Below are 48,572 nucleotides of genomic sequence, written 5' to 3'. Positions count from 1 at the left end.
GTAAGATCCCTGAAAGATGATCAGGTTGATAGGTTCGAGGTGGAAGCATGGTGACATGTGGAGCTGACGAATACTAATAGATCGAGGACTTAACCATATAATATGTAGCAAATGTTATCTAGTTTTGAAGGAATATGCCTTCAATAGTTTGGTGATGATGGCAGAGAGGTCACACCCGTTCCCATACCGAACACGGAAGTTAAGCTCTCTAGCGCCGATGGTAGTCGGGACCTTGTCCCTGTGAGAGTAGGACGTCGCCAAGCAACTAAAAACACAAGTCATTTGACTTGTGTTTTTTTGTATTGTTAAAAAGAATAGGAAAGAAGTAAGGGTAATACAAACACGTTGCCCAAGAGTTAATCATATTATATAAAAGATGGGTGTATATTTTTCTGTAAATTGTTAAGGATTAGAAGTATAAAATAGGTTCACTTAAATAGGGAGGGAAGGTTATGAAATTACAAAGTGAAGTTTGTATTGTTTGTGAGACGAAAAGAAAAGAAGGTATATATGTTTATAATAATTTAATATGCTATGAATGTGAAAAGGATATGGTGAATACAGAGACAGATGATCCGAAATATATACATTATTTAAAGCAGCTTCGAAAACTAGAAGTATCATATTTTTAAATAGGCATATGCCTATTATTTTTTTTGTTCTGTATAATAGATAGAGAATGAATAATAAGGAAGAGATGTAGATGAATCAAAATCGTATGCCTTTATATGAGGCGTTAATAGAGTTTAAAGAAAGAGGGCCGTTATCCTTTCATGTTCCAGGTCATAAGAATGGTTTAAACTTCCCTCAGGAGGCAATAAGAGAGTTTAAAGATATTCTATCTATTGATGTAACTGAGTTAGCAGGACTAGATGATTTGCATAGTCCGTTTGAATGTATAGATGAGGCACAACAATTATTGGCTGAAGTTTATAATACAAAGAGGAGCTATTTTTTAATTAATGGTTCAACAGTCGGGAACTTAGCAATGATTTTGTCTTGTTGCGGGGAACATGATATTGTTCTTGTACAAAGAAATTGTCATAAATCAATTATTAATGCTTTAAAACTTGCGGGAGCAAATCCCATTTTTTTAGATCCATGGATTGACGAAGCTTATAATGTACCAGTGGGAGTTCGTAACGAAATTATTAAGAAAGCAATTGGAAAGTATCCAAATGCGAAAGCACTCATTTTAACGCATCCTAATTATTATGGTATGGGGATGGATCTAGAGGCAAGCATCGCTTTTGCACATGCACATAAAATACCTGTTTTGGTAGATGAGGCACATGGGGCACATCTGTGTTTGGGAGAACCATTCCCGAAGTCAGCATTAACATATGGTGCAGATATTGTAGTTCATTCTGCACATAAAACATTACCCGCAATGACAATGGGTTCCTATTTACATATAAATAGTCACTTAGTAGATGAAGAGAAGGTTACTACTTATTTAAGTATGCTACAATCTAGTAGTCCATCGTATCCAATTATGGCTTCCTTGGATATAGCACGCTTTACAATGGCACGTATAAAAGAAGAAGGTCACAGTGAAATTGTTGAGTTTTTACGAAGATTTAAGGAACAACTACGTTCTATTCCTCAAATCGCCATTTTAGAATATCCGTTGCAAGATGAGTTAAAGGTCACCGTACAAACTCGTTGTCAGTTATCAGGGTACGAATTACAGTCTGTATTTGAAAAGGTCGGTATATATACAGAGATGGCTGATCCGTACAATGTCCTATTTATTTTACCACTACAAGCAAATGAGGGGTATATGAAGGTTATAGAGATGATCCGAGTAGCATTGCAACATTATGAGGTGAAAGACAAGAGAGAATCTATTCGTTATACTTATAAAGGTGAGTTCTCTCTTTTACCGTATACGTATAAACAACTAGAAGGATATAAAACAAAGATAGTATCTATAGAAGAGGCTGTTGGAATGATAGCGGCGGAAATGGTGATTCCGTATCCACCTGGAATTCCATTGATTATGTATGGAGAGAGAATTACTTCAGGGCATAAAGAGCAAATTATGTATTTAGAGAGAGCAGGAGCTCGTTTTCAAGGGAATACGAAATATATGAAAGTGTATGATATAGAAAGTAGGTTTTAGGATGAAGGGATTATTTGTAACAATTGAGGGCCCAGAAGGTTCAGGTAAAACAACGTTAATTAAAAGCTTATTGCCATATTTTGAAAAAAAAGCACAAAAGGTAATGGCGACAAGGGAACCAGGCGGTATTGCAATTTCTGAGGACATTAGGACGATTTTACATAAACAAGAATATACGATGATGGAAGCACGTACAGAAGCGCTTCTTTATGCTGCTGCGCGCAGACAACATTTAGTAGAAAAAGTTATGCCAGCACTTAATGAGAACTACCTCGTGTTATGTGATCGTTTTATAGATAGCTCTTTAGCATACCAAGGCTATGCAAGAGGATTGGGTATGGATAAGGTATTTGAAATAAATCGTTTCGCAACAGAGGACTGTATGCCTAGTTTAACAATTTATCTAGACATTGAGCCTGAGGTTGGTTTGGCTCGGATTGAAAAAGATGCAGGACGTGAAGTAAATCGACTAGATATGGAAGATATCTCTTTCCATAAACGTGTGCGCGAAGGGTATTTACAAGTTGTAGAACGTTTCTCGGATCGTATTGTATTGGTAAATGCTGATCAGCCGATGGAAAAACTTATAGAAGAAGTTGTTCAGATTATAGAAGATAAATTGTTATAATAGAAGGAAAGAATGAAATAAGTGAGGTATGCATTATGACGAAGACGTGGGAGCAGCTTTCTGCTATACAACCCATCGGTGTAAAAATGTTGATGAATAGCATTGCAAAAGAGCGTATATCCCACGCTTACTTGTTAGAGGGAGGGAAAGGGACAGGAAAGTTTGCGACATCAATTCAAATGGCAAAGAGTTTCCTCTGTTCTGAGCGGAATGGGGTAGAGCCCTGCCATGTATGTACAAACTGTAAGCGAATTGATTCAGGTAACCACCCTAACTTACATATTGTAAAACCAGACGGATTATCTATTAAAAAGCAGCAAATTCATGATTTACAAGAAGAGTTTTCAAAAACAGGATTAGAGGCAAATAAAAAATTATATATTATTGAGCACGCAGATCGTATGACAGCAAATGCGGCAAATACACTTTTGAAATTTTTAGAAGAACCAAGTAGTGATACAACTGCTATTTTACTTACTGAACAAAGTCATCAAATTTTAAATACGATTTTATCTCGTTGCCAAGTTGTTACGTTTAGACCGTTACCTACGGAATCTTTAATTAGAAGATTACAGGATGAAGGGATTACAGCATCTTTATCGACACTTGCTGCTCAACTTACAAATAGTTTTGATGAAGCTTTAGCTTTATGTAGTGATGAATGGTTTGCACAAGCACGAGCTTTAGTGATAAAATTATGTGAAGCGCTCGAAAAAGATAAAACCTCTATTTTTTTTGTACAAGAAAAATGGGGAAAACACTTTGGAGAGAAAGAACAATTACAGCAAGGTTTAGATATGTTACTCCTTATTTATAAGGATTTATTATATGTTCAACTTGGAGAAGAAGATCGTCTTGTTTTTCATGATCAGAAAGAGATGTTTGAATCGTTTTCCTATGCTCAGAAGCGCATTGTATCAGCTCTCTTTAATATATTAGAGGCAAAAAATAGAATCAACGCTAATGTAAATGCGCAGCTTGTGTTCGAACAGTTAGTGTTGCGGTTGCAGGAGGGATGACCGTTTTGTATGATGTAGTAGGTGTTCGCTTTAAGAAGGCCGGAAAGGTATATTACTTTGATCCAAATCAGTTCGATATCTCTGAAAATGAGTTTGTCATTGTAGAAACGGTAAGAGGTATTGAATACGGAAAAGTAGTTATTACCAAAAAACAAGTTGATGAAAACGACGTTGTATTACCGCTAAAAAAGGTTATTCGTATTGCAAATGAAAATGATCGTACCATTGTTGAAGAGAACAAACATGCTGCAAAAGAAGCATATCAAGTCTGTCAACAAAAGGTAGTAGAGCATAATCTTGATATGAAACTTGTAGATGTAGAGTATACATTCGATCGTAATAAGATTATTTTCTATTTTACTGCGGATGGTCGGATCGATTTCCGCGAACTAGTGAAGGACTTAGCCGCAATTTTTAGAACAAGAATTGAACTAAGACAAATTGGTGTTCGTGATGAAGCGAAGATGCTAGGTGGTATTGGTCCATGTGGTCGTATGCTTTGTTGTTCTACTTTTTTAGGGGATTTTGAACCTGTATCCATTAAAATGGCAAAGGATCAAAATTTATCATTAAATCCTGCAAAAATCTCTGGTTTATGTGGTCGCTTAATGTGTTGCTTAAAATATGAGAATGATGAATATGAGGCAGCAAAGGAACAACTTCCTGATTTAGATCAACGTATACAAACCCCGCATGGTACTGGCCGTGTTATCGGATTAAATATTTTAGAAAGATTAATTCAAGTGGAACTAGTAGACAAGGAACGGATAGTAGAATATACGTTAGATGAGTTAGTGAATAAAGGGGTCGTTTCGAGTCAAACCACAGATTAATGAGGTGGGTGCTTGTGGAGAAAAAAGATATTTTTGAATCGGTTTCTAGTATGGAAGAGCAAATTGGACATTTATATAAACAGTTGGGAGAGTTAAAACAGCATCTTGCAGAGTTGTTGGAAGAAAACCAGCATATAAAAATGGAAAATAACAATTTGCGACACCGTTTTGAAGAAGTGCAGAATAAAGAAAAACAAAAAACTCAAAAACGTAAAGAAGTGAAGCCGAAAACAGATATTGGTGAAGGCTATGACAATTTAGCGAGACTGTATCAAGAAGGTTTTCATATTTGCAATCTACATTATGGAAGTGTACGTAAAGAGGGAGATTGTTTGTTCTGTCTGTCATTCTTAAATAAAAAGTGAAATTACCTTTCCAATTATAATTGGAAAGGTAATTTTTTATACATGAAATAGGGTAGGTTAAGGGTAAGAAAAGGAGCAGTATATGAATTTATATGAAGATGAACGTTTAGATTACTTATTAGCACAAGACATGAAGATTATACAAAGCCCATCAGTATTTAATTTTTCTTTAGATGCCGTTTTACTTGCAGATTTTGTATGGGTACCAATTCAAAAGGGGAATTTACTTGATTTGTGTACAGGTAACGCGGTTGTTCCCCTTCTATTAAGTACAAGAACAAAAGGAAATATTACTGGTGTGGAAATTCAAGAACGCTTATATGATATGGGAGTAAGAAGTGTTCAATACAATGGGTTGGAAGAAAGAATTCACCTCATACATGGAGATTTGAAAGATATGCCAGAGAAACTTGGGCGTCATCAATATGATGTTGTTACATGTAATCCACCATATTTTCAAACACCTCAAACTTCAGAGAAAAATATGAATGAACATTTAGCGATAGCTCGTCATGAAATTATGTGTACATTAGAAGATGTTGTATCTGCAAGTAGTCAGTTAGTAAAACAAGGTGGGAAAGTAGCGTTTGTACATCGTCCAGGGCGATTACTAGACATTGTCACATTAATGCGTAAATATAAAATTGAACCAAAGCGTGTGCAATTTGTTTATCCTAAGGTTGGAAAAGAAGCAAATACATTGTTAATTGAAGGAATTAAGGATGGAAATGCAGATTTGAAAATCTTACCGCCTCTCGTTGTATATGAGAACAATAACGAATATACAAAGGAGCTACGTTCAATTTTATATGGAGAAGAATAAGCACTTTTTTTATGTGGTAGAGTGCTCTGATGGAAGTTATTATGCTGGATATACAAACCATATAGAAAAGAGAATTCAGACTCATAATAGCGGCAAAGGGGCTAAGTATACACGCGTCAGGCTTCCTGTCGTTTTAAAATATGTAGAGACCCATGATGATAAGCGTACAGCTATGCAAGCGGAGTATTACTTTAAGAAATTAACGAGAAAACAAAAAGAGGCATATATGCAAAAAGGAGAACGCTATGTGGCAACAAAAAAGCTTTCAACAAAATGAAAAGGGAGTTTTATATTTAGTACCAACTCCTATTGGAAATCTAGAAGATATGACATTTCGTGCAATCCGAATTTTAAAAGAAGTTGATTTAATTGCTGCTGAAGATACGAGACAAACGAAAAAACTTTGTAATTATTTTGAAATTGAAACACCTGTCACGAGTTATCATGAGCACAATAAAGAAGTAAGTGGGAAGAAACTATTAGAGAAATTAGAGGATGGAAAGAATGTAGCACTTGTTAGTGACGCTGGTATGCCATGTATTTCTGATCCAGGTTACGATATTGTCGTTGAGGCAGTAGCTGAGCAATATCATGTAATTCCGCTTCCTGGAGCAAATGCAGCCCTTACAGCATTAATTGCATCTGGTCTTGAAACAAAGCAGTTTTATTTCTATGGTTTCTTGCAGAGAAACAAAAAGGAACGGAAGATGGAGTTAGAAAAGCTTCGTTATGTACAAACTACAATGATGTTTTATGAAGCACCTCATCGTTTAGATGATACTTTAATTTCGATGCAGGAAGTGTTGGGAAATAGAGAGATTGTATTATGTCGAGAGTTAACGAAAAAATTTGAGGAATTTATTCGAGGAACAATCGAAGAAGCAATTGAGTGGACGAAGCAAAATGAAGTACGTGGTGAGTTTTGTATTTTAGTAGCTGGTTCAACAGAAGAACCTGCTCCAGAAGAACAATGGTGGGAATCTCTTTCGGTATATGATCATATTGAATATTATATAAATGAAAAAAGTATGAATTCAAAAGAAGCGATTAAAACAGTCGCTAAAGATCGAGATTTGTCGAAAAGAGATGTATATCAAATCTATCATGTCGATAAAAAATAAGCTTCTCATAATTGAGAAGCTTATTTTGCTGTTTCGATATAATCTTGAAGTTCGTTTAAGATTTGCTCAGCGCCTTCTTTGCTTAAGATGATTTTACCTTCAGCTAAAGAAAGGTTACCGTCAGATACTTCACCAGTTACTTGGCAAGTCATGTTTGGTTTATATTTCTTTAAGATGATTTTTTCGTCATCAACATAGATTTCAAGAGCGTCCTTTTCTGCAATACCTAAAGTACGGCGTAATTCGATTGGAATTACTACACGACCTAATTCATCAACTTTACGAACAATACCAGTAGATTTCATAATTTTTTTCCTCCTAAATAAATAGTTTATAAGTTTCGAGTCTATTTTTAGATTCGTCATTTTTCGACAAAATACCCTATGGACATATGATACCAATCATTTACATTTCCGTCAATTCTTAAATTCTATATTTTTTAAAAAGATTTATAGATTTCTTATTTCTTATATATAATAGATTGAGAGGAAATTCCACAATTATTTACATTATTTTCTGAAAAAAATAATAAATTTAAAGTAGATATTGTATATTTTTTTGAAATATGAGCAATAGATGATAAAGATATCGAGCATTAAGACCTAAATTTAAAATTAGGTTGGCGTAAAGAAGATAAGTTAGATTTGGGCTGCTCGTAAAAGCCCAATTAACGTGGGCTAATAATTAGTGGGGAGGAACAAAACCCTACTGATTAAAGTTTCACTTTATATATGAGTTTTTGATATACTGTTTATAAATACATATGAGGTTATTCGGGAGGTCCAAAACAATGACAGAGGAAAATAAGTCCTTTTATATTACTACCCCAATTTATTATCCAAGTGGAAAATTACACATTGGACATGCTTATACGACAGTAGCAGGAGATGCGATGGCACGATATAAGCGTATGCAAGGTTATAATGTGCATTATTTAACAGGAACTGATGAGCATGGACAGAAGATCCAAAAGAAAGCAGAAGAGTTAAATATTACGCCACAGGCATATGTTGATAACATTGTTGCAGGAATCAAAGAGCTTTGGGAGAAGATGGATATTTCTTATGATGATTTTATTCGTACAACTGAAGATCGTCATAAAGATGTTGTCGAAAAAATCTTTAAGCAATTAGTAGATCAAGGTGACATTTATCTTGATGAATATGAAGGTTGGTATTCTGTACAAGATGAGACGTTCTATACAGAGCATCAATTAGTAGATCCAATTATGGAAGGCGACAAAGTAGTTGGAGGAAAAAGCCCAGATAGTGGTCATGATGTAGAACTTGTTCGTGAAGAATCTTATTTCTTTAGAATGGGTAAATATGTCGACAGACTATTAAAGTTCTATGAAGATAATCCACATTTCATTCAGCCGGAGTCTCGTAAAAATGAAATGATTAATAATTTTATTAAACCAGGATTAGAAGATTTAGCGGTTTCTCGTACTTCATTTGACTGGGGAGTTCGTGTTCCTGGTAACCCAAAACACGTTATTTACGTATGGGTTGACGCATTATCTAACTATATTACGGCGTTAGGTTATGGAACAGCAAATGAAGAGAAATATAAAAAATTCTGGCCTGCAGATGTGCATTTAGTTGGGAAAGAAATTGTTCGTTTCCATACAATTTATTGGCCGATAATTTTAATGGCATTAGATTTACCTCTTCCGAAGAAAGTCTTTGCTCATGGCTGGATTTTAATGAAGGATGGAAAGATGAGTAAGTCAAAAGGAAACGTAGTAGATCCAGTTACATTAATCGATCGTTACGGATTAGATGCATTACGTTATTACCTACTTCGTGAAGTTCCATTTGGATCTGATGGCGTATTCACACCAGAAGGATTTGTGGAGCGTATTAATTTCGACTTAGCAAATGACTTAGGTAATTTATTAAATCGTACAGTAGCTATGATTGATAAGTATTTTAACGGAGAAATCCCTGCATTTAAAGAAAATGTGACGGAATTTGATGAAACGTTAGTAGCGTTTGCACAAGATACTTTGAAAAAAGTAGAAGAAGCAATGGAGAATATGGAGTTCTCTGTAGCGTTAGGATCTATTTGGCAACTAGTTAGTCGTACGAATAAATATATTGATGAAACACAACCATGGGTATTAGCAAAAGATGAGAATGATCGTGAAAAGTTAGCCTCTGTAATGGCTCATTTAGCAGAAGTACTTCGTCAAACAGGTATTATGCTTATGCCATTCTTAACAGTAGCACCAAGCAAGATGTTTGCTCAGCTTGGCCTTACTGATGAAGCTCATAAATCTTGGGAAAGTCTATCTACAATTGGCTGCATTCCAGCTGGAACAAAAGTAGAAAAAGGAAACCCAATTTTCCCTCGTTTAGAAATGGAAGTGGAAGTAGAGTACATTAAAGAACAAATGAAAAGCTCTGCTCCTAAAGTAGAAGAGAAAAAAGAAGAAGAACCGAAGGCAGAAGAAATTACAATTGATGATTTCTTTAAAGTAGAATTACGCGTAGCTGAAGTACTATCTGCTGAACCTGTGAAAAAAGCAGACAAGTTGTTAAAAATTCAACTAGACTTAGGCACAGAAAAGCGTCAAGTTGTTTCTGGAATTGCAAAATTCTATTCGCCGGAAGACTTAAAAGGTAAAAAGGTTATTTGTGTAACAAACTTAAAACCAGTAAAATTACGCGGTGAATTATCGCAAGGTATGATTTTAGCGGGCGAAGAGAATGGCGTATTGTCATTAGCATCAATCGACCAAAATCTACCAAATGGTACGAAAATCAAGTAATTAAGACAAGAAAAGAGATGTTTCACGTGTAACATGTGTGAAGCGTCTTTTTTCTTTTTACACTCTCTATTTTTGCATTAAGATTGTAGTATTGTTATCGTTAAGTTATTAAAGAACTTATTTTTGTAGAATAAACTTGATTTCAATATAAAAGGAGTTATGTATTATGTTGTTTGATACACATTCACATTTGAATGCAGAGCAATTCGAAGAAGATTTGCAAGAGGTTATTTCCCGAATGAAAGAAGCGGGAGTTACTTATACAGTTGTTGTTGGTTTTGATGAAGTAACGATAAAAAAGGCGATGGAATTAGCTGAAGCCTATGATTTTATTTACGCTGCGGTTGGCTGGCATCCAGTTGATGCAATCGACATGACAGAAGAACATTTAGCTTGGTTAGAAGAACTTGCTTCTCATCCTAAAGTCGTTGCACTTGGAGAAATGGGCTTAGATTATCACTGGGATAAGTCTCCAAAAGAAATACAGAAAGAAGTATTTCGTAAACAAATTGCATTAGCGAAAAAAGTGCAATTGCCGATTATTATACATAACCGCGATGCAACTCAAGATATTGTTGATATTCTAGAAGAAGAGAATGCAGCTGAAGTAGGGGGCATTATGCATTGCTTTAGCGGTAGCGTAGAAGTAGCAGAGCGATGTGTTGATATGAACTTTTTAATTTCGTTAGGTGGACCAGTTACATTTAAAAACGCTAAGAAACCGAAAGAAGTTGCTACGGAGATTCCATTAGAGAAATTGTTAATAGAGACGGATTGTCCCTATTTAACGCCGCATCCATTTCGCGGGAAACGAAATGAACCGAGTTATGTAAAACTCGTAGCAGAAGAAATTGCGAATTTAAAAGGAATTTCTTATGAGGAAGTAGCAGAAATGACAACTAAAAATGCAAAAGTTTTATTTGGTGTTGAATAAAAAGAACGGGGGAAACCTGTTCTTTTTTATTTTGAGAAAAACTAGTAGAAGTAATCAAGAAAATAAATGTGAATGATGAAGTGTTACAATAAGGACAGAGAACAAAGATTTTTCTATTCTATTTTTTAAAATATAAGAATGGGGAAAATAATAATGGAAAAGTCGTCATTTTTTTGTTTTACTAAGTAGAGACGAAATGAGTGTGGAGGCAAGCATGAAAATAAAAGAGATTATCGTTGTAGAAGGTAAAGATGATACAGTTGCGATTAAGCGTGCTGTTGATGCGGATACAATTGAAACGAACGGTTCAGCAATCGGTGATCATGTTATTGAGCAAGTTAAATTAGCGCAGCAAAAAAGGGGCGTTATTATTTTCACAGATCCGGATTATCCTGGAGAGCGTATTCGAAAAATTATTTCTGACAAGGTTCCTGGCTGTAAGCATGCTTTTTTACCGAAGGAAGAAGCGCTTGCTAAAAGGAAAAAGGGTGTTGGGATTGAACATGCTTCTAATGAGTCGATTCGCCGTGCTCTAGAGAATATACATGAAGAAATGGAAGCTTACACAAGTGAAATTAGTTGGAGTGATTTAGTCGATGCAGGCTTAGTGGGCGGAGAAATGGCAAAGAGCCGCAGAGAAAGAATGGGTAAGCTATTAAAGATTGGTTATACAAATGCAAAACAGTTACATAAACGATTACAGATGTTTCAAGTTTCAAAGGAATCATTTGCAGAAGCTTATAAGCAAGTAATACAGGAGGAAAAAAAATGAAGGATATCGCAACGCCAAATCGTACAAAAGACATTGTTGAAAAATATGGATTTTCATTCAAAAAAAGTTTAGGGCAAAACTTTTTAATTGATACAAATGTATTAAATCGTATTGTCGATCATGCAGAAATTGGTTCAGAAAGTGGTGCAATTGAAATTGGACCAGGTATTGGTGCATTAACAGAGCAATTAGCGAAGCGTGCTAAAAAAGTAGTGGCTTTTGAAATTGATCAAAGACTATTACCAATTTTAGATGAGACGTTAGCGCCATATGGTAATGTTACAGTTATTAATAAAGACGTACTAAAAGCAGATGTACATGAAGTATTTAATGAGCAATTTGAAGAAGGGCAAGATGTAATGGTAGTAGCTAACTTACCATACTATATTACAACGCCAATTTTATTTAAATTGCTTGAAGAAAAGTTACCAGTTCGTGGATTTGTTGTTATGATGCAAAAAGAAGTTGGAGATCGTTTAGCTGCTAAACCTGGAACGAAAGAGTATGGTTCTTTATCGATTGCCATTCAGTACTATACAGAGGTTGAAACAGTTATGACTGTACCGCGTACAGTGTTTGTACCACAGCCAAACGTTGATTCTGCAATTATCCGCCTTCTAAAGCGTCCTAAACCGGTTGTAGAGGTGACAGATGAAACGTTCTTCTTTGAAGTAGTACGAGCAAGTTTCGCACAGCGCCGTAAAACTTTAATGAATAATTTATCAAATAATTTAAATGGTTTCCCGAAAGATAAGGAGTTATTGGATCGAATTTTAACAGAAGTAGGAATTGATCCAAAGCGAAGAGGCGAAACGCTATCTATTGAAGAGTTTGCAACATTAAGTAATGCATTAGTTCTTCATAAATTATCATAAGAATATGAAAGGGACAGTTCAAGTTGAACTGTCCCTTTTGTCACCTTTCTCTCTCTAAATTCATACTTTAAAAACAGGTAAGATGGCCTAATGAGTTTGGAGGTAGGAGAATGGTTTTACATGTTGGAGAATTAGTGGAACGATATTCTCATAAGAGGGATATTCTTTTTCGTATTATAGAAATAAAAGGCGAGATAGCTATATTGTTTGGAGAGGAAATTAGACTGGTGGCGGATGCGCCACTGGAAGATTTAATTAGTATAGATCAAAGAGAACATAAAAAAAGGGTGAAGCGTGAGAAAGAAACAATGGAGCGCACGTATCGTTTGTTTCAACAAGATTATGTACTGATGAAACAAAGGCATGAACATACTTCAACTGGTGGATACACAAGTGAGGTAAATTATTTTCAAATGCCGGGACGTGTATTGCATATAGATGGAGACCCTTTATATTTGCGCAAGTGCTTAGATTTATATAATAAAATTGGCGTTCCTGTTCAAGGTATTCATTGTAAAGAAACGGAGATGCATGAAAAAGTAGTAGACTTAATAGATCACTTTCGCCCAGACATTCTCGTTATTACAGGGCATGATGCATATACAAAATCAAAAGGAGTGAAGGGAGATTTAGCGGCATATAGGCATTCAAGGCATTTTGTACAGGCTGTTCGTGAAGTGCGAAAAAAATATCCATCATTGGATCAACTTGTTATTTTTGCTGGGGCATGTCAATCACATTTTGAGGCACTAATTCGTGCAGGGGCCAATTTCGCTAGTTCACCATCTAGAATTAATATTCATGCACTAGATCCTGTATATGTAGTTGGTAAAATTAGTTTTACTTCATTTATGGAGAGAGTCAATGTATGGGATGTCGTACGTAATACAATTACTGGTGAAAAGGGACTAGGTGGAATTGAAACGAGAGGGATTTTACGAACGGGATTACCTTTTCAACATTACGAAGAGTAAGCAGGATACATATGTATCTTGCTTTTTTGTATGGAGGATTTAAATGAATTTGGATAAAAAGAGGTAAGAACGTAAAGACTACGTAATGATACTTTTACAATATAGTATTTCTTCTATCTATTCAAACGCAGGATGATATTAGCTGTGAATCGCGGTTAATAATTAGGATAGATATATCGTGCTTTAAGTGTTCAATCTAAATTACAGCGAGGTGTAGCGAAGTATATGTCAAAACGTTTAGATGAAATTAAAAGCGAATTAGATCACCATCTTGGACAGCGACTTATGTTAAAAGCAAATAGTGGAAGAAGAAAAACTGTGGAGCAATCAGGTGTACTAGCAGAAACATACCGCTCCGTTTTTGTTGTACAATTGGATCAACAAGAAGATGCGTTGCAACGTGTATCTTATAGTTATGCAGATGTTTTAACAGAGACAGTAGAGTTAACATTTTATGGAGACCCTCATAATGAGGTCATTTTATAATCTGTATATCATTACATATATTCCCATAAATGAAAAGCTATATTATTTTGCATACTAACTATACCGTAGCAAAATAAGGAGGGACTCTGCATTGAGTAGACGAAGAGGTGTCATGTCAAACCAATTTAAAGAAGAGCTAGCAAAAGAGCTTGGCTTTTATGATGTTGTTCAGAAAGAAGGATGGGGCGGAATTCGTGCGAAAGATGCTGGTAACATGGTGAAACGTGCTATAGAAATTGCAGAACAGCAATTAACGAAACGAAACCAGTAGTTGTAAGATACTTTCTATGCTACGGTAGCCGAGGAGACATTCCTCGGCTTTTTGTACTCTAAAAGGTGCCATCATTTTACATAAGTAGTTTCATTCTGAATGCTTTTCGTTATAATTAGGGAAGTGTCATCGTCTTACTATAAATTTATGGTAAAATAAACGATAAAAGATTGAGTACATAGAGTGGGTGAATAGATTGAAGCTACTAGTGAAAGCACCAGCAAAGATTAATCTGTCGTTAGATGTACTGGGGAAAAGACAAGACGGATATCATGAAGTGAAAATGATTATGACAACCATTGATTTAGCAGATCGTCTAGAACTAACGGAATTAGCAGAAGACCGTATTGAAATTTTATCCCATAATCGGTATGTCCCAGACGACCAACGAAATTTAGCTTATCAGGCAGCGAAATTATTAAAAGAGAAGTTTAATGTAAAAAAAGGTGTATCTATTACTATTGAAAAAACGATTCCAGTAGCAGCTGGATTAGCAGGTGGAAGTAGTGATGCAGCAGCGACATTACGTGGTCTTAATAAATTATGGAATTTAGGGCTTACAATTGATGAGTTAGCAGAGCTTGGCGCAGAAATTGGATCAGATGTATCGTTCTGTGTATACGGAGGCACAGCAATTGCCACTGGAAGAGGAGAGAAAATTGAGCATATAAAGACTCCGCCTTCTTGTTGGGTTATTTTAGCGAAACCACATATAGGTGTATCTACTGCTGATGTGTATGGAAATTTAAAGTTAAATCGAGTTACACATCCAAATGTAGATAAAATGGTTGATGTCATAAATTCTGGTGATTATAAAGGAATTTGTGATACTGTTGGTAACGTTTTAGAAGATGTAACATTTGGAATGCATCCTGAAGTTGCCCGTATTAAATCACAGATGAAGCGATTTGGAGCGGATGCTGTATTAATGAGTGGAAGTGGTCCAACTGTATTTGGACTTGTACACCATGATTCACGAATGCATCGCATTTATAACGGATTAAAAGGATTTTGTGAACAAGTCTATGCGGTACGTTTATTAGGAGAGCGAGAAACGCTTGAATAAAGACGTATAATACGTTATGATTTGTTTAGAATATTCGTGATTTGAGGTGAGAGTATGAAAATTAGAAGAAGTACAAGATTAGTCGATATGACTTATTACTTGCTACAAAACCCTCGTCAGCTAGTATCTCTCACTTTTTTTGCTGAAAGGTATCAATCGGCTAAGTCTTCCATTAGTGAAGATTTAGTTATTATTAAGCAAACGTTTGAACAACAAGGGGTCGGCACATTGCAAACGATACCAGGAGCAGCAGGAGGAGTGAAATATATACCGTATATAAGTGAAGAAGAGGCAGGTCTAATTATTGATGAGCTTTGTGGCTTATTTGAAAACCGAGATCGTATTTTGCCTGGCGGTTACTTATACATGACAGATTTATTGAGTAATCCTCGCCATATTAATGGCGCAGGTCGTTTGTTTGCTTCTGTTTTTGCTAGGCAACCAATTGATGCAGTTATGACGGTGGCAACGAAGGGGATTCCACTTGCTTATGCAGTGGCAAATTACTTAGATGTACCAGTTGTAATTGCAAGGAAAGATAATAAGGTAACAGAAGGTCCGACTGTTAGTATTAACTATGTGTCGGGTTCTTCTAAACGAATTCAAACAATGACGTTAGCGAAACGCAGTCTTCCAGAAGGGTCGAATGTTTTAATCATTGATGACTTCATGAAAGCTGGCGGAACAATTCAAGGTATGATGAGTATGTTAGAAGAGTTCAAGGCTAATGTTGTTGGTATTGGTGTATTAGTAGAATCCACAGATATTGAAGAACGACTAATTAATAATTTTGTATCATTAATTCGTCTATCGGAAGTTGATGTGAAAGAAAAAACGATTCAAGTGGAAAAAGGGAATTATTCTCTTGCGCCATTTGATGAAGGGCTTGTAGAGGCGGAATAAAAGATAGAGCAGATAGCTCTATCTTTTTTTATTTTATTTATAGATTATAAAATAGATGGACAAACTGCCTTTCGTACACTATTTTTAAAGAGTAAAATAAATAATAAAAGGGTGAAAAGTATGAAAGTTGTTCAAACAAGCAAGGCACCACAAGTAATTGGACCTTATTCACAGGGGATTATTGTAAATAACATGTTCTATAGCTCAGGACAAATTCCATTGATGGCAAATGGGGAGCTTGTAACAGGAGATGTAACAGTACAAACAGAACAAGTATTTCAAAATTTACAAGCGGTATTAGAGGAAGCAGGTGCTTCATTTGATACAGTCGTAAAAACAACAGTATTTTTAAAGGACATGGATGATTTTAATGCTGTGAATGAAGTGTATAGCTCTTATTTCACTACTCATAAACCAGCTCGATCTTGTGTGCAAGTAGCAAAATTACCGAAAGATGTTTCCGTTGAAATTGAAGTAATCGCCCTAGTTAAGTAACCTTTTGTAAGCGATAACCTCCACTAATCTCTATATTCAACTACTTTAAAAATTTTTATCTTAAAAATTTTTAAAAAATTAAAGGGAAAATAGAAAATTTGTGGAATTTATACAAATATATCGCTTATTTAGAAAAGGGTGGTGAACACAAGATGGAAGTGACTGACGTAAGATTACGCCGCGTAAACACAGAAGGCCGCATGAGAGCAATTGCCTCTATTACTCTAGACCATGAATTTGTTGTTCATGATATTCGTGTAATTGATGGTAATAATGGATTATTTGTAGCAATGCCAAGTAAACGTACTCCAGATGGAGAGTTCCGTGACATTGCACATCCAATTAATTCTGGTACACGCTCTAAAATTCAAGATGCGGTTTTAACAGAGTATCATCGTTTAGGCGAGTTAGAAGAGGTTGAGTTTGAAGAAGCAGGTGCTTCGTAAAATTCGAATGAAAAGGGCTTTTGACAAAAAGCCTTATAATTTTGTAGCAAACTCCTGTAAGCATTTACAGGGGTTTGTTTTTTTGCTTTATATTTGGAAACTTCATAATTTATTAACATAAAAAGAAGAAACTACTAATTTTTTCAAAATCATTTTAAATAGTATAGCTTATTTCTTAAAAAAGATACTAAAGAGTAAAACATCTTATAAGAATTATGGTAAAATTTAATAGTTAAAATGTGTTTCTTGAAATATATGATGATTTAGGATAATATCTTTAATGGATAAATAGGTTGCGATGGAGGGTCTATATGTCAAACAGATTTGCAGTGATTCTAGCTGCAGGTAAAGGCACACGTATGAAGTCAAAGCTATACAAAGTGCTGCATCCTGTATGTGGAAAACCTATGGTACAACACGTAGTCGATCAAGTATCTCAATTAGGATTGCAGAAACTTGTAACGGTTGTTGGACATGGTGCTGAAATGGTACAAGAACAGCTAGGGAACGTAAGTGAGTTTGCATTACAAGCAGAACAACTTGGTACAGCACATGCTGTAGATCAAGCTGCAAATGTACTTGCAAATGAAGAAGGAACAACTTTAGTTATTTGTGGTGATACGCCTCTAATAACTGCTGAAACAATGGAAGCATTACTTCAGCAACATAAAGAAGCAGGAGCAATGGCGACGGTGCTAACAGCATACATAGAAGAGCCTGCTGGATATGGCCGTATTGTTCGTAATGAGAATGGTCATGTTGAAAAGATTGTTGAGCATAAAGATGCAAATGAGAAAGAATTAGCTATTAAAGAAATCAATACAGGTACGTATTGTTTTGATAATAAGGCTTTATTTGCTTCACTTTCTAAAGTTTCAAATGATAACGTGCAAGGTGAATATTACCTTCCAGATGTTATTGAGATTTTAAAAAATGAAGGTCATATCGTATCAGCTTATCAAACAGAGCAGTTCGATGAAACGTTAGGTGTTAACGACAGAGTCGCTCTATCGCAAGCGGAAATTATTATGAAAAACCGTATCAATCGAAAGAACATGGTAAATGGTGTTACAATTATTGATCCAAGTAACACTTATATTTCTGCTGATGCAATTATCGGTAGCGATACAGTTCTTCATCCAGGAACAATTATTGAGGGGAACACTGTAATTGGTTCTGATTGTGAAATTGGACCGCATACAGTAATTCGCGATAGTGAAATTGGAGATCGTACGACAATTCGACAATCTACTGTACATGATAGTAAGCTTGGTACAGAAGTATCGGTTGGTCCATTTGCACATATTCGCCCAGATTCAGTTATTGGAGACGAAGTACGCGTTGGAAACTTCGTGGAAATCAAAAAAACTGTCTTTGGTAATAGAAGTAAAGCTTCACACTTGAGTTATATCGGGGATGCACAAGTTGGAGAAGACGTGAATCTTGGTTGTGGTTCAATTACGGTGAACTATGACGGTAAGAATAAATTCAAAACTGTGATTGGTAATGGGGTATTTATTGGATGTAATTCAAACCTTGTTGCTCCAGTAACAGTTGAAGATGGTGCTTATGTGGCGGCAGGCTCTACAATTACAGAGAATGTTCCATCAAAAGCATTATCGGTAGCACGTGCACGTCAAGTTAACAAAGAAGACTATGTTGATCAATTGCTGAATAAGAAAAAATCATAATAATGTGGAGGGTTAATCTAGATGTCGACTCAATATCTAAATTCTAATTTGAAAGTATTCTCTTTAAACTCTAATAAGGAACTTGCTGAGCAGATTGCAAAGCATATTGGAGTAGGACTAGGAAAATGTTCTGTTGATCGTTTTAGTGATGGAGAAGTTCAAATTAACATTGAAGAAAGTATCCGTGGTTGCGATGTATTCATTATTCAATCTACAAGCTTCCCAGTAAACGAACATATCATGGAATTACTTATTATGATCGATGCATTAAAACGTGCATCTGCGAAAACAATTAATATTGTTATTCCTTACTATGGTTATGCGCGTCAAGACCGTAAAGCGCGTTCTCGTGAACCAATTACATCGAAACTTGTAGCAAACTTGCTTGAAACAGCAGGTGCAACTCGTGTAATCACTCTAGATTTACATGCTCCACAAATTCAAGGGTTCTTTGATATCCCAATCGACCACTTAATGGGTGTACCGATTCTTTCTGATTACTTTGAAACAAAAGGTCTTAAAGATATCGTAATCGTGTCTCCTGATCATGGTGGTGTAACTCGTGCGAGAAAAATGGCAGATCGTCTAAAAGCGCCAATCGCTATTATTGATAAGCGTCGTCCTCGCCCGAACGTTTCAGAGGTAATGAACATTATCGGTAATATTGAAGGCAAAACAGCGATTTTAATTGATGACATCATTGATACAGCTGGTACAATTACATTAGCAGCAAACGCTCTTGTTGAGAACGGTGCTTCTGAAGTATATGCTTGCTGTACACACCCAGTATTATCTGGTCCAGCAATTGAGCGTATTCAAAATTCAAATATTAAAGAGTTAGTTGTAACGAACTCTATCGTATTACCGGAAGAGAAGAAAATCGACAAAGTACATGAACTTTCAGTTGCTCCATTAATCGGAGAAGCAATCATTCGTGTATACGAAGAAGAATCTGTGAGTGTATTATTCAATTAATTGGATAGAATGAGACGTAACCAAAATTGGTTACGTCTTTTCGTATCGAAAAAAGAAAGTAGTGGTACAAGAATGAAATTGATAGTAGGACTTGGGAACCCAGGTAGAGAATATGAATTAACAAGGCATAATATTGGATTTATGGCCATTGATGAACTTGCGAAGCGTTGGAACATTTCTTTGAATGAACAAAAATTTAAAGGTGTATTTGGTGCAGGGTTTGTTAATGGAGAAAAGGTAATCTTATTAAAGCCGCTAACATACATGAATTTATCTGGGGAAAGTATTCGTCCACTCATGGATTATTATAAAATTGATGTTGAGGACTTCGTTGTTATGTACGACGATTTAGACATTCCTGTAGGTAAATTGCGTCTTCGCATGAAAGGTAGTGCTGGTGGACATAATGGTGTAAAGTCAACGATTTCGCACCTAGGAACACAAGAATTTCAACGTATCCGTATGGGAATTGATCGCCCGAAAAATGGAATGAAGGTAGTCGATTATGTATTAGGACGCTTTACATCTGAAGAGATTCCGGATGTTAACCATTCTATTGAAAAAGCAGCGGATGCATGTGAAGAGTGGCTAAATAAGCCTTTTCTTCAAATCATGAATACTTTCAATAGTTAAAAATAAGATTGGGAATATTTCTCTTTTGTTTTACCCATACTAGTAGTAATTGAATTTTTAGGAGGCTAGTATGGAAGGGTATTATTATTGCAGACACTGCGGAGGTAATGTAGGCTCCATTAACGCAGAAAAAGTATATAGCGACGTTTTATTTCAACTAACGGAGCAAGAAGTAGTAGAAATGATTCATTTTCATGAGAATGGAAATATATATATAAAAACGATTTGTGAATCGTGTCAAGAAACGCTCGCATCTTATCCTGAGTATTATGAGTATGAAAAATTTCTGCAATAAAATGTTGTCGCTTTGGCATGTCCAAAGCATTTTTCTGTTTTCCTTTTCCAAAATATTTGCATAAAATAGAATGACTTGCTCTTTATGTTGAGAGGAGTTTTAAAAATGATAGGTTTATTAGAGCAATTTTATAAAAATGAAGAGATACAATCGGTTATTAATGGGTTAGAAGATGGGTTAAAAGAACAACTTATATCAGGGATGGCAACGTCTTCTCGTTCATTATTAATGGCGGCTTTATATAAAAAAACAAAAAAATCACAATTAATCGTGACACATAACTTATACCAAGCACAAAAAGTACATGAAGATTTAGTGGCGTTACTTGGTGAAAAAGATGTGTGGTTATATCCAGTGAATGAACTGATAGCATCGGAAATTGGAGTTGCAAGTCCAGAATTGAAGGCGCAACGTATAGAAGTGTTAAATCGCTTGGCTGCGGGAGAGAATGGAATCATTGTAGCGCCAGTGGCAGGATTGCGTAGATTTTTACCAATAAAAGAATTGTGGAAGCAAAAGCAAGTTGAAATCAATCTAGGGCAAGAGATTGATTTAGATGCGCTCTTGCATACTTTACATCATATTGGCTATGAACGTAAGTCGATGGTAGAAGCTCCAGGGGAGTTCAGTTTGCGTGGGGGAATATTAGATATATATCCTTTAACTGAAGAACTACCATTTCGTATTGAATTCTTTGATACAGAAGTCGATTCTATTCGATTATTTGATGTGGATGAACAGCGTTCTCAAGGTAAAAAAGAAAGCGTTAGGTTTGGTCCGGCAACAGAGTTTTTATTTTCACAGGAAGAATTAAAATCAGGAATTCAGCATCTTGAAGAAGGCTTGACTAAGACGATGCAAAAACTTTCTGATGATAAACTAAAGACTAAAGTGCTTGAGACGGTAAGTCATGAAATTGAGATGTTGAAAAACGGGCAAAGTATAGAACAGATGTTTAAATACTTATCTATTTTCTATAAAGAACCTGCTAGTCTGATAGATTATTTACCAGAAGATGGTGTTGTAATTTTAGATGAGATTTCCCGTATTCAAGAAACAGCATCACATCTTGAAACAGAAGAGGCGGAATGGTATATATCACTTCTTGGTGAAGGAACAATTATTCAAGATTTATCTTTCTCTCACCCATTCGAGGGGTTTCTTCATCATAAAAAAAGAAGTTTTGTATATTTAACGTTATTCTTGCGTCATATCGCACACACACATCCGCAAAATATTGTTAATGTAACATGTAAAACAATGCAAGATTTCCATGGACAGATGAATTTGTTAAAAACAGAAATTGATAGATGGAATGAAGGGCATTTTACGACTGTTGTACTCGGAACAGATGATGAACGTGTGAAAAAATTACAACATATTTTAAGTGATTATGATATTGAGGCAGATATTGTAGAAGGTACAGATATTTTATTGCCTGGAAGATTACAAATTGCTGTAGGTGATTTACATGCAGGATTTGAAATGCCGATGCAAAAGCTTGTTGTCATTACTGAAAAGGAGCTTTTTCATAAGAAAGTTAAAAAATCACAACGTAAACAAAAGTTATCGAATGCTGAACGTATTAAAAGTTATTCGGAATTAAAAGTTGGAGATTATGTAGTTCATGTAAATCATGGTATAGGTAAATTTTTAGGTATTGAGACATTAGAGATTAATGGTGTTCATAAAGATTATTTAAATATTAAATATCAAGGTAATGATAAGCTATACGTTCCAATTGAACAAATTGATCAAGTTCAAAAATATGTAGGATCTGAAGGTAAGGATCCGAAAGTTTACAAATTAGGTGGGAATGATTGGAAAAAGGTTAAAACGAAAGTTGAAAAATCTGTACAAGACATTGCGGATGACCTAATTAAACTATATGCTGAGCGCGAAGCTTCAAAAGGCTATGCATATACGCCAGATACGGCAGAACAACAAGAGTTCGAATCATCTTTCCCGTATCAAGAGACAGAGGATCAGTTACGTTCTATTGACGAGATTAAAAAAGATATGGAACGCGGACGCCCGATGGATAGGCTCCTTTGTGGTGACGTAGGGTATGGAAAGACTGAAGTGGCTATTCGTGCGGCATTTAAAGCAATTATGGATGAAAAACAAGTTGCAATTTTAGTACCGACAACGATTCTTGCGCAGCAACACTATGAAACAATTCGAGAGCGTTTTCAAGATTATCCGATCAATATAGGCTTATTAAGTAGATTCCGTACGAGAAAACAACAAAATGAAACAATTAAGGGCTTAAAGGATGGAACAGTAGATATTGTAATCGGAACACATCGTATTTTATCTAAAGATGTTACGTATAAAGATTTAGGGCTTCTTATTATTGATGAAGAACAAAGATTTGGTGTGACACATAAAGAAAAAATTAAACAATTGAAGGCGAATGTTGACGTATTAACATTAACGGCAACTCCGATTCCGCGGACGCTTCATATGTCTATGCTTGGTGTGCGCGACTTATCTGTTATTGAGACACCACCAGAAAATCGTTTCCCAGTCCAAACGTATGTAGTCGAGTATAATCCAGCGTTAATGCGAGAGGCGATAGAGCGAGAGCTTGCAAGAGGTGGTCAAGTTTACTTCCTATATAATCGTGTAGAGGATATTGAAAGAAAAGCAGATGAAATTTCGATGTTAGTTCCAGATGCCCGCGTAACGTACGCACATGGGAAAATGAACGAAAGCGAATTAGAGTCTGTTATGCTATCATTTTTAGAAGGACAGCATGATGTTCTTGTAAGTACAACAATTATTGAGACGGGTGTAGATATCCCGAATGTAAATACGTTAATTGTATTTGATGCAGATCGTATGGGATTATCACAGTTGTATCAGCTTCGTGGGCGTGTTGGACGTTCTAATCGTGTTGCATATGCATACTTTGCATATAAACGTGACAAAGTGCTGTCAGAGGTTGCAGAGAAGCGTCTACAAGCAATTAAAGAGTTCACGGAACTTGGATCTGGTTTCAAAATTGCGATGAGAGATTTATCTATTCGTGGAGCAGGTAATTTGTTAGGGGCAGAACAGCATGGATTTATTGATTCTGTCGGATTTGATCTATATTCTCAAATGTTAAAAGATGCAATTGAACAGCGTAGAGGAACAGATGGGGCTGAAAATATAGTTAATGTTGAAATTGACTTAGAGGTAGATGCATACTTACCAGATGCTTATATTTCAGATAGTAAGCAAAAAATTATGATGTATAAACAATTTAGAGGTGTTTCTGCAATTGAGGATATTGAAGAATTGCAGGAAGAAATGATCGATAGATTTGGCGATTATCCACAAGAAGTTGGTTATTTATTACAAATTGCAAATATTAAAGTGTTGGCAATGAAAGAAAAAATTGAATTAATTAAGCAGAATAAATTTGAAGTAACATTCCTGTTTTCTGAACAAGCAAGTCAAAATATTGATGGTGGAAAATTATTCATGCTCGGAAATAGTTTTGGACGTATGATCGGTTTAGGAATGGAAGGATCACAATTGAAAATTGTTATGAAAACAAATGGCTTAGAGACATCGAAGTGGTTAACGATTGCTGAAAATTTATTAAAAGGCTTGCCAGATGTAAAAAAAGAAGTAATAAATGCCTAAAATAAGATAAAAAAATACAATTCGACGTGCATAGAAGAACTAATGTGTAAAATACTATATCTAACAGTTGGTGATTTTTACATGAACAGGTAAATTCACCACTTTGATCATCAGTAGAAAGTGAGGCAGCATTAGAATGAAAGCAACTGGAATCGTACGTCGAATTGATGATTTAGGCAGGGTCGTAATCCCGAAGGAAATTCGTAGAACTTTACGTATTCGAGAAGGAGACCCACTAGAAATATTTGTTGATCGCGATGGAGAGGTAATTTTAAAGAAGTATTCTCCAATTAGTGAGCTAGGTGATTTTGCAAAAGAATATGCTGATGCTTTATATGACAGCTTAGGACATAATGTGCTTGTGTGTGATCGAGATTCTATCATCGCAGTATCAGGCGTATCGAAAAAAGAATACTTAAATAAAAGTGTTGGCGATTTAATTGAAAAAACGATGGAAGAACGAAAGTCTGTTATTATGACGGATGAAAGTGATATTTCCATTATTGATGGTGTAACAGAAAAGGTTCATTCTTATACAGTTGGACCGATTGTTGCAAACGGAGATCCGATTGGAGCCGTCATTATTTTTTCAAAAGAAGCTATTATAAGCGAGATCGAGCATAAAGCGGTTAATACTGCTGCCAGTTTCTTAGCGAAACAAATGGAACAGTAAGGGTATATTGATTTTAGAAGTAGCAATCTTTCCTAATTATGATCTTTCTTTTTGAGAAATCAATTATTTGGAGATATATGTATATTGAATGAAGGTAGCACTTTGCTACCTTTTTTCGTTGAATATTTTTAACGTGTAGGAACTCATTATTACCCGTGTTGGGAAGGGAGTTTGTTCTTTTCTTTATGATATAATACGAGAGGTGAGAATAGAAAAAGGAGTTTTCTTGTATGGAAGCGAAGAAGTATCAAGCCTTTTGGCGTGGGGCTATTATATTAACGATTGCAAGTTTCGTTACAAAAGTATTAAGCGCTTTTTACCGTATTCCATATCAAAATATAGCGGGGGATATTGGGTTTTATATTTACCAACAAATTTACCCGTTTTATGGATTTTGTTTAATTTTAGCTACTTATGGATTTCCTGTTATCATTTCGAAAATGGTTGCAGAACGACTAGAGCGGGGAAAACAAAAAGAAGCAGAAGAAATTATTTGTGTATCTTTTTGGTTCTTATTAGGAATTGGTTTTATAGGCTTCTTTACATTGTTTTTTGGGGCCGAAACAATTGCGGTAGCTATGGGCGATATACACTTAGATAAGTTACTACGTGTTATTTCATTTTCATTCTTATTGATGCCATTTTTGTCTGTAGCAAGAGGGTATTTTCAAGGATTCAACAATATGATGCCAACGGCTGTTTCGCAAGTAATAGAACAAACAATTCGAGTTTCTATTATTGTATTTTTATCGCTATTCCTAATTGCTCACGGATTTGATTTATATACAGTTGGTGCAGGGGCTATGTTAGGCTCAATTGCGGGTGGACTTATTGGGATTATTGTACTTATATTGTATATGCGTCAAGATTTTCGTTCTATATTCTTCAAAAGTGCAGCGAGAATTAAGGGTAAAAGGAAGATAGTTAAAATCCTTTTTTGGCAGGGGTTAGCGATTTGTGTTAGTAATTTAGTGCTTATTTTTATACAGATGGCTGATTCAGTGTCCTTTTACAGCTTACTTATTGGTGCGGGAGAACAGGCTGAAAATGCAAAGGTATTAAAGGGTGTTTATGATAGAAGTATTCCGCTAATGCAATTAGGTACTGTTGTGACGACTTCTTTCTCGTTGTCACTTATTCCGATTATTACAGCGGCGAAGGAAAGAGGAGATCTTTCCTTTATTCAAGAAAAGGTAAAGTTAGCAGTGAAAATAACATGTGTTATTGGACTTGCAGCAGCTATTGGACTAACTTGTATTATTCAACCTACGAATATTATGTTGTTTGAAAACAGTGATGGATCAGATGTTTTATCTATTTTATCGTTATCTATTTTATTTAGTTCATTGTCAATTACGACAGCTTCTATTTTACAAGGATTGGGGCAAACGTTTAAGCCAGCATTATTTGTTGTATTTGGAGGTTGCTTAAAGTTAGCGTTAAATTATATATTCATGCCTTATTTTGGTGTGAAAGGTGCAGCCTGTGCGACTTTATGTGCGTTAATTATAATCTCTGGACTAAATACTTTGTTGCTTACGAGAGCTGTATCAGGGTCACTTATCAATAAGCGAAATATGTTAGGGATAGTAATTAGTGGTATCTGTATGGGATTTGTATTAATGATGTTCACACGTGTGTTACAGATGTCTGGATTAGTAATTGATACGGAACATAGAGGAAGCGCGACACTTGAAGCGTTGTTAGGTGTAGCCATTGGCGGATTGACATATATGTTTTTTATTTTGAAATTACGTGTATTTACAAAAAAAGAATTAGGAACCGTTATGAAACAAGAGAAAAAAGAAGGTTCATTGAAGAAGAGTGGATAGAGGTGACTGGTTGTGAGTGGAATCATTACTGTTTTAGGTTTAGGAGCTGGTGAATTAGATCAGCTAACGATGGGTGTATATCGAAAAATAAAAGAAGCAGACCATCTGTTTGTTAGAACGAAGGAACATCCAGTTATAGAAGAATTGGAGAAAGAAGGCGTACAATATACGTCTTTTGATGCTGTATATGAAGCACATGATACGTTTGAAATTGTATATGAAACAATTGCGAATAAATTGCTAGAACAAGCTGAAGGTACAGAAATTATCTATGCTGTTCCCGGGCATCCACTTGTAGCAGAAAGAACAGTTCAGCTACTGTTGGAAAAAGGAGAGGTTTCAAATGTTGAAGTGCGAATTGAGGGTGGACAAAGTTTCCTTGATCCTATGTTTGCAAGTCTAAAGATTGATCCGATTGAAGGATTCCAATTACTTGATGCTACATCATTTGAAAGAGGGCAATTAGAACTGCGTCAACATTTAATCTTTTGCCAAGTATATGATGCATTCGTTGCATCTGATGTGAAATTAACATTAATGGAGATGTTACCAGATGATTATGAAGTGTATATCGTAACAGCTGCAGGAACTTCATTTGAACAAGTAAAGAAGGTACCGTTGTACATGTTAGATCATGAAACGGAATTGAATAATTTAACGAGTGTGTACGTGCCGCCAGTTCAGGAGCGTGCGTCCTTGTATCAACAGTTTGATGTTCTTAGAGAAATTATTGCGGAACTTCGTGGTCCAAATGGTTGTCCGTGGGATAAAAAGCAAACACATCAATCATTAAAGAAATATTTAATTGAGGAAGCTTATGAAGTGTTGGAAGCAATCGATGAAGAGGATGATGATCACTTAGTAGAAGAATTAGGTGATATATTATTACAAGTTATGCTTCATGCTCAAATCGGAGAAGATGAAGGTTGGTTCTCTATAGATGATATCATTCGAACTCTATCTGAGAAAATGGTTCGTCGCCATCCGCATGTGTTTGGAAATACGGATGTAAACAACGCTGATGAAGTGATTGCAAATTGGGAAGAAATTAAAAAACAAGAAAAAGGATTCGTGAAAGAATCTGTTTTAAATGGCGTTCCCAAAAGTTTGCCGCAGTTACTACGCGCCTATGAAATCCAGAAGAAAGCTGGTAAGGTTGGATTTGATTGGGTTGATGTGCAACCGATGATAGAAAAAGCTTTGGAAGAATGGCAAGAGTTCCAACAAGAGGTTACAAATATGGATGAGAAAAAGATGCTAGGTGAGTTTGGTGATTTACTATTTGCATTTGTTAATATAGCTCGTCATTACAAAATAGATCCAGAAGAGGCGTTACGTTCAACTAATGAGAAATTTACTGGTCGTTTTTTATACATGGAGGCAAAAGTAGCTGAAATGAATAAAGAGATGAAAGATTTATCATTAGAACAGTTAGATGTTTTATGGGAAGAAGCGAAACAAACAGAGCGTTAATAGGGGGATTTGATATGCGTCTAGATAAGTTTTTAAAAGTATCACGTTTAATTAAAAGAAGAACATTAGCGAAAGAAGTAGCTGATCAAGGAAGAATATCTATTAATGGTCAAGTGGCAAAAGCGAGTTCTGATGTGAAAGTAGCTGATGAATTAACAATTCGTTTTGGTCAAAAAATAGTGACTGTGAAAATAAATGAATTAAAAGAAACAACTAAAAAAGAAGATGCAGCAAATATGTATAGCTTAGTTCGTGAAGAAAAAGTAAAAGCGGAAGAAGGCTTGTTCTAAAATCATTTATCCCCTCATACATTACTATTAGCTAGTAAAAACCTATGGGGGGATTTACGTGAATAATGGTTACTCACCTACGTCTTCTAATCAACAAAATGTTTCTGTAGAGCATGACATTATTATGCGTGGCAGGCGTATAATTGATATTACCGGTGTGAAGCAGGTAGAGAGTTTTGATAGCGAAGAGTTTTTACTAGAGACCGTAATGGGTTTTTTAACAATTCGTGGTCAAAATTTACAAATGAAAAATTTAGATGTGGAAAAAGGTATTGTGTCGATTAAAGGGAAAGTTAATGAGATGCTGTATATTGATGAAAATCAAGGGGAAAAAACTAAAGGTTTCTTTAGTAAGTTGTTTAAATGAGCTTAACAATTCAGTTGTATACAATGCTTTCAATGATTGGAATGGGTGCTTGGATTGGAGCGTCTTTAGATACATATCAACGTTTTTTAAAGCGCCAAGAACGTAAACGTTGGCTTGTATTTATACATGATATATTATTTTGGATTGTCCAAGCATTATCCGTCTTTTATGTATTGCTTCTCGTAAATGAAGCTGAGCTACGTATATATGTGTTTTTGGCATTATTATGTGGTTTTGCGGCATATCAAAGCTTACTGAAGGCACTATACATGAAGCTGTTAAATTTTCTCATCTATATTTTTATGCAAACAACATATTTTTTTGTTCGAATTATACAGCTACTCATGATAAAACCTGTTATTATTATAGCGCAGCTATTTATTGCATTTATATTATTCTTATTTCGTATACTGCTTTCAATTGGACATGTGTTATGGAAAATGGTGATTTGGATATTACTTTTCATATGGAAAGTTTTTTTCTGGCCTGTTCGATTTATTGCTTCGCTCATATGGAAACTTCTCCCTAATCGTGTTAAACTTTTTATAGTGAAACATATAGGGTTCCTGCAATATATAGCAAAATTGAAGGGACATATCTTCCAACTATGGGAGCATATAAAAAAGAAGTTAGGGGGACCTCGGAAATGAGGGAACTGAGACAAAGAACAATCGAAAAACAGAGTCCAAATCCTGTTAAAGAGCATATAATACAAACGGATGAGAACAGGAAGCGACTTTATCGCCGTTTAGCGGTTTTTCTTGTCTTTACTTTTACAATTATTGCGAGTATTAGTGTAACGTTTTATCAACAAAACAGTTCCATTAAAGCAAAAGAAGCAAAAGTTAAGGACATGAAAAAAGAACTGGATTCATTAACGAATAAAGAAAAAAGTCTAAAAGACGAAGTTCAAAAGTTAAATGATGAAGAGTACGTATTAAAGATTGCTAGAAGGGATTATTTCTTCTCTGGTAAAGGGGAGATAATTTTTCCTGTTTCTAAGTAGAGTATGTCTTATTGACACTATATTTTAGGATTATATATAATAAAGTAAAATTTGACTTTTTAACCACTAAGGAGGAGCATTTTTTTTATGTCAATCGAGGTAGGCAGCAAGTTACAGGGTAAAGTAACAGGTATTACAAATTTTGGGGCTTTTGTGGAGCTGCCAGAGGGCTTAACGGGTCTTGTTCATATTAGTGAAGTTGCTGATAACTATGTAAAAGATATTAACGATCACTTAAAAGTGGGCGACCAAGTAGAAGTAAAAGTTATTAATGTTGAAAAAGATGGAAAGATTGGTTTATCTATCAAAAAAGCGAAAGAACGTGAAAAAACAGAAGGAGATCGTCCACGCGGTGAATACCAACGCGGTGGTGATCAACAACGTTCTGGACGTCCACAACGTAATAATCGCTCTTTCAACAGAGATAATCGCGGTGGCGGTAACGACCGAGCTCCGAAAGAAACATTTGAGCAAAAGATGGCACGCTTCTTAAAAGATAGCGAAGATCGTTTAACTTCTTTAAAGCGTAACACAGAGTCTAAACGTGGTGGCCGTGGCGCGCGTCGCGGATAATAAGGACGTTTAGTTTTTAACATATAGAGAGGTACCCAGAGTGATGGCTCAGGGTGCTTTTTTATATGTTAAAAATATTTTTAAAAAACTTTTTGAGATGTGTTGACTTTAATTAGTATCTGATGTAAGATACTAATTGTCCGTTAAATAAGACGACATGGCGGTGTAGCTCAGCTGGCTAGAGCGTACGGTTCATACCCGTGAGGTCGGGGGTTCGATCCCCTCCGCCGCTATATTTAATTTAACGGCCCGTTGGTCAAGTGGTTAAGACACCGCCCTTTCACGGCGGTAACACGGGTTCGAATCCCGTACGGGTCATCTAAAAAGATCATGCAAATTTGCATGATCTTTTTTTGTTAAATAAATTAAGATATACAACACTTCTACAAAATCACCCTATATTTTCTGAATATTTAATTAAAATCTCAAAAATAACTTACATACCGTGTATATCTGTAGAGTTATTTCGAATAAAAAGTCGAACGATTATAAAAGTGAAAACTGTTGTTTTGACAAAAAAACCAACAATCATCTTTTATAATGACAGTAATTAAACTATGCAGGTGGTGTTAAAAATATGCCTAAAGCAGGAAGGAATACTATGAATACAAGTGCATTGGCAATGAATGAGAGTCAGCTTGGAGGAATAAAGTGGACGAGTAAGTTGCGAATGAAATTTGAGCAAGTTTTCTTTAGATGGGGATTTATTATTGTTGTTATTGGTTTTCTTTTGGGACGAGCATATATATTAACAAATATTTTACCGTTTGCACTCCCATTTTTTGCTGCTGTTTATGTTATGAAGCGGGATAAGATGCCGCTAGCATTTTTAGCTCTAATGGGAGGAGCTCTTTCGGTATCGATAGATAATTTGTTTTTTACCTTTGCATCTATCTTTACCTTCTTCATTTATAATATCTTCTTTAGTCGATTTACACGTAAAACTGTTGGACTTGTTCCATTTCAAGTATTTATCTCCGCATTAACCGCACACTTAGTTGTTGTATATTTTGCGCAACAAACTGTCACCATGTACGATTTACTCGTTAGTACCATTGAGGCTGGGCTTAGTTTCGTATTAACTATGATATTTTTACAAAGCGTCCCGCTTTTAGTGGAAAGGAAAGGAAAACAACAGGCATTAGAGACGGAAGAAATTGTTTGTTTGATTATATTACTAGCATCTGTTTTAACGGGTACAACAGATTGGTTTGTATATGATGCTTCTATTCAACATATTTTTACAAGGTATTTAGTGCTAGTATTTGCATTTATTGCGGGTGCTGCCACAGGATCCACAGTAGGGGTTGTAACAGGACTAATATTAAGTTTAGCAAATGTGTCTAGCTTGTCTCAGCTTAGCCTTCTTGCTTTCTCTGGATTGCTTGGTGGATTGTTAAAAGAAGGGAAGCGTTTAGGTGTTAGTTTAGGTTTATTAATTGGGACAAGCTTAATTACATTATATGTGGACAAACAGACAAATATTGTAACAACTTTAATTGAGTCAGGTGTAGCGATTGTTATCTTCTTATTAACACCGAAGCTTGTTTTGGATCGTATTGCTAAATTTATGCCAGGTACACAAGAGCATTCGCAAGATCAACAACAATATTTAAGAAGGATGCGTGATGTTACAGCAAATAAAATCAACCAATTTGCAAATGTATTTGCTGCTTTATCTAATAGCTTTTCTGTATATGGGTATGTAGAGGAAGAAGATAAAGAGACAGAAGCAGATTTGTTTTTGAGTACAATTACTGCGAAAACATGTCAAACATGCTTTAAAAAGGATCAATGCTGGGTAGTGAATTTTGATAAAACGTACGATTATATGAAACAAATAATGAATGAAACGGAAGAAGGAACCCTGCAACATAATCGTAAATTAGTTCGTGAGTGGGACAAGCATTGTGTGAGAGGGAAAAAAGTGACGGATTTAGTAGCGGGTGAATTAGATCACTTCTATGAGGGACAAAAATTACGAAAACAAATGAAGGAAAATCGTAGAATAGTAGCGGAGCAATTATTAGGTGTATCAAAGGTTATGGAGGATTTTGCTAAGGAGATACAACGAGAGCGTGAAAATCATCAAGTGCAGGAAGAACAGATTATGCAAGCATTCCGTGATTTTGGTGTCGAAGTAGAGCATGTTGATATTTATTGTTTAGATAGAGGAAGTATTGATATTGAAATGTTAATTCCAGTTGCATCTAATGAACATGGTGAATGTGAAAAGTTAGTTGCACCGATGCTTTCGGATATCCTTAAAGAAAATATTGTCGTTAAACATGAAGAAAAGTCTTCTTATCCAAATGGCCATAGTTTAATATCATTTGGTTCGGCGAAGACGTATTCTCTTGATACAGGATTGGCTACAGCTGCAAAAGGCGGTGGATTTGTTTCGGGTGACTCTTATGCGATGATGGATTTAAGTGTTGGTAAATATGCACTTGCAATTAGTGATGGTATGGGGAATGGGCAAAGGGCTCATATGGAAAGTAAGGAAACGGTGAAATTATTACAAAAAATACTCCAATCGGGCATTGATGAAGAAATAGCAATTAAGTCTATCAATTCAATTCTTTCTTTGAGAACGACAGAAGAGATGTTTACGACGTTAGATTTAGCTATGGTAGATTTGCGGGATGCGAGTGCAAGGTTTTTAAAGATTGGATCGACGCCGAGTTTTGTTAAACGCGCAAATAATATTTTGAAAATTGAAGCAAGTAATTTGCCGATGGGAATCATTGAAGATGTTGAAGTTGATGTGGTGGGTGAACAATTAAAAACGGGCGATATTCTTATTATGATGAGCGATGGGATTTTTGAAGGAGCACAGCATGTGGAGAATCATGAATTGTGGATGAAACGAAAAATTAAAGAATTGCAAACCGAAGACCCGCAAGAAATTGCTGATATCATTATGGAAGAAGTGATTCGCTCTTGTGATGGTTATATAAATGATGATATGACTATTGTAGTGGCAAAAGTGAAGAAAAATATGCCGAAGTGGGCTACGATTCCGATTGTAGGAATGCAGGCGCAGTAAAATGTAAGTGGAATGTTTATCTATAATTTGATTTTAAAAACCTAGGTGAATACCTAGGTTTTTTTGTGGAAAAAGGTAATGTTATTAATTTTGTGAATATACACGGAGGATGTAAGATAAAAATGTAATTTTTGTATATCTTTTTTTTGCACAATGTTTGTAAAAGTTGTACCATTGTAGACAAGGCAACTAACGTTGCTGTTCTTGTTTAATGAAAGGTGATTACGAAGTTGAAAGATACATTTGTTGAAAAAGTAGATGACTTTGTAAAGCAGCATGATGTATTAAAGAATGATTCAACAATTGTTGTGGGAGTTTCTGGTGGTCCTGACTCGTTAGCGCTTTTATATTATTTATTAGAAAAAAGAGCGGAAAAACAGTTGGAAATTGTAGTAGCTCATGTGGATCATATGTTTAGAGGTGATGAATCTCATGAGGATTTACGGTTTGTGCAGGGCCTTTGTGAAGAACTGGGAATTATTTGTGAAACGATAAGGATTAATGTATCACAATATCAACAGCAATACGGAATGAATGCACAGGTTGCTGCTAGAGAATGCAGATATGCATTTTTGGAAAGAATAATGAAGAAATATGATGCAAGATATGTTGCTCTTGGACATCATGGAGATGATCAAGTCGAGACAATTTTAATGCGTCTTGTAAGAGGGAGTACTCCGAAAGGATATGCAGGAATTGCAGTGAAGCGTCCTTTTCATAATGGGTATTTAATTAGGCCGTTACTTGGGGTAACGAAGGAAGAAATTGTTGATTACTGTAATAAGCTAAATTTAATGCCACGTATAGATCCGAGTAATAAAAAGGAAGTATATACAAGGAATCGATTACGTAAATATGTCCTTCCTCATTTGAAAGAAGAAAATCCACAAGTGCATGAGAAATTCCAAAAATTTAGCGTGCAGATGCAAGAGGATGAGGCTTATTTGCAGGAATTAGCTTTTGAGAAAATGAATAAAGTAATTACAAAAAAAAGTGATAAACAAATTAGCTTATCAATTCCTGCCTTTGAATCCATGTCTATGCCTTTACAAAGAAGAGGGATTCAACTAATATTAAACTATCTTTATGAATATAAGATTCCATCTTCTCTTTCTTCCATACATATTGACAAGGTGATTGAGTTTTTTAAGCGGACACAACCTTCAGGTTCACTTGATTTTCCAGGTGATTTGAAAATTGTTCGTACATACGAGGAGTGTAGCTTTAGATTTAAACAAGAAATTGTTTCTCCTTTTTTACAAGATTTATCAGTACCCGGGACCATTACGCTATTGAACGGGGATGAATTTGTAACAGAGGTGAGCGAAGATATACCAAGTAACATGAATGAAACAGTATTTGTTGCTAAGTATAATGATATATCATATCCACTTCGTATTCGTTCTAGGGAAAATGGAGATCGCATGTCAATACAAGGTATGAATGGCACGAAAAAGATAAAAGCTATTTTTATCGAAGCAAAAGTACCGAAAGAAAAAAGAGAAGAATGGCCGGTCGTTTGTGATGCAAGTGGGACCATTATTTGGGTACCCTTGTTGAAGCGATCTGCATTTGCAATTTCGAAAGAGATGGCAAAGAAGGATAAATATATGATTATTCACTACAAAAGCAAGGAGTCTTCCGGGAGGATAATGAAATGATGAATCAAGATATTGAAAAAGTATTAATTTCTGAAGAGCAAATACAAGAAAAGGTGCGCGAACTAGGTGCAATTGTTGCAGAGGATTATAAAAACACAGTACCTCTTGCAATTGGTGTATTAAAAGGCGCAATGCCATTCATGGCAGATTTATTAAAGAGAACAGATACATATCTTGAAATGGATTTTATGGCTGTATCTAGTTACGGTCACTCTACAGTTTCAACAGGCGAAGTGAAAATTTTAAAAGATCTTGATACTTCTGTAGAAGGTCGCGATATTTTAATCGTCGAAGATATTATTGATAGTGGTCTTACACTAAGCTACTTAGTAGACTTATTCAAATATCGTAAAGCGAAGTCTGTAAAAATTGTTACATTATTAGATAAGCCAACAGGCCGTAAGGTTGATCTGAAAGCGGATTATGTTGGATTTACTGTTCCACATGAATTTGTAGTAGGATATGGATTAGATTATAAAGAGCAGTACCGTAATCTTCCTTATGTAGGCGTATTAAAACCAAGCGTTTACTCAAATTAATTAAATATAGGCTTCACAATTGTATAGGAAAGTTTTTCTATGTTACGATTTACTATAGTGTTTATGCCGTGAGAGGAGGTTAGGAATGAATCGTATCTTCCGTAATACCATCTTTTATTTACTGATATTCTTAGTAGTAATTGGAATCGTGAGCTATTTTAATGGTTCGACACAAAAAACGACATCAGTTAGCTACGACAAATTCATTACTAAACTAGAAAGCGGTGAAGTGCGTAATGTGCAACTTCAACCGAAAAATGGTGTATTTGAGGTAAAAGGACAATTTAATAACTCTAGCCAAGGAGAACAATTTGTTACTTATGCACCAAATACTGAGGAATTACAAAAGAAAATTAATGATAAAGCGAAAGGTGCCGAAGTTAAGTATCAACCAGCAGAAGAAACAAGTGCTTGGGTAACATTCTTTACTTCAATCATTCCATTTGTCATCATCTTCATTTTATTCTTCTTCTTATTAAACCAAGCTCAAGGCGGCGGTAGCCGTGTTATGAACTTCGGGAAAAGTAAGGCGAAGTTATATAATGATGAAAAGAAAAAAGTTCGTTTCAGAGATGTTGCTGGTGCGGATGAAGAGAAACAAGAACTTGTTGAGGTAGTTGAATTCTTGAAAGACCCTCGTAAGTTCTCTGAAGTTGGTGCTCGTATTCCAAAGGGTGTCCTATTAGTTGGACCTCCAGGTACAGGTAAAACTTTATTAGCACGTGCTGTTGCAGGTGAGGCTGGCGTTCCATTCTTCTCTATCAGTGGTTCTGACTTCGTAGAGATGTTTGTCGGTGTCGGTGCATCACGTGTACGTGATTTATTTGAAAATGCAAAGAAAAATGCTCCTTGTATCATTTTCATTGATGAAATTGATGCAGTAGGGCGTCAACGTGGCGCAGGTCTTGGTGGTGGCCATGATGAGCGTGAGCAAACGTTGAACCAATTACTTGTTGAAATGGATGGATTCGGTGCAAACGAAGGTATTATTATCATCGCTGCGACAAACCGTCCTGATATTCTTGATCCAGCATTATTACGTCCAGGTCGTTTTGACCGTCAAATTACAGTAGATCGTCCAGATGTAAATGGCCGTGAAGCTGTACTGAAGGTGCATGCTCGTAATAAACCGCTTGATGAGAATATCAACTTAAGAGCAATTGCAACTCGTACGCCAGGATTCTCTGGTGCTGATCTTGAAAACTTATTAAACGAAGCTGCTTTAGTAGCTGCGCGTCAAGATAAGAAGAAAATTGATATGAGTGACATTGATGAAGCAACGGATCGCGTTATTGCAGGTCCGGCTAAGAAAAGTCGTGTTATCTCTGAAAAAGAACGTAATATCGTTGCTTTCCATGAAGCGGGTCATACTGTAATTGGTGTTGTTCTTGATGAAGCTGATGTCGTTCATAAAGTAACAATTGTCCCTCGTGGTCAAGCTGGTGGATATGCAGTAATGCTTCCGAAAGAAGATCGTTACTTCATGACAAAGCCAGAGTTACTTGATAAAATCACTGGTTTACTTGGTGGTCGAGTAGCTGAGGAGATTGTATTTGGTGAAGTGAGTACAGGTGCTCACAACGACTTCCAACGTGCGACGGGCATTGCGAGACGTATGGTTACAGAATTCGGTATGAGTGATAAGCTTGGACCAATGCAATTTGGTAGTTCGCAAGGTGGTCAAGTGTTCTTAGGAAGAGACTTCCATTCAGAGCAAAACTACAGTGATGCAATTGCACACGATATCGATGTAGAAATGCAAACGATTATGAAAGAATGTTATGCTCGTGCAAAAGACATTCTTACTGAAAATCGTGATAAGCTAGATCTTATTGCAAAAACGTTACTTGAAGTAGAAACGTTAGATGCTGAGCAAATCAATCATTTATGTGATTACGGCAGATTGCCAGAACGTCCAACATCTTCAGATGATGTGAAAGTAAACATCAACATGAAGAAAGACGATGAAGATAAAGAAGATAAGTAAGAAACGAAGGAGTGACTATCGTCACTCCTTTTTTGTTTGTTAAAACCTTTGTTAATTACTATTGAGAACTTAGTGGATAAAGTAATTTAAGTAAAACTAGTATTAAAAATTGAAATAGAGAGCGATCTTTTTGTAAAATGATGAGGATAGGAAAGCTGATTATATAAGTATGTGTGATATGATGTTTTTATAAGTTTTATACATACTGCACAAATATAGATTAAATAAGATAAGTGGTGAGAATATGATTTTTGTATTGGATGTAGGGAACACAAATGCTGTACTAGGTGTGTTTGAAGAGGGGGAACTTCGTCAGCATTGGCGCATGGAAACAGATCGTCATAAGACAGAAGATGAATATGGAATGCTTGTAAAGCAATTGCTTGAGCATGAAGGTCTTTCGTTTGAAGATGTGAAAGGTATTATTGTGTCTTCAGTCGTACCACCAATTATGTTTGCTTTAGAGCGCATGTGTGAAAAATATTTTAAAATTAAACCGCTTGTAGTAGGGCCTGGGATAAAAACAGGGCTAAATATTAAATATGAAAATCCGCGTGAAGTAGGCGCAGACCGAATTGTAAATGCAGTAGCAGGAATCCACTTATATGGAAGTCCGCTTATTATTGTTGATTTTGGTACGGCTACTACATATTGTTATATTAACGAAGAAAAGCATTATATGGGTGGAGTTATTACGCCAGGAATTATGATTTCAGCAGAGGCTTTATATAGCAGAGCAGCAAAACTTCCTCGTATCGAAATTACAAAACCAAGCAGTGTAGTTGGGAAAAATACAGTAAGTGCGATGCAATCGGGTATTCTTTATGGTTATGTTGGACAAGTGGAAGGTATTGTTAAGCGTATGAAAGAAGAAGCTAGACAAGAACCTAAAGTTATTGCAACAGGTGGATTAGCAAAATTAATTTCCGAAGAATCGAATGTAATTGATATTGTAGATCCATTTTTAACGTTAAAAGGTTTGTACATGTTATATGAACGTAATGCAAATTTACAGCATGAGAAAGGTGAATAAATACGTATGAAAGATTATTTAGTAAAAGCGTTAGCGTTTGATGGAGAAGTGCGTGCGTATAGTGTACGTACAACAAATACAGTAAGTGAGGCGCAAAGACGTCATGATACATGGAGAACAGCTTCAGCGGCACTAGGGCGTTCTTTAACTGCGGGTACAATGATGGGCGCAATGTTAAAAGGTGAGCAAAAGTTAACGATTAAGGTAGAAGGTAACGGTCCGATTGGTCCTATCTTAGTAGATGCTCATGCAAATGGAGATGTACGTGGTTATGTAACGAATCCGCATGTTGATTTTGAAGGAACAGAACAAGGGAAGTTACGTGTATATCAAGCGGTAGGTACAGAGGGGTTTGTAACTGTAATTAAAGATATTGGAATGCGTGAGCCGTTTATTGGTCAATCTCCAATCGTTTCAGGAGAATTAGGAGAAGACTTTACGTATTATTTTGCAGTTTCTGAACAAACGCCTTCTTCTGTAGGTGTTGGTGTTCTTGTAAATGGAGATGATAGCATATTAGCGGCAGGTGGATTTATCCTTCAAATTATGCCGGGTGCGCAAGATGAAACGATTTCATTTATTGAAGACCGTTTACAAAAAATTCCCCCTGTATCAACGTTGATTGAACAAGGCCTTTCTCCGGAAGAGCTACTATATGCAGTTCTTGGAGAAGATAAAGTAAAAGTATTAGAAACGATGGATGTTCAATTTAATTGCACATGCTCACGCGAGCGTATTGAGAGTGTATTAATTAGTTTAGGTAAAACAGAGTTAGAGCAAGTTCGTGAAGAAGAGGAAGAGACAGAAGTGCACTGTCATTTCTGTAATGAACGATACAAGTTCTCTAAAGAAGATATTACAAATTTAATCGAGAATTTGTAATAAGGGAATTAAGAGGAGCAATCCTCCAAATGAATTGACAAACAGGGAATTTTCTGACAAAATCTAAATATAGATAAAACCAATAAAAATACTCGGTGTTAGGAGTGACAGGAATGCGAGTGGCACAATCAGTTTCAGAATTAATCGGGAAAACGCCGATCGTCAAGTTGAACCGCATCGTAGAATCAGACAGCGCAGATATATACTTAAAATTAGAATTTATGAATCCGGGGAGTAGCGTTAAAGATCGTATCGCATTAGCTATGATTGAAGATGCTGAAAAAAATGGATTATTAAAAGAAGGCGATACAATCATTGAGCCGACAAGTGGTAACACAGGAATTGGTTTAGCGATGGTAGCGGCTGCTAAAGGATATAATGCAATCTTAGTAATGCCAGAAACAATGAGTATTGAGCGTCGTAATTTATTACGTGCTTACGGTGCGGAATTAGTATTGACTCCAGGGCCTGAAGGAATGGGTGGAGCAATTCGTAAAGCGACTGAATTAGCAAAAGAGCATGGCTACTTTATACCACAACAGTTCAAAAACCAATCGAATCCAGAAATTCACCGTTTAACAACAGGTCCAGAAATTATTGAACAAATGGGCGACCAATTAGATGCGTTTATTGCAGGTATTGGTACAGGTGGAACGATTACTGGTGCGGGTGAAGTACTGAAGGAAGCGTATAAAGATATTAAAATTTATGCAGTAGAACCTGCAGATTCACCAGTATTATCTGGTGGGAAACCAGGTCCCCATAAAATCCAAGGAATTGGGGCGGGATTTATTCCGGAGACGTTGGATGTAGAAGTATATGATGAAATTATTCAAGTGAAAACAGAGCAAGCATTTGAATATGCGAGAAGAGTGGCTAAAGAGGAAGGTATTTTAGTTGGTATCTCTTCAGGTGCAGTTATTTATGCAGCAACAGAAGTTGCGAAAAAGTTAGGTAAAGGGAAAAAGGTACTTGTTATTATCCCGAGTAACGGTGAACGTTATTTAAGTACACCACTTTATCAATTTGAATCATAATTAAACGCGATTGAAAAAGCATCCTTGAAAAAGGGTGCTTTTTCTTTTGGGATTGGAAATAGGAAAAGAGTGAATGACTAGAAAACTTCATGTAAAATAAGAGGTAGTATAATTAAATTATTTTCACTAACCTTCGAGTATAATCAATCTCTATATAAATAACTTATGTAGTTTGAGCTGGTTAATCTAAGAGGGTGGGATAAAAGAAGACGGGGTGTTGATATGCAACGAAGAAAATCTTTAGCGCTTTCTATTCCATATCAGTTAGATTTCTTTAAGCAATATAAATTTCTTTCTCAGGGTAAATCGCAACATATTTTGTTAGAAAGCGGCCGTGGCGGTCGTTATAACATTGTAGGGCTGAACCCAGTAGCGGTAATCCGAGGGAAGGATGAAACGTTACATATAAGTGAAAGTGGTAAGGAAACAATAAAACGAGGGAATCCGTTAGATTTAATGCAAGAATATATGGAACAATGGAAGACGGACTATAACCCAGAGTATCCGCCTTTTCAAGGTGGTGCAATTGGCTATTTCAGTTATGACTGTATCCGTTATATTGAAAAGCTACCTTCTCTTGCGGAAGATGATATTAATATACCTGACATCTTCTTTTTATTATTTGATGACGTATTTGTCTATGATCAAAAAGAAAAAGTGTTATGGGTTATTACGCATTATGTAGATAAATATGAAGAGGCAAAAGAACGGCTAAATGAGTGGAAGAGTCTTTGGATGACAGAAGCGCCTGAAGTGACCGTGCCCTTTGAAAGTCCTGAAAAGAAAAGTGAAGCAGTTGCTTTTACTGAAGCCAGCTTTATGAAGGCAGTTGAATGTATTCAAGAATATATTGGGGCGGGTGATGTGTTCCAAGTAAACTTGTCGACGAGACAAGAAAGAACGTTACAGACACACCCACTAGAAATTTATACAAGTCTTCGTGAAATTAATCCATCTCCATATATGGGTTACCTGGAGCTTGGGGATTTTCAAATTGTTAGTGGATCGCCAGAGTTGTTAATTAAGAAACAAGGAACTGAAGTAAGTACAAGACCAATTGCTGGAACGAGATCTAGAGGCGCGGATGAGCAAGAGGATGAAGAATTAGCAAGAGAATTAATTGAGAACGAAAAAGAAAGAGCAGAGCATGTAATGCTTGTGGATTTAGAAAGAAATGATTTAGGACGTGTTTGTAAATATGGCACTGTAGAAGTAGATGAATTTATGGTGATTGAGAAATACTCACATGTTATGCATATTGTTTCTAATGTACGTGGTGAGGTGGAAGAAGATAAAGATGCTTTTGATTTAGTGAAGGCTGTATTCCCTGGGGGAACAATTACTGGTGCCCCGAAAATACGTACGATGGAAATTATTGAGGAATTAGAACCTGTTCGGAGAGGGATTTATACAGGTTCAATCGGTTGGATTGGTTATTCTGGAGATACAGAATTGAATATTGTAATTAGAACACTTCTTGCTAAAGATGGAAAAGCTCATGTGCAAGCAGGGGCGGGAATTGTAATTGATTCAAATCCAGAAAATGAATATAAAGAGTCGTTAAAAAAGGCGATTGCTTTATGGCGTGCAAAAGAACGTAGCGAAGAAACGGTTAGGTGAGAGAAATGATATTAATGATTGATAATTATGATTCTTTTACATTTAATTTAGTGCAGTTTCTTGGAGAACTTGGACAAGAGCTCGTTGTTAAACGTAACGATGAAGTGACCATTTCAGATATTGAGAATATGAAACCAGATTTTCTAATGATTTCTCCAGGTCCATGTAGTCCTAATGAAGCGGGGATTAGTATGGAAGTTATTAAATACTTTGCTGGAAAGATTCCGATTTTTGGAGTTTGTCTTGGGCATCAATCCATTGCACAAGTGTTTGGTGGAGAGGTTGTCCGTGCAGAACGATTAATGCATGGGAAAACGTCGCTTATGCATCATGATGGAAAGACGATTTTTTCGGATATTCCTAATCCGTTTACTGCGACGCGCTATCATTCCCTTATTGTTAAGAAAGAGACGTTACCCGATTGCTTAGAGGTAACATCTTGGACAGAGGAAGGAGAAATTATGGCACTTCGTCATAAGACATTGCCGATAGAGGGTGTGCAATTCCATCCGGAATCTATTATGACTTCTCATGGGAAAGAGTTGTTACAGAATTTCATTCGTAAATACAGTCCAAGTGCAACATTATGTTAATTTACGTAAATGGTCAGTATGTAGAAGCAAGTGAAGCGAAAATTTCTCCTTATGATCATGGTTATTTATATGGTCTTGGAGTTTTTGAAACGTTTCGTATTTATAATGGTCATCCTTTCTTATTGGATGATCATTATGACCGTTTAATAGAAGCGCTGGATACATTGCAAATTAAATGGACAATGACAAAAAATGACGTGATGCTTATTTTAAAAAATTTACTCGCTAAGAATGAATTGGAGCATGCATATGTACGTTTTAATGTATCAGCGGGTATAGATGAAATAGGATTACAAACGGAAATGTATGAAGAGCCTTCGGTTATTGTTTTTATAAAACCTTTAACAGCTCCAGGAGATGTAGTGGAAAAAGAAGGTGTTATTCTAAAACAAGTGCGAAATACACCGGAAGGAACATTTCGCCTGAAGTCTCATCATTATTTAAATAATATTTTAGGGAAGCGTGAAATTGGAAATGTTGTGAGTAAGGAAGGTATTTTTCTTACTGAAGCAGGTTATGTTGCAGAGGGTATTGTTTCCAATCTATTTTTTGTGAAAGGTGATGTTTTATATACACCTTCGTTAGAGACAGGGATTTTAAATGGTATCACTCGTGCGTTTATTATAAAGAGTGCTGAAGAATTAAATATAGAAGTAAAGGAAGGTTTCTTTACAAAAGATGAGCTACTTTCAGCGGATGAAGTCTTCGTAACAAACTCCATTCAAGAAATTGTTCCGCTTTATCGTATAGAAGCGCAGGATTTCCCGGGTAAAGTAGGAGTGGTTACAAAAAGTTTAATGTACCTTTATGGAATGCAAAGAGAGAAATTATGGAGCAGAAATGAATTACGAAGAGGAGATGTGTAGTTTGAAGTGGGATTATGATTTACGCTGCGGCGAATATACATTGAATTTAAATGAAAAGACATTAATTATGGGGATTTTAAATGTAACACCAGATTCGTTTTCTGATGGTGGGAGTTACAACGAGGTAGATGCTGCGGTACGTCACGCAAAAAAAATGCAAGGTGAAGGTGCTCATATTATTGATATTGGTGGCGAATCTACTCGCCCAGGTTTTGCTAAAGTATCAGTAGAAGAAGAAATAAAGCGAGTTGTCCCGATGATTCAAGCAGTTTCAAAAGAAGTAAAGTTGCCTATATCTATCGATACATATAAAGCTGAAGTTGCAAAGCAAGCAATTGAGGCTGGTGCTCATATTATTAATGATATTTGGGGAGCGAAGGCGGAGCCGAAAATTGCTGAAGTCGCAGCTCATTACGATGTACCTATCATTTTAATGCATAACCGCGATAACATGAATTATCGTAATTTAATGGCGGATATGATTGCTGATTTGTATGACAGTATTAAAATTGCTAAAAATGCTGGTGTGCGAGATGAGAATATTATTTTAGATCCAGGTATCGGTTTTGCTAAAACACCTGAGCAGAACTTAGAGGCGATGCGTAATTTAGAACAGTTAAATGTGCTAGGTTATCCGGTTCTCTTAGGTACTTCGAGAAAGTCCTTTATTGGGCACGTATTAGATTTGCCAGTAGAGGAACGCCTTGAGGGAACGGGAGCTACTGTTTGTCTTGGTATTGAAAAGGGCTGTGAGTTTGTTCGTGTCCATGATGTGAAAGAAATGGCGCGTATGGCTAAAATGATGGATGCGATGATTGGTAAGGAGGTAAGGTAATTGGATAAAATTTATATCCATGATATGGAGTTTTATGGTTATCATGGCGTGTTCCCAGAGGAGAATAAATTAGGTCAGAGATTTAAAGTTGACTTAACGGTGGAGTTGGATTTAAAGCGTGCAGGGGAAAGTGATGACTTAGAGCATTCGGTCAATTATGGAGAGCTTTTCGAATTATGTAGAAAAGTTGTTGAGGATAGAAAGTATAAGCTTGTGGAGAGTATCGCTGAAAATATTGCTGCAGATATATTAAAACAATATGAAAGTATTTCGCGCTGTACAATTAAGGTAATTAAGCCGGATCCACCGATACCGGGTCATTATCGTGCTGTAGCAGTAGAAATTACGAGAGAACGTCCATGAACAATATAGCTTACATTGCATTAGGGTCAAATATTGGAGAGCGTTATACGTATCTAACCGAAGCGATTCAGTTTTTAAATAAAAATCCTTATATTCAGGTTGATGATATTTCATCTGTATATGAAACTGAGCCAGTTGGCTATACTGACCAAAGTTGCTTTTTAAATTTAGTTATAAAAATTTCTACCAATTTATCACCACAAGAATTATTGAAAGTAACACAAAAAGTAGAAAATGACCTAGGAAGAAAAAGGGAAATTAGGTGGGGGCCGAGGACTATCGACCTTGACATTTTACTTTATAATCAAGAGAATATTGAAGCAGAGAATCTTATTGTTCCGCATCCGCGGATGTTTGAAAGAGCTTTTGTTATCGTTCCGTTGTTAGAAATTAATCAAGACATAAAACAAAACATTTCATGTTCACAAGTAGAAGAAATGAAAAGGCGAGAGGGAGTAACGGTATGGAAGCAGAAAAATGGGGAAGACGCATTCGTGCTTTTCGAAAGCTAAAAGGTTACACACAAGAAGGTTTTGCTAAAGCACTAGGGGTATCTGTATCTGTTTTAGGTGAGGTTGAGAGAGGGAATAGATCGCCTTCTCAAGATTTTGTAGTAGAAGTTGCTAAGGCATTAAATGTTTCGATAGAGGAATTAATGCCAAAGTGATTGTACAGGAAGGAGTAGATTGATTGTTAAAGATTGCAAATATCGAGATGAAAAATCCGGTTGTACTAGCACCGATGGCGGGAGTGTGTAACTCTGCATTCCGTTTAACAGTAAAAGAATTTGGTGCCGGCTTAGTTTGTGCTGAAATGGTAAGTGATAAGGCAATATTACTTAATAATAAAAGAACATTAGATATGTTATATATCGACGAGAGAGAAAAGCCATTAAGTTTACAAATTTTTGGTGGAGAGAAAGAAACTCTTGTAGATGCTGCGAAATATGTAGATAAATATACGACAGCAGACATAATTGATATTAATATGGGTTGTCCAGTGCCGAAAATCGTTAAATGTGATGCGGGGGCAAGGTGGCTTTTAGACCCGAATAAAATATATGAAATGGTAGCAGCGGTTGTAGATGCTGTTGAAAAGCCGGTTACAGTTAAAATGCGTATCGGTTGGGATGAAGAACATATTTTCGCAATAGAAAATGCTAGGGCTGTTGAGCGTGCTGGTGGCCAAGCTGTGGCGGTTCACGGACGTACACGAGTGCAAATGTATGAAGGAAAAGCGGATTGGGATATTATTAAACAAGTAAAACAAGCTGTAAATATCCCGGTTATCGGAAATGGTGATGTCGCAACGCCGCAAGATGCAAAGCGTATGCTTGATGAAATTGGTGTAGATGGTGTTATGATTGGTCGTGCTGCTCTTGGAGATCCGTGGATGATTTATCGTACGGTAAAGTATTTGGAGACAGGTGAATTAATGCCGGAACCAACAGTGCGCGAGAAAATTGATGTATGTATGTTGCATCTAGATCGTCTTATCAACTTAAAGAATGAAAGTGTCGCTGTAAGAGAGATGAGAAAACATGCAGCTTGGTATTTAAAAGGTGTTCGTGGTAATGCGAGTGTACGTAATGGTATTAATGCTTGTAACACACGGGAAGACCTTGCGAATGTGTTAGGTACATTTGTAGAAGAAGTGGAAGCGAAACAACAAACAATTTACGTTGGTTAATAATGGACATAGGAGATTGACATTCTTCTATACACTTCCTATAATTACGTGAAAGAAAGAAGAGCTGCCAGTTAGTTGCTGGCAGTTTTTCTAGTTGAGTAGAAAATGCTATACTGTATATATTGTAAAATTAAATAGAGCTGGAGTGATATCAATATCATGGATAACATGAACCACGAAGAATTAAACGACCAATTGATTGTTCGTCGTGAAAAGCTACATAATTTACGTGAACAAGGAATTGACCCGTTCGGTAAAAGATTTGAACGCACAAATTCAACAACTGACTTAGTGAGTCTATATGGAGAGTTCTCTAAAGAGGAATTAGAGGAGAAGGAAATCGCTGTTTCTATCGCTGGTCGTATTATGACAAAACGCGGAAAAGGGAAAGCTGGATTTGCACATGTTCAAGATTTACATGGACAAGTTCAAATTTATGTTCGTAAAGATGCTGTTGGAGATGACGAGTACGAATTATTTAAAACAGCAGATTTAGGTGATTTAGTAGGTATTGAAGGTAAAGTGTTCAAAACAAACGTTGGAGAACTTTCAGTAAAAGCAACAGGCTTTACGCTATTAACGAAATCTCTTCGTCCATTACCAGATAAATACCATGGATTAAAAGATGTTGAACAACGCTACCGTCAACGTTACTTAGACTTAATTACAAGTATGGAAAGTCGTGAAACGTTCGTTACTCGTAGTAAAATCATTCGTGAGATGAGAAGATACCTAGATGACAACGGTTATCTTGAAGTGGAAACACCTATGATGCATGCAATTGCAGGTGGAGCTTCTGCGCGTCCTTTCACTACACACCATAATGCGTTAGATATGGAATTATATATGCGTATCGCAATTGAACTACATTTAAAGCGTCTTATTGTGGGTGGTTTAGAAAAAGTATATGAGATCGGCCGTGTATTCCGTAATGAGGGTGTATCAACTCGTCATAACCCTGAGTTTACGATGATTGAATTATATGAAGCATACGCTGATTATAAAGATATTATGAAGTTAACAGAAGATATGGTTGCTCATATCGCGAAAAAAGTACTGGGTACAACAACAATCCAGTATGGTGATTATGAAATTAATCTAGAACCAGAATGGACACGTCTTCATATGGTAGATGCGATTAAGCAATACTCTGGAGCTGATTTCTGGAATCCGATGAGTGTAGAAGAAGCGCGTGAACTTGCAAAAGAACATAATGTAGAAATTAAAGATACAATGGAAGTTGGTCATATTATAAATGAATTCTTCGAACAAAAAGTAGAAGATAAATTAATCCAACCAACATTTATTTACGGTCATCCGGTAGAAATCTCGCCGCTTGCGAAAAAGAATGATGAAGATCCAAGATTTACAGATCGTTTCGAATTATTTATCGTTGCGCGTGAACATGCAAATGCATTCACTGAGTTAAATGATCCAATCGATCAAAAAGAACGTTTTGAAGCGCAATTAAAAGAGCGCGAACAAGGTAATGACGAAGCTCACATGATGGATGACGATTATATTGAAGCTCTTGAGTACGGTATGCCTCCTACGGGTGGATTAGGAATCGGTATTGATCGTCTAGTTATGTTATTAACAAATGCACCATCTATTCGTGATGTATTATTATTCCCTGCTATGCGCCATAAACAAGACTAAGCTTTGGAGATTTCTCCAAAGCTTTTTTTATTTGAGCATGAGTTGCGTGGGTATAGTAAATCTTGATAGTGCGAGAAATTATATTTATATAGAAGAAATGTGCTGTTTTTATACTTTTTTACTAAGTTAAAAATTTTATTAGAAAAACTATTGCATTTTAATAATCAAACTGGTATATTTATATTCGTTGCCACGAAAGGTAACAAACAAAACAAACGAAAAACAACTTATTGAAAAAAGTTGTTGACAAAAATGTAACGAAATGTTATATTGATAAAGTCGCTTCTGAGCGACAAAGTAGTTCTTTGAAAACTGAACGAAACAAACAACGTGAAACGTCAATTTTTATTTTAGATGCTAGACAAACTAACTTTATTGGAGAGTTTGATCCTGGCTCAGGATGAAC

The 48,572-nt window shown here is 36.0% G+C and carries 50 protein-coding genes, 2 tRNA genes and 2 rRNA genes; 53 read left to right on the top strand and 1 reads right to left on the bottom strand.

Annotated elements, in window-relative coordinates; all coding sequences use genetic code 11:
• The 11 genes from ACTFRY_RS29230 to rsmI all read left to right on the top strand — a co-directional run.
• A 23S ribosomal RNA gene (locus tag ACTFRY_RS29230) occupies positions 1 to 97 on the top strand; the annotation flags it as partial.
• 50 nt (positions 98 to 147) lie between these two features.
• Positions 148 to 263, top strand: a 5S ribosomal RNA gene (rrf, locus tag ACTFRY_RS29225).
• 189 nt (positions 264 to 452) lie between these two features.
• Positions 453 to 632, top strand: coding sequence for a sigma factor G inhibitor Gin (locus ACTFRY_RS29220; RefSeq protein ID WP_000776279.1), 180 nt, complete (start codon positions 453 to 455; stop codon positions 630 to 632).
• A gap of 71 nt (positions 633 to 703) precedes the next feature.
• Positions 704 to 2,125: an aminotransferase class I/II-fold pyridoxal phosphate-dependent enzyme gene (locus ACTFRY_RS29215; protein WP_016118984.1), complete on the top strand. Its 1,422-nt coding sequence runs from the start codon at positions 704 to 706 to the stop codon at positions 2,123 to 2,125.
• Position 2,126: 1 nt separating this feature from the next.
• Positions 2,127 to 2,753, top strand: coding sequence for a dTMP kinase (gene tmk, locus ACTFRY_RS29210; RefSeq protein ID WP_000677214.1), 627 nt, complete (start codon positions 2,127 to 2,129; stop codon positions 2,751 to 2,753).
• 35 nt (positions 2,754 to 2,788) lie between these two features.
• Positions 2,789 to 3,772 (top strand): DNA polymerase III subunit delta', encoded by a 984-nt coding sequence (gene holB, locus ACTFRY_RS29205; RefSeq protein ID WP_098617285.1) that lies wholly within the window; start codon positions 2,789 to 2,791, stop codon positions 3,770 to 3,772.
• Between the two features lie 5 nt (positions 3,773 to 3,777).
• On the top strand, positions 3,778 to 4,605 hold the full coding sequence (locus ACTFRY_RS29200) for a PSP1 domain-containing protein (RefSeq protein WP_000272429.1): 828 nt from the start codon (positions 3,778 to 3,780) through the stop codon (positions 4,603 to 4,605).
• Positions 4,606 to 4,619: 14 nt separating this feature from the next.
• Positions 4,620 to 4,970, top strand: coding sequence for a DNA replication initiation control protein YabA (gene yabA, locus ACTFRY_RS29195; RefSeq protein ID WP_000412063.1), 351 nt, complete (start codon positions 4,620 to 4,622; stop codon positions 4,968 to 4,970).
• Between the two features lie 82 nt (positions 4,971 to 5,052).
• Positions 5,053 to 5,793, top strand: coding sequence for a tRNA1(Val) (adenine(37)-N6)-methyltransferase (locus ACTFRY_RS29190; RefSeq protein ID WP_016118985.1), 741 nt, complete (start codon positions 5,053 to 5,055; stop codon positions 5,791 to 5,793).
• A complete protein-coding gene (locus ACTFRY_RS29185; RefSeq protein WP_061663944.1) occupies positions 5,780 to 6,070 on the top strand; it encodes a GIY-YIG nuclease family protein in 291 nt (96 codons plus the stop codon). The genes ACTFRY_RS29190 and ACTFRY_RS29185 overlap by 14 nt, the downstream gene beginning before the upstream one ends.
• Complete coding sequence (rsmI, locus tag ACTFRY_RS29180; protein ID WP_000267821.1) at positions 6,039 to 6,914, top strand: 16S rRNA (cytidine(1402)-2'-O)-methyltransferase; 876 nt, start codon at positions 6,039 to 6,041, stop codon at positions 6,912 to 6,914. Before ACTFRY_RS29185 ends, rsmI begins: the two co-directional genes overlap by 32 nt.
• A 20-nt stretch (positions 6,915 to 6,934) precedes the next feature.
• Here rsmI and ACTFRY_RS29175 read toward each other — a convergent pair whose 3' ends face one another.
• Complete coding sequence (locus ACTFRY_RS29175; RefSeq protein WP_000843036.1) at positions 6,935 to 7,219, bottom strand: AbrB/MazE/SpoVT family DNA-binding domain-containing protein; 285 nt, start codon at positions 7,217 to 7,219, stop codon at positions 6,935 to 6,937.
• A gap of 485 nt (positions 7,220 to 7,704) precedes the next feature.
• Here ACTFRY_RS29175 and metG point away from each other — a divergent pair, with 485 nt between their 5' ends.
• From metG to lysS, 42 genes are all read left to right on the top strand, one after another.
• On the top strand, positions 7,705 to 9,687 hold the full coding sequence (metG, locus tag ACTFRY_RS29170) for a methionine--tRNA ligase (protein WP_000134135.1): 1,983 nt from the start codon (positions 7,705 to 7,707) through the stop codon (positions 9,685 to 9,687).
• A gap of 166 nt (positions 9,688 to 9,853) precedes the next feature.
• Entirely contained in the window at positions 9,854 to 10,621 is a 768-nt protein-coding gene (locus ACTFRY_RS29165; protein ID WP_086409622.1) for a TatD family hydrolase, read from the top strand.
• A gap of 214 nt (positions 10,622 to 10,835) precedes the next feature.
• On the top strand, positions 10,836 to 11,393 hold the full coding sequence (rnmV, locus tag ACTFRY_RS29160; protein WP_000692835.1) for a ribonuclease M5: 558 nt from the start codon (positions 10,836 to 10,838) through the stop codon (positions 11,391 to 11,393).
• Positions 11,390 to 12,268 carry a 16S rRNA (adenine(1518)-N(6)/adenine(1519)-N(6))-dimethyltransferase RsmA gene (rsmA, locus tag ACTFRY_RS29155; RefSeq protein WP_000651548.1) on the top strand — a complete coding sequence of 293 codons (879 nt, stop codon included), beginning with the start codon at positions 11,390 to 11,392 and terminating at the stop codon, positions 12,266 to 12,268. The genes rnmV and rsmA overlap by 4 nt, the downstream gene beginning before the upstream one ends.
• 110 nt (positions 12,269 to 12,378) lie before the next feature.
• Entirely contained in the window at positions 12,379 to 13,242 is an 864-nt protein-coding gene (yabG, locus tag ACTFRY_RS29150) for a sporulation peptidase YabG (RefSeq protein WP_000242868.1), read from the top strand.
• A gap of 225 nt (positions 13,243 to 13,467) precedes the next feature.
• On the top strand, positions 13,468 to 13,728 hold the full coding sequence (gene veg, locus ACTFRY_RS29145; RefSeq protein WP_000044347.1) for a biofilm formation stimulator Veg: 261 nt from the start codon (positions 13,468 to 13,470) through the stop codon (positions 13,726 to 13,728).
• A 91-nt stretch (positions 13,729 to 13,819) separates the two neighbouring features.
• Entirely contained in the window at positions 13,820 to 13,999 is a 180-nt protein-coding gene (gene sspF, locus ACTFRY_RS29140; RefSeq protein ID WP_098617284.1) for an acid-soluble spore protein SspF, read from the top strand.
• Positions 14,000 to 14,195: 196 nt separating this feature from the next.
• Positions 14,196 to 15,065, top strand: coding sequence for a 4-(cytidine 5'-diphospho)-2-C-methyl-D-erythritol kinase (gene ispE, locus ACTFRY_RS29135; protein WP_000772104.1), 870 nt, complete (start codon positions 14,196 to 14,198; stop codon positions 15,063 to 15,065).
• 54 nt (positions 15,066 to 15,119) lie between these two features.
• The gene (gene purR, locus ACTFRY_RS29130; RefSeq protein WP_098617283.1) at positions 15,120 to 15,968 is read left to right on the top strand and encodes a pur operon repressor; all 849 of its coding nucleotides are present in this window, start codon (positions 15,120 to 15,122) and stop codon (positions 15,966 to 15,968) included.
• A 120-nt stretch (positions 15,969 to 16,088) separates the two neighbouring features.
• The gene (locus ACTFRY_RS29125; protein ID WP_098617282.1) at positions 16,089 to 16,463 is read left to right on the top strand and encodes a RidA family protein; all 375 of its coding nucleotides are present in this window, start codon (positions 16,089 to 16,091) and stop codon (positions 16,461 to 16,463) included.
• A 152-nt stretch (positions 16,464 to 16,615) separates the two neighbouring features.
• On the top strand, positions 16,616 to 16,909 hold the full coding sequence (gene spoVG / locus ACTFRY_RS29120; protein ID WP_000454041.1) for a septation regulator SpoVG: 294 nt from the start codon (positions 16,616 to 16,618) through the stop codon (positions 16,907 to 16,909).
• A 311-nt stretch (positions 16,910 to 17,220) separates the two neighbouring features.
• Entirely contained in the window at positions 17,221 to 18,600 is a 1,380-nt protein-coding gene (gene glmU / locus ACTFRY_RS29115; protein WP_000071033.1) for a bifunctional UDP-N-acetylglucosamine diphosphorylase/glucosamine-1-phosphate N-acetyltransferase GlmU, read from the top strand.
• A 21-nt stretch (positions 18,601 to 18,621) separates the two neighbouring features.
• Positions 18,622 to 19,575 (top strand): ribose-phosphate diphosphokinase, encoded by a 954-nt coding sequence (locus ACTFRY_RS29110; protein WP_000107420.1) that lies wholly within the window; start codon positions 18,622 to 18,624, stop codon positions 19,573 to 19,575.
• Between the two features lie 72 nt (positions 19,576 to 19,647).
• Positions 19,648 to 20,208, top strand: a complete 561-nt coding sequence (gene pth, locus ACTFRY_RS29105) for an aminoacyl-tRNA hydrolase (RefSeq protein ID WP_000767702.1) — start codon at positions 19,648 to 19,650, stop codon at positions 20,206 to 20,208.
• Positions 20,209 to 20,278: 70 nt separating this feature from the next.
• Entirely contained in the window at positions 20,279 to 20,503 is a 225-nt protein-coding gene (locus ACTFRY_RS29100; protein ID WP_000399438.1) for an anti-sigma-F factor Fin family protein, read from the top strand.
• A gap of 105 nt (positions 20,504 to 20,608) precedes the next feature.
• On the top strand, positions 20,609 to 24,139 hold the full coding sequence (gene mfd / locus ACTFRY_RS29095; protein ID WP_000579680.1) for a transcription-repair coupling factor: 3,531 nt from the start codon (positions 20,609 to 20,611) through the stop codon (positions 24,137 to 24,139).
• Positions 24,140 to 24,275: 136 nt separating this feature from the next.
• Entirely contained in the window at positions 24,276 to 24,812 is a 537-nt protein-coding gene (gene spoVT / locus ACTFRY_RS29090; protein ID WP_000648302.1) for a stage V sporulation protein T, read from the top strand.
• A gap of 230 nt (positions 24,813 to 25,042) precedes the next feature.
• A complete protein-coding gene (locus ACTFRY_RS29085; protein WP_098617281.1) occupies positions 25,043 to 26,644 on the top strand; it encodes a putative polysaccharide biosynthesis protein in 1,602 nt (533 codons plus the stop codon).
• A 12-nt stretch (positions 26,645 to 26,656) separates the two neighbouring features.
• Positions 26,657 to 28,117, top strand: a complete 1,461-nt coding sequence (mazG, locus tag ACTFRY_RS29080) for a nucleoside triphosphate pyrophosphohydrolase (protein ID WP_000014279.1) — start codon at positions 26,657 to 26,659, stop codon at positions 28,115 to 28,117.
• 14 nt (positions 28,118 to 28,131) lie between these two features.
• Positions 28,132 to 28,407, top strand: a complete 276-nt coding sequence (locus tag ACTFRY_RS29075) for an RNA-binding S4 domain-containing protein (protein ID WP_001234876.1) — start codon at positions 28,132 to 28,134, stop codon at positions 28,405 to 28,407.
• 58 nt (positions 28,408 to 28,465) lie between these two features.
• Positions 28,466 to 28,774, top strand: a complete 309-nt coding sequence (yabP, locus tag ACTFRY_RS29070; protein WP_001059104.1) for a sporulation protein YabP — start codon at positions 28,466 to 28,468, stop codon at positions 28,772 to 28,774.
• Positions 28,771 to 29,424 (top strand): spore cortex biosynthesis protein YabQ, encoded by a 654-nt coding sequence (gene yabQ / locus ACTFRY_RS29065; protein WP_000059777.1) that lies wholly within the window; start codon positions 28,771 to 28,773, stop codon positions 29,422 to 29,424. Before yabP ends, yabQ begins: the two co-directional genes overlap by 4 nt.
• Positions 29,421 to 29,780: a cell division protein DivIC gene (gene divIC, locus ACTFRY_RS29060; RefSeq protein WP_001208739.1), complete on the top strand. Its 360-nt coding sequence runs from the start codon at positions 29,421 to 29,423 to the stop codon at positions 29,778 to 29,780. The genes yabQ and divIC overlap by 4 nt, the downstream gene beginning before the upstream one ends.
• An 87-nt stretch (positions 29,781 to 29,867) precedes the next feature.
• Complete coding sequence (locus ACTFRY_RS29055) at positions 29,868 to 30,353, top strand: S1 domain-containing RNA-binding protein (RefSeq protein WP_000021451.1); 486 nt, start codon at positions 29,868 to 29,870, stop codon at positions 30,351 to 30,353.
• A gap of 159 nt (positions 30,354 to 30,512) precedes the next feature.
• Positions 30,513 to 30,586 (top strand) — tRNA-Met (locus ACTFRY_RS29050).
• A gap of 13 nt (positions 30,587 to 30,599) precedes the next feature.
• Positions 30,600 to 30,671: transfer RNA gene (locus tag ACTFRY_RS29045), tRNA-Glu, on the top strand.
• Between the two features lie 259 nt (positions 30,672 to 30,930).
• On the top strand, positions 30,931 to 33,402 hold the full coding sequence (gene spoIIE, locus ACTFRY_RS29040; RefSeq protein ID WP_001123552.1) for a stage II sporulation protein E: 2,472 nt from the start codon (positions 30,931 to 30,933) through the stop codon (positions 33,400 to 33,402).
• Positions 33,403 to 33,632: 230 nt separating this feature from the next.
• Positions 33,633 to 35,063 carry a tRNA lysidine(34) synthetase TilS gene (gene tilS, locus ACTFRY_RS29035; protein WP_000655458.1) on the top strand — a complete coding sequence of 477 codons (1,431 nt, stop codon included), beginning with the start codon at positions 33,633 to 33,635 and terminating at the stop codon, positions 35,061 to 35,063.
• Entirely contained in the window at positions 35,060 to 35,602 is a 543-nt protein-coding gene (gene hpt / locus ACTFRY_RS29030; protein WP_000981844.1) for a hypoxanthine phosphoribosyltransferase, read from the top strand. The genes tilS and hpt overlap by 4 nt, the downstream gene beginning before the upstream one ends.
• 85 nt (positions 35,603 to 35,687) lie before the next feature.
• Positions 35,688 to 37,589: an ATP-dependent zinc metalloprotease FtsH gene (gene ftsH, locus ACTFRY_RS29025; protein WP_001079672.1), complete on the top strand. Its 1,902-nt coding sequence runs from the start codon at positions 35,688 to 35,690 to the stop codon at positions 37,587 to 37,589.
• Positions 37,590 to 37,833: 244 nt separating this feature from the next.
• Complete coding sequence (locus ACTFRY_RS29020; protein WP_000578368.1) at positions 37,834 to 38,622, top strand: type III pantothenate kinase; 789 nt, start codon at positions 37,834 to 37,836, stop codon at positions 38,620 to 38,622.
• Between the two features lie 6 nt (positions 38,623 to 38,628).
• Positions 38,629 to 39,504, top strand: a complete 876-nt coding sequence (hslO, locus tag ACTFRY_RS29015) for a redox-regulated molecular chaperone HslO (RefSeq protein WP_000656372.1) — start codon at positions 38,629 to 38,631, stop codon at positions 39,502 to 39,504.
• 113 nt (positions 39,505 to 39,617) lie between these two features.
• Positions 39,618 to 40,541 (top strand): cysteine synthase A, encoded by a 924-nt coding sequence (gene cysK / locus ACTFRY_RS29010; RefSeq protein ID WP_001261718.1) that lies wholly within the window; start codon positions 39,618 to 39,620, stop codon positions 40,539 to 40,541.
• 222 nt (positions 40,542 to 40,763) lie between these two features.
• Entirely contained in the window at positions 40,764 to 42,161 is a 1,398-nt protein-coding gene (gene pabB, locus ACTFRY_RS29005) for an aminodeoxychorismate synthase component I (RefSeq protein WP_098617279.1), read from the top strand.
• A gap of 5 nt (positions 42,162 to 42,166) precedes the next feature.
• Complete coding sequence (gene pabA, locus ACTFRY_RS29000; protein ID WP_000602297.1) at positions 42,167 to 42,754, top strand: aminodeoxychorismate/anthranilate synthase component II; 588 nt, start codon at positions 42,167 to 42,169, stop codon at positions 42,752 to 42,754.
• Positions 42,748 to 43,620, top strand: a complete 873-nt coding sequence (gene pabC, locus ACTFRY_RS28995; RefSeq protein WP_000909876.1) for an aminodeoxychorismate lyase — start codon at positions 42,748 to 42,750, stop codon at positions 43,618 to 43,620. Before pabA ends, pabC begins: the two co-directional genes overlap by 7 nt.
• On the top strand, positions 43,595 to 44,455 hold the full coding sequence (gene folP / locus ACTFRY_RS28990; protein WP_033682753.1) for a dihydropteroate synthase: 861 nt from the start codon (positions 43,595 to 43,597) through the stop codon (positions 44,453 to 44,455). Before pabC ends, folP begins: the two co-directional genes overlap by 26 nt.
• Positions 44,456 to 44,818, top strand: a complete 363-nt coding sequence (gene folB, locus ACTFRY_RS28985) for a dihydroneopterin aldolase (protein WP_000358062.1) — start codon at positions 44,456 to 44,458, stop codon at positions 44,816 to 44,818. It begins immediately after the preceding gene.
• Positions 44,815 to 45,330, top strand: coding sequence for a 2-amino-4-hydroxy-6-hydroxymethyldihydropteridine diphosphokinase (gene folK, locus ACTFRY_RS28980; RefSeq protein ID WP_001059447.1), 516 nt, complete (start codon positions 44,815 to 44,817; stop codon positions 45,328 to 45,330). Before folB ends, folK begins: the two co-directional genes overlap by 4 nt.
• On the top strand, positions 45,282 to 45,485 hold the full coding sequence (locus ACTFRY_RS28975) for a helix-turn-helix domain-containing protein (RefSeq protein ID WP_000387024.1): 204 nt from the start codon (positions 45,282 to 45,284) through the stop codon (positions 45,483 to 45,485). Before folK ends, ACTFRY_RS28975 begins: the two co-directional genes overlap by 49 nt.
• Positions 45,486 to 45,508: 23 nt before the next feature.
• Positions 45,509 to 46,507: a tRNA dihydrouridine synthase DusB gene (gene dusB / locus ACTFRY_RS28970; protein ID WP_000912248.1), complete on the top strand. Its 999-nt coding sequence runs from the start codon at positions 45,509 to 45,511 to the stop codon at positions 46,505 to 46,507.
• Between the two features lie 159 nt (positions 46,508 to 46,666).
• The gene (lysS, locus tag ACTFRY_RS28965; protein ID WP_000369668.1) at positions 46,667 to 48,166 is read left to right on the top strand and encodes a lysine--tRNA ligase; all 1,500 of its coding nucleotides are present in this window, start codon (positions 46,667 to 46,669) and stop codon (positions 48,164 to 48,166) included.
• Positions 48,167 to 48,572: the final 406 nt, after the last annotated feature.

The organism is Bacillus cereus group sp. MYBK195-1 (genome assembly GCF_051916605.1).
GTDB classification, from domain to species: Bacteria; Bacillota; Bacilli; order Bacillales; family Bacillaceae_G; genus Bacillus_A; species Bacillus_A cereus.
The sequence above is the reverse complement of the archived record's forward strand: the minus strand, read 5'-3'. Positions and strand labels throughout refer to the sequence as shown.

Excerpts from the sequence above, each read along its gene's own strand:
- ACTFRY_RS29220 (WP_000776279.1), top strand. The coding sequence starts at position 453 with ATGAAATTACAAAGTGAAGTTTGTATTGTTTGTGAGACGAAAAGAAAA.
- ACTFRY_RS29215 (WP_016118984.1), top strand. The coding sequence starts at position 704 with ATGAATCAAAATCGTATGCCTTTATATGAGGCGTTAATAGAGTTTAAA.
- tmk (WP_000677214.1), top strand. The coding sequence starts at position 2,127 with ATGAAGGGATTATTTGTAACAATTGAGGGCCCAGAAGGTTCAGGTAAA.
- holB (WP_098617285.1), top strand. The coding sequence starts at position 2,789 with ATGACGAAGACGTGGGAGCAGCTTTCTGCTATACAACCCATCGGTGTA.
- ACTFRY_RS29190 (WP_016118985.1), top strand. The coding sequence starts at position 5,053 with ATGAATTTATATGAAGATGAACGTTTAGATTACTTATTAGCACAAGAC.
- ACTFRY_RS29185 (WP_061663944.1), top strand. The coding sequence starts at position 5,780 with ATGGAGAAGAATAAGCACTTTTTTTATGTGGTAGAGTGCTCTGATGGA.
- rsmI (WP_000267821.1), top strand. The coding sequence starts at position 6,039 with ATGTGGCAACAAAAAAGCTTTCAACAAAATGAAAAGGGAGTTTTATAT.
- ACTFRY_RS29175 (WP_000843036.1), bottom strand. The coding sequence starts at position 7,219 with ATGAAATCTACTGGTATTGTTCGTAAAGTTGATGAATTAGGTCGTGTA.
- metG (WP_000134135.1), top strand. The coding sequence starts at position 7,705 with ATGACAGAGGAAAATAAGTCCTTTTATATTACTACCCCAATTTATTAT.
- ACTFRY_RS29165 (WP_086409622.1), top strand. The coding sequence starts at position 9,854 with ATGTTGTTTGATACACATTCACATTTGAATGCAGAGCAATTCGAAGAA.
- rnmV (WP_000692835.1), top strand. The coding sequence starts at position 10,836 with ATGAAAATAAAAGAGATTATCGTTGTAGAAGGTAAAGATGATACAGTT.
- rsmA (WP_000651548.1), top strand. The coding sequence starts at position 11,390 with ATGAAGGATATCGCAACGCCAAATCGTACAAAAGACATTGTTGAAAAA.
- yabG (WP_000242868.1), top strand. The coding sequence starts at position 12,379 with ATGGTTTTACATGTTGGAGAATTAGTGGAACGATATTCTCATAAGAGG.
- veg (WP_000044347.1), top strand. The coding sequence starts at position 13,468 with ATGTCAAAACGTTTAGATGAAATTAAAAGCGAATTAGATCACCATCTT.
- purR (WP_098617283.1), top strand. The coding sequence starts at position 15,120 with ATGAAAATTAGAAGAAGTACAAGATTAGTCGATATGACTTATTACTTG.
- ACTFRY_RS29125 (WP_098617282.1), top strand. The coding sequence starts at position 16,089 with ATGAAAGTTGTTCAAACAAGCAAGGCACCACAAGTAATTGGACCTTAT.
- spoVG (WP_000454041.1), top strand. The coding sequence starts at position 16,616 with ATGGAAGTGACTGACGTAAGATTACGCCGCGTAAACACAGAAGGCCGC.
- glmU (WP_000071033.1), top strand. The coding sequence starts at position 17,221 with ATGTCAAACAGATTTGCAGTGATTCTAGCTGCAGGTAAAGGCACACGT.
- ACTFRY_RS29110 (WP_000107420.1), top strand. The coding sequence starts at position 18,622 with ATGTCGACTCAATATCTAAATTCTAATTTGAAAGTATTCTCTTTAAAC.
- pth (WP_000767702.1), top strand. The coding sequence starts at position 19,648 with ATGAAATTGATAGTAGGACTTGGGAACCCAGGTAGAGAATATGAATTA.
- ACTFRY_RS29100 (WP_000399438.1), top strand. The coding sequence starts at position 20,279 with ATGGAAGGGTATTATTATTGCAGACACTGCGGAGGTAATGTAGGCTCC.
- mfd (WP_000579680.1), top strand. The coding sequence starts at position 20,609 with ATGATAGGTTTATTAGAGCAATTTTATAAAAATGAAGAGATACAATCG.
- spoVT (WP_000648302.1), top strand. The coding sequence starts at position 24,276 with ATGAAAGCAACTGGAATCGTACGTCGAATTGATGATTTAGGCAGGGTC.
- ACTFRY_RS29085 (WP_098617281.1), top strand. The coding sequence starts at position 25,043 with ATGGAAGCGAAGAAGTATCAAGCCTTTTGGCGTGGGGCTATTATATTA.
- ACTFRY_RS29075 (WP_001234876.1), top strand. The coding sequence starts at position 28,132 with ATGCGTCTAGATAAGTTTTTAAAAGTATCACGTTTAATTAAAAGAAGA.
- yabQ (WP_000059777.1), top strand. The coding sequence starts at position 28,771 with ATGAGCTTAACAATTCAGTTGTATACAATGCTTTCAATGATTGGAATG.
- divIC (WP_001208739.1), top strand. The coding sequence starts at position 29,421 with ATGAGGGAACTGAGACAAAGAACAATCGAAAAACAGAGTCCAAATCCT.
- ACTFRY_RS29055 (WP_000021451.1), top strand. The coding sequence starts at position 29,868 with ATGTCAATCGAGGTAGGCAGCAAGTTACAGGGTAAAGTAACAGGTATT.
- spoIIE (WP_001123552.1), top strand. The coding sequence starts at position 30,931 with ATGCCTAAAGCAGGAAGGAATACTATGAATACAAGTGCATTGGCAATG.
- hpt (WP_000981844.1), top strand. The coding sequence starts at position 35,060 with ATGATGAATCAAGATATTGAAAAAGTATTAATTTCTGAAGAGCAAATA.
- ftsH (WP_001079672.1), top strand. The coding sequence starts at position 35,688 with ATGAATCGTATCTTCCGTAATACCATCTTTTATTTACTGATATTCTTA.
- ACTFRY_RS29020 (WP_000578368.1), top strand. The coding sequence starts at position 37,834 with ATGATTTTTGTATTGGATGTAGGGAACACAAATGCTGTACTAGGTGTG.
- hslO (WP_000656372.1), top strand. The coding sequence starts at position 38,629 with ATGAAAGATTATTTAGTAAAAGCGTTAGCGTTTGATGGAGAAGTGCGT.
- cysK (WP_001261718.1), top strand. The coding sequence starts at position 39,618 with ATGCGAGTGGCACAATCAGTTTCAGAATTAATCGGGAAAACGCCGATC.
- pabB (WP_098617279.1), top strand. The coding sequence starts at position 40,764 with ATGCAACGAAGAAAATCTTTAGCGCTTTCTATTCCATATCAGTTAGAT.
- pabA (WP_000602297.1), top strand. The coding sequence starts at position 42,167 with ATGATATTAATGATTGATAATTATGATTCTTTTACATTTAATTTAGTG.
- pabC (WP_000909876.1), top strand. The coding sequence starts at position 42,748 with ATGTTAATTTACGTAAATGGTCAGTATGTAGAAGCAAGTGAAGCGAAA.
- folP (WP_033682753.1), top strand. The coding sequence starts at position 43,595 with ATGAATTACGAAGAGGAGATGTGTAGTTTGAAGTGGGATTATGATTTA.
- folK (WP_001059447.1), top strand. The coding sequence starts at position 44,815 with ATGAACAATATAGCTTACATTGCATTAGGGTCAAATATTGGAGAGCGT.
- ACTFRY_RS28975 (WP_000387024.1), top strand. The coding sequence starts at position 45,282 with ATGGAAGCAGAAAAATGGGGAAGACGCATTCGTGCTTTTCGAAAGCTA.
- lysS (WP_000369668.1), top strand. The coding sequence starts at position 46,667 with ATGGATAACATGAACCACGAAGAATTAAACGACCAATTGATTGTTCGT.